Source organism: Stenotrophomonas sp. STEN240 (genome assembly GCF_056756175.1).
This window is the reverse complement of record NZ_JBRRBO010000008.1, coordinates 1-55,948: the sequence shown is the minus strand read 5'-3', so window position 1 is coordinate 55,948 and position 55,948 is coordinate 1. Positions and strand designations below refer to the sequence as shown.

The window sequence follows — 55,948 nt, the reverse complement described above, 5'->3', positions numbered from 1 at the left end:
TGGCACCGGTGAGCTTCGTGCCGCTGTTGCCCGGCATGCTTGACTGAGACAGGACTACTCACTGAATGAAGATTTTCGGGCCGTTATACGACCGTGCCATGGTCTGGGCCGCCAACGAGCGCGCGCCAACCTATTTGACCGTGCTCAGTTTCATCGAGGCCATCATCTTCCCGGTGATGCCGGAGGTGATGTTGATGCCGATGTGCGTGGCGCAGCCGCGCAAGGGCTGGCGCTTTGCAACGCTGAGCCTGGCCGGTTCCATGGCCGGCGCGATGGTGGGCTATGCGCTGGGTCATTACGCCTTCGAGGTCTTGAAGCCGGTATTCGAAGCCATGGGCATGTTGCCGGCGATTGAAGGCGGCATCGCTACCCTGCAGGCAAAGATGGCGGAGTCGCCGTGGGCGGTGTTCACCTTCCTGGTGTTGGGCGGTTTCATGCCCATTCCGATGAAGGTCTTCACATGGGCCTCGGGTATCGTCGGCGTGCCGCTCCCGCAATATGTGCTGAGCATGCTGGTCGGGCGTGGCAAGCGGGTTTATTTGTTGGCGGCGGTGATCCGCTTCGGCGGCGCAAAGGCGGCCGAACGGTTACGACGCTGGATTGAGCCGTTGGGCTGGATCGCCACCGCATTGGTGGTGGGCCTGGTGGCGTGGTTGGTCTGGAGGGCTAAATTCGCATGAATGCATTGATGTTGGGCAAGGGATTGGGCAGGGCACTGGCTGTGTTGGCGGTGGTCTCATTGGCCGCCTGCGGCACCGCCACGGTAGTCAAACCTTCGGGCGGCAGCTCCGGTTCGTCCACCTCGACCACGCCGCGAACCTCGGTGGCCAAACCTGGCCAGACTGCGGTTGTCCGTCGTGGCGATACCCTGTTTGGTATCGCCCGGATCAACAACATCACCCCGCGTGATCTTGCCGCGTGGAATGGCCTGTCCGAGCCCTACACGATCTATCCGGGGCAGGCGCTGCGGCTGTATCCGGGCGGTGCCACGGCCAGTCGGCCAGCGACAGGCGGCTCTACGACGACCCCGACCCGGCCGGCAACGCCACCGCCAGCGACGGCTACCCCGGTCAACAGCGGTATCGTCTGGCGCTGGCCGGCCGAGGGCGCGCTGGTGGGCCGTTTCGTGGCCGGTGAAGCCACCAAGCAGGGCGTGGATATCGCAGGCAGCAGCGGCCAGGCCGTGCGAGCCGCCGGCCCGGGTGTGGTGGTGTATTCCGGCGCGGGGCTGGTTGGCTACGGTGAGCTGATCATCATCAAGCACAACGACCAATGGCTGTCGGCCTACGGTCACAACCGCAAGCGCCTGGTCAACGAAGGGCAGAGCGTGAAGGCTGGCGACCAGATCGCCGAGATGGGCCGCACCGGCACTTCACGCGACATGCTGCATTTCGAGATCCGTTACAACGGCAAGCCGGTCGATCCGTTGATCTATCTGCCGAAAAAATAGCTGGTTGCGCCGGCCAACGCTCGGCAGGTAGTGCCGAGCCACGCTCGCCAAAGGCCTTCCCAGCCAACCCGCACCGGTAGTGCCGAGCCATGCTCGGCAGAGGCCTTCCCAGCCAACCCGCACCGGTAGCGCCGAGCCATGCTCGGCAGGGGCTTTCCCAGCAAACCCGCACCGGTAGTGCCGAGCCATGCTCGGCAAGGGCTTTCCCAGCCAACCTGCACCGGTAGTGCCGAGCCATGCTCCGCAAGGCTTTCCCAGCCAACCCGCACCAGTAGTGCCGAGCCATGCTCGGCAAGGGCTTTCCCAGCAAACCCGCATACTTGCAGGAAAGGCATAAGCCGCAAAGCCGGTGATCTGTCCGACGCCTTGCGAGCAAGGCCCCTGCCGAGCATGGCTCGGCACTACGGATCAGCATTTACTTTCTGGTTTGCCTGCGACCTGGCGGAGCATGGGCTTCGCGGCTTATGCCGCTCCCACAAAAGCCAGGCACGGTAATGCCACAGCGCAGCATGGCTGCGCTCTACTGGCCGCTTTCCAGAATGATGGCCATCACCACGCGGCGGTTTTCGCCGGCCAGCACGTTGTACGTGCGCGCAGCCGAGGCGTTGTTCATCACCTCGATGCCGATGCCGCGGGTCAGGCAGGCTGCCATGATCGCGGCGGGCGGGAAAATCTGCTTTTCACCCGTACCCAGGATCACCAGCGCCGGATTCTGATCCAGTGCTGGTGCCAGGTGTTCGGCGCTCAACTCGGCGACCGACGCAACGGGCCAGTCTTCGATCAAGTTGTTCGGCGAAAGGATGAAGCTGCGGCTCAGCGCGCGCTCGTTCACCTGCGCGTGGCGGCCATCGGCTGAACGCAGGGAATAGATGTAATCAGGAAGCTCGCGACTGAACTGCATGGGTACTCCTCGGCGATCAGCCGCGCGGCAGAACGATCTGGCGCTTTTCCTTGGCCGGGCGGTAGAGCACGGCGACGTGGCCGATGCGCTGCACCAGGGCCGAAGCGCTGGCCTGGACCATTTCGTCGATCAGGGCGTCGCGCGCTTCACGATCTTCTGCAGCCACCTTGACCTTGACCAGCTCGTGGCGCTCCAGCACCTCGTCCAGCTCGGCCAAAAAGGCCGGGGTGACCCCTTTGCCACCGATTTGCAGCAGTGCTTTCAGGTCATGCGCAATGCCGCGCAGGAATCGGTTCTGGGCCGAGGTCAGGACGATAGACATGCAGGACTACAGGTAATCAAGGGGGTTCAGGGTATCATGACCACCCCTGTGAGCCCCATTGCCAATGCCTTCCCGTAGCAAAAGTAGCCAGCGCTGGCTGAAAGAACACTTCTCCGATCCTTTTGTGAAAAAGGCCCAGAAGGAGGGCATGCGCTCGCGCGCGGCCTACAAACTGGAGGAGCTGCTGGAGCGTGACCGGCTGCTGAAGCCGCATATGGTGGTGGTCGATCTGGGCGCCGCCCCGGGTGGCTGGTCACAGCAGGTGCGCAGGCAGATGGGTGATACCGGCCGGGTATTGGCGCTGGATATCCTGGAAATGCCGCCACTGGCTGGCGTGGAGTTCCTTCACGGTGACTTCAGGGAACAAGACGTTCTATCGCAGTTTGAAGCCATGCTCGGCAATGTACCGGTAGACCTTGTGCTGTCGGATATGGCCCCCAATAAGAGTGGTATGGATGCGGTTGACCAGCCGCGGATGATGCACCTGGCGGAGTTGGCGATGGATTTTGCCGACAACCATCTCAAGCCGGGTGGGGCGTTCCTGATCAAGTTGTTCCAGGGCGTCGGCTTTGATGACTACGTGCGTGAAATGCGCCGTCGTTACGACAAAGTCGCCATTCGCAAGCCGGACGCTTCACGCAAGCGTTCATCCGAGGTTTATGCCCTCGGGCTGAGCAAGCGCACCCAGATAAAGTAAGCTCAGCCATACGACTTTTCAGTATTTAGTATCTAGAGGGACACCGGAGCCGATGAGGATGAACGACCTGACCAAGAACCTCCTGTTGTGGGTGGTTGTCGCCGTCGTGCTGATGGTGGTGTTCCAGAGCTTTGCCCCGCGCAGCGGCGCAGCGGCTACTGGCGATGCCCGCAATTACGCGCAGTTCCTGCAGGAAGTGGATGCAGGCCGGATCAAGTCGGTCGAGTACACCGACAAGACCACGCTGACCACCAACCATCTGCGTTTCAAACGTGCTGATGGTTCCGACGGCATGCTTTACACCCCAGCTGATCCGAAGTTGCTGGATCAGTTGCTATCTAAGAATGTTGAGGTGGTGCGCCAGGAACCGGCTGGCCCGAGTTTCTGGGGCATCGTGCTGCAGTTTCTGCCGGTATTGCTGCTGATCGGTTTCTGGATCTTCATGATGCGGCAGATGCAGGGCGGTGGCGGTGGTGCCAAGGGCGCGATGTCCTTCGGTAAATCCCGCGCCAAGCTACAGGGCGAAGACCAGATCAAGGTCACCTTTGCCGACGTCGCCGGTTGCGACGAGGCCAAGGAAGAAGTCGGCGAGCTGGTCGAGTTCCTGCGTGACCCTTCCAGGTTCACCAAGCTGGGCGGCAAGATTCCGCGCGGCGTGTTGATGGTCGGTCCGCCGGGTACCGGTAAAACCTTGCTGGCGCGCGCCATTGCCGGCGAGGCCAAGGTACCGTTCTTCGCGATCTCCGGTTCGGACTTCGTCGAGATGTTCGTCGGCGTCGGTGCCAGCCGCGTGCGCGACATGTTCGAGCAGGCCAAGAAGCATGCGCCGTGCATCATCTTCATCGATGAAATCGATGCCGTGGGCCGTCATCGCGGCTCGGGCACCGGCGGTGGCCACGATGAGCGCGAGCAGACCCTGAACCAGATGCTGGTCGAGATGGACGGCTTCGAGGGCGGTGAGGGCGTGATCGTGATCGCCGCCACCAACCGTCCCGACGTGCTGGACAAGGCGCTGCTGCGTCCGGGCCGTTTCGACCGCCAGGTGATGGTCGGCTTGCCGGACATCAAGGGCCGCGAGCAGATCCTGCGCGTGCACCTGCGCAAGGTGCCGGCCGCCGATGACGTGCGTCCGGAAGTGCTGGCACGCGGTACCCCGGGTTTCTCCGGTGCCGATCTGGCCAACCTGATCAATGAAGGCGCCCTGTTTGCGGCTCGTCGCAACAAGCAGGAAGTCGACATGAAGGACTTCGAGGACGCCAAGGACAAGATCTACATGGGTCCTGAGCGCCGCAGCATGGTCATGCGTGAGGAAGAGCGTCGCAATACCGCTTATCACGAGTCCGGCCACGCTGTTGTCGCCATGTCGCTGCCCAAGGCCGATCCGGTGCACAAGGTCACCATCATGCCGCGCGGTTGGGCCCTGGGTCTGACCTGGCAGCTGCCGGAGCATGACCACATCAGCAAGTACAAGGAGCGCATGCTGGAAGAGCTGGCGATCCTGTTCGGTGGCCGCATCGCCGAGGAGATCTTCGTCGGCGAGATGTCGACCGGTGCCTCCAACGACTTCGAGCGCGCGACCAAGCTGGCCCGTGCCATGGTCACCAAGTACGGCATGTCCGATGTGTTGGGCATCATGGTCTACGCCGATGAAGAAGGCGGCTATGGCATGCACAGCAAGACCATTTCCGAGGCCACCCAGCAGAAGGTGGACGCGGAGATCCGTCGCATCCTGGACGAGCAGTACAACGTTGCCTACAGGATCCTGGACGAGAAGCGCCATATCGTAGAAGCAATGACGGCCGCGCTGCTGGATTGGGAAACCATCGACGCCGAGCAGGTCAAGGCGATCATGGAAGGTCGCAAGCCTTCGCCGCCGGCCGGTTGGGTGGACAAGGGCGGTAACAATGACAGCGCCGACGATGGCAAGGGTGGCGACGCCCCGCAGCCGGTGGCGCCGATCACCGATCCTGCCGGCCAGCACTGAGGCAGTCGTCTTGAGTCGATGAAAAACGGGCCGGTTTTCCGGCCCGTTTTTTTATGCGCCAGCCAGCGTGCTGGGCGAGAATAGCGGCATGTTGGTTTTTCCAGGCCCAGTCCCATGAATGCTTCCCCGCCGCCGCCCAAGGCACCCTCGGCCAATGTGCCGGAAATGATCATCGCCACCGTTGCCGGCGTCGGCTTCGGGGTGAAGACCGATAATTTCCTGGCCGGCATCTTCATCGGCGTGGTGCTGGGGGTGATCCTGAGCCTGATCGGCAGCCGCATCCGCGCCCGCAACAAGCCGTGACACGCTGGCCGCCATTTGCCTCGCCGCTGCCCGTCGGGCGGCCCACGATCCCTGATACAACGCCGTTTGAGCCCCGCTTGTGGCGGCTTGGGCCAGGTGTAATTGCAGTCCGCAGGAGCGCCCATGTTTGATGTTGTCCCCACCCTGGAATGCGGCGGCCTGACGCTTCGGCTGGATCGGCCGCAGGTAATGGGCATCGTCAATGTCACCCCGGATTCGTTTTCCGATGGCGGCCAGCATGCCGATACCGCGACAGCCGTTGCGCATGCGTTGGCGCTGGTGGAGCAGGGGGCCGACCTGCTCGACATCGGCGGGGAATCCACCCGTCCCGGCGCAAGCCCGGTGTCGGTGCAGGAGGAAATCGATCGGGTTGTGCCGGTGATCGAAGCCCTGGCTGCGCGGGTGCCGGTGCCGTTGAGCGTGGACACCTTCAAGCCCGAGGTGATGCGCGCTGCGCTCGCTGCCGGTGCGCACATGATCAACGACGTGCAGGCCCTGCAGCAGCCCGGTGCACTGGAGGTGGTTGCGGCCTCCAACGCGGCGGTAGTGTTGATGCACGCGGTTGGCGGGCCTTACGACGCCGGTGTTGCAAACAGCTATGTCGATATCGCCGGGGATGTGCAGCGCTTCCTCGCCGAGCGCATCTTTGCCGCCGAAATGGCAGGCATCGGGCGCAAGCGGCTGCTGCTCGACCCGGGCTATGGCTTCAACAAGGACACCGCGCAGAATTTCGCCTTGCTGGCGGCGCAGGCGCGTTTGAACAGCCTGGGCGCGCCGCTGCTGGCGGGCTTTTCGCGCAAGCGCTGCATCGGCGATGTCACCGGCCGTGCGCTGGCTGCCGAACGCGTAGCCGGCTCGCTGGCGGCACATCTGCTGGCGGTGCAGAACGGCGCGATGATGGTGCGTGTGCATGACGTGGCTGCAACCGTGGATGCGCTCAAGGTGCTGGCGGCCGTGGCTGCGGTACCGGCGCCGCGCGCCGACAGACCTGCCATGCCGCGCTGGCCGGACGAGGAGTGATGGGCGCCGATCAGCGGCCATTGGCCATCGCCCTGATGGGGCCTACCGCTTCGGGCAAGACCGCGGCGGCCATTGCCTTGGCCAAGGCTTATGACGGTGAGATCGTCAGCGTCGATTCGGCACTGGTCTACCGTGGCCTGGAGATAGGTGCGGCCAAGCCGGATGCCGCCGAGCAGGATGGCATTCCCCACCATCTGCTGGACCTGCGTGACCCCTGGCAGACGTATTCGGCTGCCGAGTTTTCTGCCGATGCAACGGCGGCAGTGCGTGACATTGTCGCGCGCGGCAAATTGCCGATACTGGCCGGCGGTACCGGCCTGTATTTCCGTGCCTTGCTGCAGGGCCTGTCGCCAATGCCGGAGGCGGACCCGGCCACGCGCGCAGCGATTGCCGCCGAGGCCGAGATCTGCGGTTGGCCGGCCCTGCATGCCCAGTTGGCGCAGCTGGACCCGGTGGCTGCCGCGCGCATCCATGCCACCGACCCGCAGCGCATCCAGCGGGCGCTGGAGGTGTACCGCCTGACCGGCAAGCCGATCAGCTATTGGCAGGCATTGCCGGGCATCGCGCGGCTGCCGGCGCGGGTGCTGAAACTGGTGCTGGCCCCGGCCGAGCGCGCGGTGCTGCACCAGCGTATCGAGCGCCGCTTCGACCTGATGCTGGAGCGCGGCTTCCTGGACGAGGTGCGGGCCCTGCGGGCATTGCCGCAGATGGCGGCTGTAGCCGCTCCACTGGACCTGCCGGCGGTACGCGCGGTCGGTTACCGGCAGGCCTGGCAGTTCCTGGACGGCCAGGGCAGTGCCGCTGAATTCCGCGACAAGGGCGTGTTTGCCACCCGCCAGTTGGCCAAACGGCAGATCACCTGGCTGCGCGGCGAGCTGGATGCGCGCTGGTTTGACCCGGTTCGGGACATGTCTGGTGTGCGGAACGCGGTTTCCCGCTTTCTGGAAGGCTGAGCGAGCGCCTGCCGGTGTACCATCAGGGTTCCGGGCGGGCAGGGGACGCCGCCATCAGTCCGGTTCATAAAAACAATAACGAGGAGTAGACGATGTCCAAGGGGCAGTCTTTGCAGGATCCGTTTCTGAATGCGTTGCGCCGTGAGCGCGTGCCGGTTTCGGTCTACCTGGTGAATGGCATCAAGTTGCAGGGCACGATCGAATCGTTCGATCAGTTTGTGGTGCTGCTGCGTAACACCGTCAGCCAGATGGTCTACAAGCACGCTATTTCCACGGTGGTGCCGGCGCGCAATGTGCGCGTGGGGCCGGGTGGTGGTTACGTGCAATCGGGTGATGGAAGCCAAGCAGCTGATGACGAAATTGACAACGACAACGAATAAGCAGGTGGCGGCGCATGTTTGATCGCTCTAAAAAGGGCGAACATGCGCTGTTGATCCAGCCGCATGTTGGCCGGCTGGAAGAAGATGTGCTGGAAGAATTCACCGATCTGGCACGTTCGGCCGGGGCAACCATCGCCGCGACGATAAGCGCGCGCATGGACCGGCCCAATCCTTCCACCCTGATTGGCAGCGGCAAGCTGGAAGAGGTAAAAGCTGCGGCCGATGCCACCGGTGCCGATCTGGTGCTGGTCAATCATCAACTCAGCCCGGTGCAGGAGCGCAACCTTGAGCGCTACCTGGAGCGGCGCGTGATCGATCGCACCGGTCTGATCCTGGATATCTTCGCCCAGCGGGCGCACAGCCACGAGGGCAAGCTGCAGGTCGAGCTGGCCCAGCTGCGGCATATGGCCACCCGGCTGGTGCGCGGCTGGACCCATCTTGAGCGTCAGCGCGGTGGTTCCATCGGTTTGCGTGGCCCGGGTGAAACCCAGCTGGAAACCGACCGCCGCCTGCTGCAGAAGCGGGTCGAGCAGTTGCAGAAACGCCTGGAAAAGGTGGAGGTACAGCGCACCCAGATGCGCCGTGCGCGGGTCCGCAGCGAAATGCCGCGTATCGCGTTGGTCGGCTACACCAATGCCGGCAAGTCCACGTTGTTCAATGCCTTGACCGGTGCCGAGGCCTACGCCGCCGACCAGTTGTTCGCCACACTGGACCCGACCGTGCGGCGGATCAGCTTGCCGGGCGGCAATGCGATGCTGGCCGATACCGTCGGCTTCGTGCGCAACCTGCCGCATGATCTGGTGGCGGCATTCCGCTCGACGCTGTCCGAAGCGCGCGAAGCGGATTTCCTGCTGCATCTTGTCGATGCCGCCGATCCGCTGCGTGAAGAGCGCATCGCCCAGGTCGATGAGGTTCTGGAAGCCGTAGGTGCGGGCGACTTGCCGCAGCTGCTGGTGTTCAACAAGATCGATCGTATCGAAGGTGCCGAAGTGCGCCACGATGCACAAGACGGCGTACCGGATGAATCACGGCGAGAGCGGGTGTGGGTTTCCGCGCGCGACGGCCGTGGGCTGGAATTGCTGCAGTCCGTGCTCGGCAAACGCCTGGGCCTGCAGCATGTCACCGGCAGCGTGCGTTTGCCGCCCAGTGCGGGCCGCCTGCGCGCACGCCTGCACCAGTTGGAAGTCATCCGCAGTGAACAGGCTGACGAAGACGGCTGGCTGATCGAAGTGGACATTCCGATCGCCGAGGCCGAGAAGCTGGCTGCCAGCGAAGAAGGCGCGGTGATCAAACCGCTGTTGCCGGAAAAGCTGCCCGAGTGGTGAGATCGGCAACTTGCCGGTTGAGCTGATGAGGGGAAAGACAGCCGGCCATTGGCCGGCTGTCTTGTTCCAGCTCTGGCAGTACTCGCAAAAAATGCGGCCGCATCAACCGCTTGTTTGTGGGAGCGGCATAAGCCGCGAAGCTCGCAAAGTGTCAGGCGGCAAAACTGCTTGCGATCCCCACACCCTCAGCTTCGCGGCTTACGCCGCTCCCACAGTTCCCCCAGCTACGTGAACCTGGAACGACATTGCCAGCGCGCAGCTCTTTTTTGTAGGAGCGGCGTAAGCCGCGAAGACAGCACACCGCCAGCCCGCAAAACGACGTATGGCCAACTTCATCAGCTACACGGCGAACCCCGCCCGTACGCAATGCCGGCACACGCGCAGGACAGCCCAACAGCTGTGCCCTGACACGCAGGCCTGATCTGCGGTAAAACGGCAGGGTTACCCACCAACCCCTGCTACCGCGATGTCCAATCCAACCGATGCCGATCTCAATGCCCAGGCTGCCGCGCTTGGCGAGCGCCTGCAGCAAGCCTCGCTGCAACTGGTGACCGCGGAAAGCTGCAGTGGCGGCTGGATCGCCAAGAGCATGACCGACATAGCCGGTTCCTCGGCATTCTTCGATTGCGGCATGGTGGTCTATAGCTACGAGGCCAAGCAGCGCCTGCTCGGTGTGCGGGCGCAGACGCTGGAGCAGTACGGCGCAGTGAGCCGCGAAACCGTTCTGGAAATGGTGGCTGGCGCCTTGATCAATTCCGGTGCCGGCATTGCGGTGGCGGTTACCGGTATTGCCGGCCCCGGAGGCGGCAGCCCGGACAAACCGGTGGGCAGCGTCTGGATAGGCTGGAAGCGACGCGGCGGCTATGCCCGCGCGCAGTTGTTCCAGTTCGACGGCGACCGCGATGCCGTACGCAGGCAAACCGTGGGTGCGGCATTGCACGGCATTGCCGAGCAACTGTGACATGCTGGCCCTGCCACCAAGCGGGGTAAGCATTGATGTGGGAAACACTGGGCACCGTCCGTGATCTGGGCCGGCTGCAGGAAATTGCCGGCGTCCTGATCCGTTATGGCTTTGGCGACGTAGTGCGCCGCACCGGGCTTGCTTCGGTGCTCGAACGCGCCGGTCGCCTGGTGCGTTGGAACGACAGCCAACAGATGCTGCGGATGACCGCGCCGGTACGTGTGCGCAGCGCAATGCAGGAACTGGGGCCTACCTTCGTCAAGCTCGGCCAGGTGCTGGCCACCCGCGTGGATCTGTTGCCGCCGGAATGGATCGCCGAGTTGTCCGAACTGCAGAACGCAGTGCCGCCATTACCGTATGCCGCGATCCGCGAGCAACTGGAGGCCGATCTGGGTGCGCCGCCGTCGCAGGTATTCGCCTTCCTCGATGAAACCCCGATGGCCGCTGCCTCGCTGGCGCAGGCGCATCGCGCGCGGCTCCACGACGGGCGCGAAGTGGTACTGAAGATCCGTCGTCCCGGCATCCGTGATGTGGTCGAGGCGGATCTGCGCCTGTTGGCGCGGCTGTCGGAGATCGTCGAAGCACGCCTGCCGGACCTGCGCCGCTATCGCCCGGCCGAAGTGGTGCAGCAGTTCACCGTCTCGCTGCGCAGCGAAATGGACTTTGCCGCTGAATGCCGCAACGCCGAACGCATCGCGCGCAACTTCGAGGGCCGCAACGACATTCTTATTCCCAGCGTGCATTGGCAGTGGACCTGCGAAAGCCTCAACGTGCAGGACTTCGTGGACGGCATCCCGGGCCGCAAACTCGACGCCCTCGATGCCGCAGGTCTGGACCGCGCTGCATTGGCCCGCCGCGGTGCCGATATCGTGTTGAAAATGGTGCTTGAAGACGGCTATTTCCATGCCGATCCGCATCCGGGCAACATCTTCTACATGCACGATGGCCGCATAGGCGTGATCGACTTCGGCATGGTTGGCGCACTGTCCGAAGCGCGCCGCTTCCAGGTTGCACAGCTGTTGCACGGGCTGGTCGAGCAGGAGCCGCAGGCGGTGGCCGATGTGCTGCTGGACTGGGCCGGCGGTGTGGAGGTTGACGAGGCCCGGCTGCAGCAGGACATCAGCCAGTTCGTCGATCAGTACCGCGGCGTGCCACTGAAGGATCTGCGCATCGGCCTGATGCTGGGCGACATCACCCAGCTGCTGCGCAGTTACAGCCTGACCTTGCCGGCCGACCTGGCGCTGATGATCAAGGCCTTCCTTACCCTGGAGGGCATGGGCCGGCAGCTGGATCCAGATTTCGACATGGCCAGTGCCGCGCGTCCGTTCCTGGAGCGGGTGGTGATGCAGCGCTACGCTCCCAAGGCACTGCTCAAGCGTGGCCGCCGCAGCCTGCTGGGGATGCTGGATTTCGCCGGCGAACTGCCGCGCGACCTGCGTCGGCTGGTGCAGGCCGCGCGCCGCGGGCAGCTCAAGCTGAGGGTGGAAACCACCGCGTTGCAGGGCTTTGGCGACCAGGTCAACCGCGCCGCCAACCGCTTGGTGGTTGGGGTGATTACTGCAGCGCTGATCATTGGTTCCTCGATCGTGATGCACAGCGTTGGCGGGCTCTCCAGCCGCTGGTTCCTGGCCCTGGGCTTGCTTGGCTTTGTCGGTGCCGGCATCTGCGGGGTGTGGATCCTGTTCTCGATCTGGCGCAGCGGGCGGCATTCCTGATTTACGACGAAGGGGCTTGCAGTTCTTTTTGTTAGTAGTAATACTACTAACCATGAACCTGACCGACACCCAGCAGGCCATCCTTGACTTGATCGCCGAGCGCATCGAGGCCGAGGGCATGCCGCCATCACAGACCGAGATCGCCCGCGCCTTTGGTTTCAAGGGCGTACGTTCGGCCCAATATCATCTGGACGCCCTGGAAGCGGCAGGCGCCATCGAGCGCGTCCCCGGCCGCGCCCGTGGCATCCGGCTGGTACGCCAGGAAGGCGAGGGCGATGCAGCCCCGCAGAGTCCCGCACCGGCCGCCAACGATGACGTGCTGCGCCTGCCCATCCTCGGGCGGGTCGCTGCGGGCCTGCCGATCGGGGCGGACATCGGCTCGGACGACTATGTGGTGCTGGACAAGGTGTTTTTCTCGCCGGCACCGGATTACCTGCTCAAGGTGCAGGGTGATTCGATGATCGACGAGGGCATTTTCAACGGCGATCTGATCGGCGTGCACCGCACCCGTGACGCGCTCTCCGGGCAGATCGTGGTGGCGCGTATCGACGATGAAATCACCGTCAAGCTGCTGAAGATCGCCAAGGACCGCATCCGCCTGCTGCCCCGCAACCCCGACTACGCACCGATCGAAGTCCTGCCCGACCAGGATTTCTCCATCGAGGGGCTGTATTGCGGCCTGCTGCGGCCCAACCGCTGAATTCTGCTGATTTGGAGCCCGCGGATTCGAAATCCGCGCATTCCGCAGCCGTAACTGTCTGTTTCTCTTACGTGGGGCGGGTGTTTGGGCTGCTGTCGGTATCCTTGTCAGCCCAATAATTTTGTCGTCTCGGCAGCAGTCTCAGCCTGTGCGATACGACTCCCCTACAGTGGACCCCATGACGAAATCAACGAAAACAACCCCGAGGACGAACGCGATGGACGAGAACAAGAAGCGCGCGCTTACCGCTGCACTGAGTCAGATCGAAAAGCAGTTCGGCAAAGGCTCGGTGATGCGCATGGGCGACCGTGTTGTCGAACCCGTCGAGGTCATTCCTACGGGCTCGTTGATGCTCGATATCGCACTGGGCATCGGCGGCCTGCCGAAGGGCCGCGTGGTCGAAATCTACGGGCCGGAATCCTCGGGCAAGACCACTCTCACCCTGCAGGCGATTGCCGAATGCCAGAAGCTGGGCGGCACTGCCGCCTTCATCGACGCCGAGCACGCCCTGGACCCGATCTACGCCGCCAAGCTGGGCGTCAATGTTGACGACCTGCTGCTGTCGCAGCCCGATACGGGTGAACAGGCGCTGGAAATCGCCGACATGCTGGTGCGTTCCAGCTCGGTCGATATCGTGGTGGTCGACTCGGTCGCCGCGCTGACCCCGCGTGCTGAAATCGAAGGTGAAATGGGCGACCAGCTGCCGGGCCTGCAGGCACGTCTGATGAGCCAGGCGCTGCGCAAGCTGACCGGCAACATCAAGCGTTCCAATACGCTGGTCATCTTCATCAACCAGCTGCGCATGAAGATCGGCGTGATGATGCCGGGCCAGAGCCCGGAAGTGACCACCGGCGGCAATGCATTGAAGTTCTATGCCTCGGTGCGCCTGGATATCCGCCGTATCGGCGCGATCAAGAAGGGTGACGAGATCATCGGCAACCAGACCAAGATCAAGGTGGTCAAGAACAAGCTGGCACCGCCGTTCAAGCAGGTCATCACCGAAATCCTCTACGGCGAAGGCATTTCCCGTGAGGGCGAGCTGATCGACATGGGCGTGGAAGCCAAGTTGGTTGAAAAGGCTGGCGCTTGGTACAGCTACGGTGAGGAGCGCATTGGCCAGGGCAAGGACAATGCCCGCGGTTACCTGCGCGACAACCCGCAGGTTGCGGTCCGCCTGGAAGCCGAGCTGCGTGAGAAGTTCCAGCCCACCGAAGCGGCGCGCGAAGAAGGCGACGCAGAGGACGGCGAGGAGTGATTTTCCCGCGGGAGCGGGCGGCGCATCGTCAGTGACGTCGTCCGCTCCTGCGGCATTTTGTCCATGAAGGCCCCGCTCCAGGGATGGGACGGGGTTGGGCGTTGCCGGGATTGGGCGTAGTAGGTGTTATGACCGAGATGGATGACCAGCCTGCGGGCAAAACCAAGCGTGGCCGTCAGCAGACGCCGTTGCAGCGCGCGTTGGGGCTGCTGGTCAGGCGCGAGCATTCGCGCAAGGAGCTTGGCCGCAAGTTGAAATCGCGAGGTGTTGATCCCGATGCGGTCGATGCGGCGGTCGCGCGCTTGGCCGAAGAAGGCTGGCAGGACGACACGCGTTTCGCCCAATCCGTGGTGCGCAACCGTGCTGGCAGCGGCTACGGGCCGCTGCATATCCGCGCGGAGCTTGGCACCCATGGCTTGGGCAGCGAGCAGATCGAGGCCGCCATGGCCTCCTTTGAAGGCGATTGGGCTGAAAACGCACGCGAGTTGGTTTGCCGCCGTTTTGGTGCCAGTGGCCCGGAAGATCTGGCGCAGCGGCGCAAAGCCGCGGATCTATTGGCCCGGCGTGGTTTTGATGGCAACTGTATCCGCCAGGCCAGTCGTTATGATCCAGAGGACTGATGAGGACTGCGCGGGCTGGGCCTGATACCCTTTCAGGGTTTCGGTTGTCCCGAATTCCCGCGCCTGCACAGGCTGCTGGGACCCGTTTGCCAGCTTATCGCCAGTCCCCATGAATACACCTGCCAAATTTACTACCTCCCAGATCCGCGCTGATTTCCTCGAATTCTTCAAGGGCAAAGGCCACACCATCGTGCCGTCGGCACCTTTGGTTCCGGGCAATGACCCGACCCTGCTGTTCACCAACTCGGGCATGGTCCAGTTCAAGGACGTGTTCCTGGGCGCGGAAAAGCGCAGCTACGTGCGCGCTGCCGACGTCCAGCGCTGCCTGCGCGCCGGTGGCAAGCACAACGACCTGGACCAGGTCGGCTATACCGCCCGCCATCACACCTTCTTCGAGATGCTGGGCAACTGGTCCTTCGGTGATTACTTCAAGAAGGACGCCATTGCCTGGGCCTGGGAGCTGCTGACCCAGGTCTGGAAGCTGCCGGCCGAGCGCCTGCTGGTCACCGTCTACCAGACCGATGACGAGGCCTATGCGCTGTGGCGCGACATGGTTGGCATCCCGGAAGATCGCATCGTGCGCATCGGCGACAACAAGGGGGCGCCGTTCGCTTCGGATAATTTCTGGCAGATGGCCGATACCGGCCCCTGTGGTCCCTGCACCGAGATCTTCTTCGACCATGGCGACCACATCGCCGGTGGCCCGCCGGGCTCGCCGGACGAGGACGGTGACCGCTTCATCGAGATCTGGAACCTGGTGTTCATGCAGTTCGATCGCCAGCCCGATGGCTCGCTGCAGCCGCTGCCGGCGCCGTGCGTGGATACCGGCATGGGCTTGGAGCGCCTGGCGGCGATCCTGCAGCACGTGCATACCAACTATGAGATCGACCTGTTCCAGGCGCTGATCCGCAAGGCTTCCGAGCTGACCGGCATGGCTGACCTGGAAAACAAGTCGCTGCGGGTGATCGCCGATCACATCCGCGCCTGCTCATTCCTGATCGTCGACGGCGTGCTGCCGTCCAATGAAGGCCGCGGCTACGTCCTGCGCCGCATCATCCGCCGCGCTCTGCGTCATGGCTGGATGCTGGGCGTGCGTCAGCCGTTCTTCAACAAGCTGGTGTCGACCCTGATCGAGCAGATGGGCGAGGCCTACCCGGAATTGCCCGCACAGGCCGACACGGTGGTGCGTGCTTTGCTGGCAGAAGAAGAGCGTTTCGCTGAAACCCTCGATTCGGGCATGAAGATCTTCGACGACGTCGCGGCCAAGGTCAGCGATGGTGTCATCCCCGGTGTGGATGCTTTCCGTCTGTACGACACCTACGGCTTCCCGGTTGACCTGACCGCCGATATCGCGCGCGAGCGCGGCATGACGGTGGACATGGCCGGCTTTGATGCCTCGATGGAACACCAGCGCGAAACCGCGCGTGCCGCCGGCAAGTTCGGTGGTGGTGTGAGCTTGCCGGCCGAACTGGTCGCCACGCTGTCGCCGACCGCGTTCCTCGGCTACGACGCGCTGCAGGCTGATGGCCTGAAGGTCGTCGCGCTGATCAAGGATGGCCGCCCGGTGGACGCCGTACAGGCTGGCGATGAGGTCATCGTGTTCACCGCGCAGACCCCGTTCTATGCCGAATCCGGTGGCCAGGTCGGTGATACCGGCGTGTTGTCGGCTTCCGGTGTGAAGCTGGCGGTCAGCGACACGCAGAAGTTCGCTGGGCAGTTCCACGGCCATGTCGGCACGCTGGAGCAGGGCGCGCTGAAGCTCGGTGACGTGCTGGCTGGTGCGGTGGATGCATCGCGTCGCAGCGCCACCATCCTCAATCACTCGGCTACCCATCTGCTGCATGCCGCCCTGCGCGAAGTGCTGGGCACGCATGTGCAGCAGAAGGGCTCGCTGGTGGCGCCGGATCGCCTGCGCTTCGATTTCTCGCATTTCCAGCCGATCAGCGCCGAGGAACTGGCGGTCATCGAGCGCAAGGTCAACGAGCAGGTGCGCGCCAACAACGCCGCCGAAGTGCACAACATGGGCATGCAGGAAGCGCTGGATTTCGGCGCCATGGCATTGTTCGGCGAGAAGTACGGCGAAAACGTCCGCGTGCTGAAGATGGGCGAGTACTCCACCGAGCTGTGCGGCGGTACCCACGTGTCGCGCACCGGCGATATCGGCCTGTTCAAGATCACTTCCGAAGGCGGTGTGTCCTCGGGCGTGCGTCGTATCGAGGCCGTGACCGGGCAGGGTGCGCTGGATTACGTGGCCGACGAGGAAGCGCGCCTGCATGAGGCAGCGCAGCTGCTCGGCGGCAGTGCCGGTGATGTGGTCGACAAGATCCGCCAGCTGGCCGAACGGCAGAAGAAGCTGGAGCGCGAGCTGGAGGCCCTCAAGGCCAAGGTCGCCTCCGGCGCTACCGCTGACCTGGGTGGCTCGGCGGTGGATGTGGCCGGGGTCAAGGTGCTGGCAGTGCGTCTGGAAGGCTTTGATGCCAAGGCCCTGCGCGATGCGGTGGATCGCTTGAAGCAGCAGCTGGGTGACGCGGTGATCGTGCTGGCGGGCGTGCAGGATGGCAAGGCGGCGCTGGTTGCCGGTGTCAACGGCGCAGCTGCGGGCAAGGTCAAGGCGGGCGAGTTGCTGGCGCACGTGGCGGCCCAGATCGGCGGCAAGGGCGGCGGTCGCCCGGACATGGCCCAGGGCGGTGGTGAGGATGGTCCCAAGCTGGTGGCGGCCCTTGAGGGCGTCCTGGCATGGGTCAAGCCACATCTGGCCTGAATGTGACAAGCCAAGCACCTTGTAGGTGTTTGCGCCCTGACGTTAACATTGGGAGTCTTTTCCCTTTGTCGTGGGGCGCATAGCTAGAAGCGCGCCAATGCCGGCGGGAAACCCTGCCGGTTCCATGGAGATTTGCAAAATGTTGATCCTGACTCGCCGTGTAGGCGAAACCTTGATGATCGGCGACTCGGTCAGCGTGACCGTGCTCGGCGTCAAGGGCAACCAGGTACGTATCGGTATCACCGCTCCGAAGGATGTGGCGGTGCATCGTGAGGAGATTTTCCAGCGTATCCAGCGTGGCGATGAGCCCGCGACCCCCGGAAGTGAAGAAACTTCCGAATAAGGGTTTACCTTTCACCTCGTTTAACGTTATTCTTCGCGCCCCGCTTCGGAATACACGCGGCGGGGCAAAAGAAACGGAGTGATGCCCGAGTGGCTGAAGGGGCTCCCCTGCTAAGGGAGTATAGGGTTAAAAGCTCTATCGAGGGTTCGAATCCCTCTCACTCCGCCAGTTTCAAAAAAGCCCCTTTCAAGGGGCTTTTTTGTGTCTGTTGGTTTTGTAGTAGCGGCTGCTGTTGATGAGTTTCTGTTTCGATGTGCCGGCGCGCCTGTCTGCGTTTTTGTAGGAGCGGCGTGAGCCGCGAAGCTCGCGGGCGATCGGATTGCTGGGTCTTGGATTCAATAGGGCCAGTGTCGCGGCATATGCGGCCCGCTGCGGGATCGGTGTCGTCTGGGTGTAGCTGTGAGTGGCGATGCGCTGTGGCGACGCTTGTAGGCTCTGCCGAGCATGGCTCGGCACTACAGAGCTGTGTGCTGCGCTGGGGTGCCTGTGTGCCCGCGTGCTTTTGCGGGAGCGGTGTAAGCCGCGAAGCTGGCGGGCGATCAGATTGCAGGGCCTTGGTGAATTCAATAAGGCCGGTGTCGCTGTTTATGCGGGCCCTCTATGGGGTGGGGCGCTCGGGTGCTGGTGGCCGCCGGTGCGCTGTGGCGACGCTTGCAAGGCCTCTGCCGAGCATGGCTCGGCACTACAGAATTGCATGCTGCGCCGAGGCGCTGGCGCGCCCGCATGCTTTTGTGGGAGCGGTGTAAACCGCGAAGCTGGTGGACGCTCAGGTTGCAGGCATGCGTGTGGATCCAGTCCGTGCGGCTTCGCTCTGCTCGTGCTGTCGCTGCGGTGTTGGTGCTGCTTGGGTGGAGTGGTGCTTGCGGGCTGCTGCTTCGCGGGGTCGTGGCGCGCTGGCGATGCCTTCGGGCATTGCTGGGGAGGCCTCTGCCGAGCACGGCTCGGCGCTACACTCGACGTTGGTTATTGCGGGGCTCTGGTGCTTGCTTCAGTGCTGTTTTGTCCGGCGTGATAATCCATCCGCAAAACGCACATAAAAAAACAGCAGGCAATGCCTGCTGTTTTTGGTATTGGTGCGCTCGGAGAGATTCGAACTCCCGACCACCTGGTTCGTAGCCAGGTACTCTATCCAACTGAGCTACGAGCGCTCAACATTGCTGTTGTAGTTTGAAGCGGTGCAGATTATATCTGCGTTCTGACATGGTGCGCTCGGAGAGATTCGAACTCCCGACCACCTGGTTCGTAGCCAGGTACTCTATCCAACTGAGCTACGAGCGCGTCGTTGCCAGGAGCGAGATTATGCGGATTTGAGCCGTTTGCGTCAACGCTTTTGTGAAAATTTCTTAATCTTCGGGATGAATCAGTGCGTAGGCCACGTTCTGTGGCGATTTCATCCAATGAAAGTGGTCAGCGACCACGCCCAGCTCGGCCGATGACAGTAGTTTCAGGCTGTGCGCAGAGGCGGGAAGCTTTGCCAACAGTTGCTGCATTGAACTGACCGGTGCCAACCAATCGTGGTCCATCACCACTGCGCGCGTCGGTGCGCTGATGCGGCGCATGCCGGCTTCCAGATCGATGGGCAGGTTCTGCGCAGCGTAGTGATTGCTCAAGCCAACGCGTGCCCAGTCGCGTATCAGGCCGCGTGCTTCGGTACCGCCGAAGCCGACGCGGCGTCCGGGCAGGGTGCCGTTGCGTTGTGCCAGCCAAGGCAGGAAGCGATACGCCAAGGGCAGCAACCAGCCACGCGGTGGCGGGAAGCTCCGCCACCATGGCGTGCCGCTGGCGACCAGCCATAGCGCGTCCAGTTCGGTCTCGCGCAGGCCCGCATAACAGCAGCTGAGCTGGCCGCCGAGGCTGTGGCCACCCAGCCGGAACGGGAGCCCTGGCAGTGCGCTGTGTACGGCGGCTTCGGCTGCGGGCAGGTCGAGTTGCAGCAGCTCTTTGTAGCCCCAGTCGTGGCTGCGGTCAGGACGCAGGCTGCTGCTGCCGTTGCCGCGCCATTCGTGCAGGAATACCGCAATGCCGTGTTCTGCCAGCGCTTGGGCGAAGGCCTGGTAGTGGCGGGCCGCAACCCCCAATGCCGGCAGCCATAGCAGGCAGGCGCGCGGCTTGGTGGGGAGGTAGGCTAATAGTTCGAAGCTGTGGCCATCGGCGCTGCTGACGCGCAGCGCGCTTGCTTGTGGGGTTGTCTCGGCGCCGAGGTTCATGCCGGGCGCGCCGCGCCGAAGTGATCCAGTACCATCACATCGCTGCGGCCCGGGTGGTAGCCGCCCTGCAGGCCACGGGCGACGTAGTCGATCGCCGCTTCGCAGGCGTTGGCCAGCGACAGCCCGCAGCACAGCTGCGCGGCGATGGCGGAAGCCAGGGTGCAGCCGGTGCCGTGTGCATCCACCGGCAGCCGAACATGGCTGAATTCCTCGCGGCTGACGCCATCGAAATAGCGGTCGATGACCCGGCTGCCTTCCAGTAGATGGCCGCCTTTGAGCAGGACCGCGCCGGCGCCCATGTCGAGCAGCGCGGCGGCGGCATCTTCAGCGTCGTCGGCGTTGCTGATGCTGCGCCCGAGCAGCAGCTCTGCTTCCGGCGTATTCGGGGTCAGCAGGGTTGCCAGCGGCAGCAGCCGCTCGCGCATCGCGCGCAGCGCGCTGTCTTCGAGCAGCTTGGCGCCGCTGGTGGCGACCATCACCGGGTCGATCACGATCTGCGGCGGGCGCCGTTGTTCCAATGCGTCGGCGACCAGATGGATCACCTCGGCATTGGCCAGCATGCCGAGCTTGACGGCGTGGATATCGAAGTCATCGAAACACGCATCGATCTGCGCGCGCAGGAAATCCAGCGGCGGCACATGCACGGCGGTGACGCCACGGGTGTGCTGTGCGGTGAGTGCGGTGATTGCGGACAGGCCATGCACGCGGTGCGCGGCAAAGGCTTTGAGGTCGGCTTGAATGCCTGCGCCGCCGCCGGAATCGGAGCCGGCAATGGTCAGGGCGGAAACGGGGGTGGAAGGACTCATTGGCCGATTGTGCAGTGTTTGCCGAGGGCCTGCTTCATCCCTGCCGGCGCACGGCCCATTGCCGGTACAGCACATAACCCAGGCCGCTCAATCCGGTCAGCATGGCCGGTACCAGCAGGGCGTCGTACTGCCAGCGCGCGAACAGCCATGCGCCGAGTACACCGCCGGCCAGAAAGCCGCTGATGATCAGGCCGCTCAGGGTCAGCCGGTGCATCGGTACGGGCAGGCCGCGCAGCAGATGACCCAGGCCGATGCCAAGATCGGTGAACATGCCGCTCAGGTGGGTGGTGCGCACGACCGCGCCGCTGAAAGTGGTGGCCAGCGCGTTCTGCAGTCCGCAGGCCATCGCCGCGGCCAGTGCGCCCCAGACCTGTTGCTGTTTGAACAGGGGAATGGCCAGCAGCAACAGCGCCGATTCCAGTGCCAGCGCAACGCCATAGCGGCGGCCAAGCTGGAGGGTGCTGTCCTGGATGATCAAGCCGCTGAGCATCGCGCCCAGCGCAAAGGCGATCAGCAGGCCCCAGAGGTGACCGACCGAGCGCCAGTCGGCATGCGCCAAGGCAATGCCGAGCTGGCTGGTGCTGCCGGTGACATGGCTGACCGCTTGATGCTCAAACCCCAGAAAACCGACCGCGTTGACCATGCCAGCCACGCAGGACAGCGCAATCGCACCGATCCAGACCCAGGTGGGCAGGCGGACCTTCATCGCGCCGCCGGGTCAGGGCGACGACTTGGCGCCGTTGCGTTCGATGCTGCTGAAGGTGCCGGCTTGCGGGTCGTAGACGGCGCCCCAGAACTGCGCGCCGCCATCGCAGGCCCGGATTGCTTCGCGGCCCGGGTCGATTTCGCTGTGGTCGGGCAGGGTGAAGGCGTTGATGTAGATCAGCCGCTTGCCACCGGACTCGAAGCCCACGTACTGCCGGCCGGACAAAGCCGGCTCGGCAATGACGGGTTGCAGCTGCGCAAGGCGGCTTTCCAGTGCATCGATATCGGCACGGCTGGGCGCCCAGTAGCCTGTGACTTCACCGGCGTGCTTGGCGGGGCTGTCGCGCGAGCAGGTGTCCAGCACCTGCGCGGCGACCACGGGGCGGGTGACCACCCAGGACTGTCCCGTCTTTACCGCCGTCGGCACGCTGCCAGGGCGCGTGTTCGACGGCGTGCAGGCGGCTACGGCCAGTGTGGCTGCGGCCAACAGGGACAGGGTATGCAGCTGTTTCACAGAACCTCCGAAGCGTAATCGGCCAGGCGCGAACGTTCGCCCCGACGCAGTGTGATGTGTGCACTGTGCGGCCAATTCTTGAAACGGTCCACCGCATAGGTGAGGCCGGACGTGGTTTCGGTGAGGTAGGGGGTGTCGATCTGCTCGACATTGCCCAGACAGACGATCTTGGTGCCGGGGCCGGCGCGGGTGATCAGGGTCTTCATCTGCTTGGGGGTGAGGTTCTGTGCCTCGTCCAGAATCAGATAACGCGACAGGAAGGTGCGCCCGCGCATGAAGTTCATCGAGCGGATCTTGATGCGGCTGGCCAGCAGATCGTTGGTGGCCGCACGGCCCCAGGCGCCGCCGTCCTGGTTGTGGGTCAGCACTTCCAGGTTGTCGGTGAGCGCGCCCATCCACGGCGTCATCTTTTCCTCTTCGGTGCCGGGCAGGAAGCCGATGTCCTCGCCGACGCTGACCGTGGCGCGGGTCATGATGATCTCGCGGTAGCGCTGTGTATCCATCGTCTGCGCCAGGCCGGCGGCCAGTGCCAGTAGCGTTTTGCCGGTGCCGGCGGTGCCGAGCAGGGTAACGAAATCGATCTCCGGGTCCATCAGCGCGTTGAGTGCGAAGTTCTGCTCGCGGTTGCGTGCGGTGATGCCCCAGACCGAATGCGAGCCGTGGCGGAAGTCATTGACCACCGACAAGGTAACGCGGCCATCGCCCTCGACCTTGCTGACCTTCAGCTCGACTTCGTCGTCGCCGTGCAGGTAAGCGAACTGGTTGGGATGCCAATCCTCATCGTCTGCGGCCATGATTTCGTAGCTGGTGCGGCCCTTGTCGCTCCAACTGCGCAGGCCTTCGCTGTGCTTCTTCCAGAAATCTTCCGGCAGCACGGTGGCGCCGGTGTAGAGCAGGCTGAAATCGTCCAGCGCGCGGTCGTTCTCGTAATCCTCCGAGTCGATGCCGGCGATTGCGGCCTTGATCCGCAGGTTGATGTCCTTGGAGATGAACACCACCGGGGTTTCCGGGTGCTGTTCCTTCAATGCCAGGATCGCGCCGAGGATGGCATTGTCCGGGATCACCTTGCCAAAGCTCTTGCCGGCCTCGAAGTGGCTGGTCTGGAAGTACAGGTTGCCGGCGCTCTGCGCGCCACGCAGCTGCAGGCCCTTGGGTCGTGCCAGCGGCACGCCGTTCTGCACGCTGCCGATGCCGGACGCTTCGATCAGCTCGTTGAGGAAGCGGCTCACCTGGCGGGCGTTGCGGCTCGCTTCGGTGGTGCCCTTCTTGCCGTTGTCCAGCTCCTCGATCACCTGCATGGGCAGGTAGACATCATGTTCCTCGAATTTGAACAGCGCGGTCGGGTCGTGCATCAGCACGTTGGTATCCAGTACGTAGATGCGCTTGCCTCGGGTCATCGTCGATTCCTGGTGGCGGGACAGGGTCACGCCATCGCACCTGCAGGGCAGGGCGATGACATGGGTTGGAACGGGATGTGGGTCACTTGGTTTGAGCGGCCTTCAGTGCTTCCAGCACCGCATCGGCATGGCCGGCGACTTTGACCTTGCGCCATTCCTGCACGAGCTTGCTGTCAGGAGAGATCAAAAAGGTGCTGCGTTCGATGCCACGTACCTGCTTGCCGTACATGTTCTTCATCTTGATCACGTCGAAAGCGTTGCACAGCACCTCATCGGCGTCGCTGATCAGTGGGAACTTGAAACCCTGCTTGGCGCAGAAGTTGTCGTGCGACTTCAGCGAGTCGCGGGAGATGCCGAACACCTGTGCCCCGGCGCGCTTGAACTTCGGCAGCAGGGCATTGAAGTCCAGGCCTTCGGTGGTGCAGCCGGGGGTGCTGTCCTTCGGGTAGAAGTACAGCACCAGCCATTGGCCTGCCAGCTCGCCGAGGCGGGTGGTGGTGCCGCCGGACAGGGCCAGCGGCAGCTCGAGGGTGGTTCGGTCCAGGGTATCGCCGATGTTCATCAGATCCTTTCCGGAGCCTGGGGTAGTTCGATTGCAGTTACATGAAACGCCGCGCGCCTGTGACGGGCGCGCGAAACATTAGAACTTCATCGGGTCCATGATCGCGTCCAGGTTGAGGTGGTCGCAGAATTCGAGGAAATCGTCGCGCAGGGCGGCGATATGCATGTTTGAGGGAACACCAATGGTGATCTGCGCTGAGAACATCTCCGCGCCCGTCTGCATGGCCTGGTAACGCGTGCTCTGCAGGTTCTCGATGGTGATGCCCTGGCGGTCGAAGAAGTCGGCCAGCTGGAACAGGATGCCCGGCTTGTCGGCGGCAACGACCTCGACAATGTAGGGGAGCAGGTTGGACTGGGCCTGTTTGGCGGCGGTGCGGTACCACACCAGCTTCAGGTTTTCCTCGCGCTCAAGCCGGGTCAGCATGGCCTCGAGCTTGGCTACCGCGTCCCACGAGCCGGTGGCCAGGGTGGTGACCGAGACATCGCGGCCCACGGTGGCAAGACGGGCATCGACCAGGTTGCAGCCGCTGTCGGCGATTCGACGGGTGACGGACAGCAGAGGGGACTCCGGATGCGTCGTATAGGCGTTGATCAGGAGGTGGTTTTCGGTCGGCAGCGGCCGCGGCGTGGTGTCGGTCAAGGTGGTTCCGGGAGCTAGAGAGTCTGAACAACACCGTTGAAGGGCTGTTCGTTGGCGTCCAGCATACTTGCCCGTGCTTTCGACCGGCAAGTAACATGCCTTCGGTCACGAACCCGCCGACCGGCGGGCTTGTTTACCCCCACGAAGAGCGACTGACCCTTTGTCCATATCTGGTCTCATCACCGCGCTGGCGACGCCTTTCAAGGCCGACGGCGCACTCGATCCTGAGGGCTGGCAGCGCCTGCTGGCCCAGCAGCTCAAGGGCGGCGTCCAGGGTGTAGTCGTGGCAGGCTCCACCGGCGAAGCCTCCACCCTGTCCGACGATGAATACGACGGCCTGCTGCGCAGCGCCGTTGCCGCCTTTGCCGGCAAAGTGCCGGTGCTGGCCGGTACCGGCCTGTCCGGCACCGCCCGGACCATCGCCCTGACCAAACGGGCGGCCGCCAATGGCGCCACCCATGCGCTGGTGGTCACCCCGCCTTATGTACGCCCAACCCAGGAGGGCCTGCGCCAGCATTATCTGGCGGTGGCCGAGCAGGGCGGCTTGCCGGTGGTGCTGTACAACGTGCCCGGGCGCACCGGCTGCGACCTGCTGCCGGAGACCGTGGCCGCGCTGGCCACGCACCCGAACATCGTCGGCATCAAGGAGGCGGTGGGCGATACCACCCGGCTGAAAGCCCTGCTGGAACTGCGCAGCAGCAGCTTCACCATTCTCAGTGGTGACGACGGCTCCGCCGCCCGTTCCATGTTGTCCGGCGCCGATGGCCTGATTTCGGTCGGCTCCAATGTGCTGCCGGGGGCTTACCGGACGATGTGCGACCTGGCCCGCGCCGGTCAGCATGAAGCGGCCGAAGCCTGGGATGCCCGCCTGCAGCCGTACCACGATTTTTGCGGTGTCGAGTCCAACCCCATTCCGGTCAAGGCGCTGCTGCAGCGGCTTGGTATTGGCCATGGGCTGCGCTTGCCGCTGCTTCCGCTTTCTGCGCCGCACCACGCACATGCCGATCATCTGGCTGCTGACGTGGACGCGTTGGAAGAACTATCCAGCCGCTGATTCAGCGGCCTCTGAACTCTGGAGATTCACCCATGCGTCAAACCTCTACCGTTCGCGTGTTCTCGCTGGTGCTGCTGGGCGTTGTCACCGCCGTGGCAACTTCCGGCTGCTTCTTCAAGCGCGGTGCCCGCGGCGACTACGCCCTGGCCCCGGAAGCGCGCCCGCTGGAAGTGCCGCCGGATCTGAACCTGCCCAGCACCGCTGGCTCGGCGCCGATCCCGGCATTGGCCTCGGCCGCCAAGCCGGCCGCTGCTTCGGCAGCCACCGTCGCCTCGTCGCAGAGCGGCTTCACCGTCAGCGGCAGCCGTGACGAGGTGTTCGGCAAGGTCGGTGAGGCACTTGCCGGCGTTGACGGCCTGACCATCGCCAGCCGCGCGCAGCTGCTGGGTTCCTATGATGTTGCCTACGAAGGCAGCAACTTCCTGGTGCGCGTGGTTGCCGTTGATGCCGGTGCCTATGTGTCGGCGGTGGATCCGCGCGGCATGCCGGCCACCGATGCGGCCGCAACCAAGCTGATCGCGGCATTGAAGGCCAAGCTGGCCGGTTGATGGCAGCGGTTTTGAGATGAAAAAAAGGGCGCCGCGTAAGCTGGCGCCCTTTTTATTTGGCTGGCTTCATCGGCTGGCGGTAGCGACGCTCAGCGTTCCAGCAGCTTGAGTTTGTCTGGCTTGCCGTCCCACTCGGCGGCGTCGGCCGGCGGGTCTTTACGTACGGTCAACACCGGCCAGGCCTTGGCCAGCTCGGCATTGAGCGCGACAAAGCCTTCCTGGCCGGCCGGCACATCGTCCTCGGGGAAGATGGCGTTGACCGGGCATTCGGGCTCGCACAGGGTGCAATCAATGCATTCGTCAGGGTCGATCACAAGGAAGTTGGGGCCTTCGTGGAAGCAATCCACGGGGCAGACTTCGACGCAATCGGTGTGTTTGCACTTGATGCAGTTTTCGGTAACGACAAAAGGCATGGCAGGGTCCGGCTTTGATCCCCGTAATTCTAGATCAGGATGCAGGGGGTGGGCGTGGGCATTCTCATTGGCCGTGCTTGCTGGCGCAAAGAGGTGTGCCGGAGCCAGGGCCTTGGGGCACTGGCGGGGTGTACAAAGCAAAAAACCCCGCAGAGCGGGGCTTTTTGGTTTCGCAGACGGAGTTGGTGCTCCCTAGGGGACTCGAACCCCTGTTTTAGCCTTGAGAGGGCCACGTCCTAACCACTAGACGAAGGGAGCGTTTTGTTCGCGTCTGGCGAGCGCGCTAGTATATGCATCTGGTTGCCGCTCGGCAATCCCGTAAACCCAACTGGAAGCGCCAACATCAATTCCATAGTTACAACGCCGTTCACCGTCCGCGTGATCCCGCGCGACCAGCACACCATCTCGCGCCGGGACATCAGCCCCAATGCGCTGAGGGTGCTCTACCGTCTGCGCGAATCCGGCTTCGGCGCCTATCTCGTTGGTGGCGCTGTGCGCGACCTACTAGTAGGTGGACGCCCCAAGGATTTCGACGTTGCCACCGATGCAACGCCGGAGCAGGTCAAACAGCTGTTCCGCAATTGCCGCCTGATCGGCCGCCGCTTCCGCCTTGCGCATGTGGTGTTCGGCCGCGAGATCATCGAGGTGGCGACGTTCCGCGCCAACAGCGATGACGGCAGCGGCGACCGCGAGGTCGAGAACGGCATGCTGGTCCGTGACAATGTCTACGGCAGCATCGAAGACGATGCAGTCCGCCGCGACTTCACCTGCAACGCACTGTATTACGCGATCGAGGATTTCTCGGTGCGTGACTACACCGGCGGCTTTGAAGACGTGATGGCCCGCCGGATGAAGCTGATCGGCGACCCGGAGCAGCGCTATCGCGAAGATCCGGTGCGCATGCTGCGCGCGGTGCGGCTGGCGGCCAAGCTCAACTTCGAGATCGAGGCGACCACCGCCGAGCCGATCCCGCGCCTGGCCAACCTGCTCAGTGAAGCCGCACCGGCCCGCCTGTTCGAGGAAGTGCTGAAGCTGTTCCTGTCCGGCCACGGCGTGGCCAGCTTTGAAGGGTTGGAGCGCTACGGCCTGCTGGCGGTGCTGTTCCCGGAAAGCGCCGCGGCGCTGAAGAGCAACCGTACCGGTGCCCTGCGCCGCATTCTGATCGATGGCCTGCGCAATACCGACGAACGCGTCGCCAACGAGGAGCCGGTGTCACCGGCCTTCCTGTTCGCGCTGCTGCTGTGGCCGGCCTTCTGCCGTGCGCTGATCGGCCTGCAGAAGCAGGGCCTGGCGCCGGAAGAGGCACAGCGCCGTGCCGCCGACCGGGTCACCCTGCACCAGCTCAGCACCATTGCCCTGCCGCGCCGCTTCTCGCTGCCGATGCAGGAGATCTGGCTGCTGCAGTCACGTTTCAGCTCGCGTCAGCGCAAGCGCGTGATGCGTACCTTGAGCCACCCGCGCTTCCGCGCTGCGTTCGACTTCCTGGCGCTGCGCCAGGCTGCATCCAGCGAGCACCAGGAAGACATCGAGTTCTGGCGCGAGGCACAGGCGCAGGCTGGCCACGAGCTGGGTGTCGAACTGGACTCGGTGCATACCGACGGTGAGGTCGAAGAGAGCGCGCCGCGTCGCCGCCGCCGCCGTCGTCGTCCTGGCGGCAGCGCAACTGCGGGCGAGTAAGCAGGGATGGTCGTAGCCTGTATCGGCTTGGGCGCCAACCTCGGCGACGCGCCCGCCACCCTGCGTGCGGCGATCCAGACGCTGGCGGGCTTGCCTGGCACGAAGTTGCTGGCCAGCTCGCGCTTGTACCGCAGCCCTGCCTGGGGCAATGAGGCGCAGCCGGATTTCGTCAATGCGGCCGTGGCGCTGCAGACCGAACTGCCTGCGCCGCAGCTGCTGGAGCAGCTGCTGGCGATCGAGCAGCAGTTCGGGCGGGTACGCGAGCCGGGCCAGCACTGGGGCCCGCGGTTGCTGGATCTGGACTTGCTCTTATATGCCGAGCAGGTGATCGACCTGCCGCAGCTGCAGGTGCCGCATCCCTTCCTGCACCAGCGCGGCTTCGCTTTGCTGCCTTTGGCCGATGTGGCGCCGCAGGCCCTTATTCCGGGCCATGGAACAGTGCGGGACGTATTGGTTGGTATCAATACCAGCGGTATCGACCCGATAGGGGGATAATGGGCGGCTCATAAGCCACCGTTATGACCACATGAGCACACACGCAGATAGCAAGCCCTGGACCGTACCCGCCCTGGCCGAGGCCAAGCGCAACGGCCAGAAGCTGGTGATGTTGACCGCCTACGATGCCGGCTTCGCCCGCGCCTTCGACGCCAATGGCGTGGACCTGATCCTGGTCGGTGATTCGCTGGGCATGGTGGTGCAGGGGCACGATTCGACGCTGCCGGTCAGCGTCGATGACGTGGTCTATCACACCCGCGCGGTCGCCGGCGTGCTGGAACGCGCGCTGCTGGTATCGGACCTGCCGTTTGGTGCCGATGCCACCGCCGAGCGCGCGCTGGACGCCTCGCTCAAGCTGCTGCAGGCCGGCGCGGAGATGGTCAAGATTGAAGGTGCCGGCTTCAAGCTGGACATCATCCGCCACCTGGTGGAGCGCGAAATCCCGGTCTGTTCGCACCTGGGCCTGACCCCGCAGTCGGTGCTTCGCCTGGGCGGCTACCGCGTGCAGGGCCGTGGCGATGCCGGCAAGCAGTTGCTTGACGATGCCAAGGCCGTGGCCGAGGCCGGCGCCAGCCTGCTGGTGCTGGAGTGTGTGCCGACCCCGATTGCCGGGCGCGTCACCGCTGGCGTTGCCATTCCCACCATCGGTATTGGTGCCGGCCCCGATTGCGACGGGCAGGTGCTGGTGCTGCATGACTTCCTCGGTCTGGACAGCGGTCACCGACGTCCCAAGTTCGTCAAGGATTTCCTTGCCGAAGGCGGCTCGGTGGCCGGTGCGGTCCGTGCCTATGCCGACGCCGTGCGCGCTGGCATCTTCCCCGACGCAGAGCACGCTTACGCATCATGATCGAAACCGTTACCGAACTTTCCCGGCTGCGCGAGGTTGTCAGCGGCTGGAAGCGCGATGGCCTGCGGGTGGCGTTGGTGCCGACCATGGGCAACCTGCACGCCGGCCATTATTCGCTGGTGAAGTTGGCGCGTGAGCACGCCGACAAGGTGGTTTCCAGTGTTTTCGTCAATCCGACCCAGTTCGGCCCGAACGAGGACTTCACCCGCTACCCGCGCACGCCCGAGGCCGATACCAGTGGCCTGGAGCAGGCCGGTTGCGACGTACTCTGGCTGCCCACAGTCGAGTCGATGTACCCGTTCGGCGTGGAGCTGGCTGCCAATGTGCATGTGCCAGGCGTCAGTTCGCTGCTGGAAGGGGCACATCGCCCGGGGCACTTTGACGGTGTCTGCACGGTGGTCAGCCGCCTGTTCAACCAGGTGCAGCCGGATGTGGCGGCATTTGGGCGCAAGGATTACCAGCAGCTGGCGGTGATCCAGCAGATGGTTGCCGACCTGGCGTTCCCGATCCAGATCCTGGGCGGGGAAATCGTGCGCGAAACCGACGGCCTGGCGATGAGCTCGCGCAACCAGTACCTGACCGCCGATGTACGGCCGCAGGCCACGGTGATCCGCAAGGTGCTGCTGGCCGCGCGCGATGCCTACCTGGGCGGCGCCGAGCGGGTGGCGGTGGAGCAGGAGGCGGCTGCACGGCTGCAGGCTGCGGGCTACCTGGTGGATTACGCGGTGGTGCGCATGCCCGACCTGAGCGAGCCGGGCAGCAGCCATGAGGGTGCCCGCGTGGCACTGGTGGCGGCCAAGCTGGGCAACACCCGCCTGATCGACAATATCGAGTTCTGAACAGGGCAGCGGGCGGACTTTTCCTGTCCGTCAACGACTGTTCGCGTGACCTTCAATGGCGCCCCTGTGGCGCCATTGTTGTCTGTGCGGAACAGCTGCCGGATAGGTCATGTTGCAGTGCGGGCAGGGCCTCGCAGCGGTGCTAGACTGCGCTCTTTCTCACGCAGTTTCGGCATTGTCATGCAACTTTCCCTGCTCAAGACCAAGATTCACCGCGCCACCGTCACCCATTCGGAGCTGAACTACGAAGGCTCCATCGCGATCGACGACAACCTGTTGCAGGCGACCGGCATCCGCGAGTTTGAACAGGTGCACATCTGGGACGTGACCAACGGTGCCCGTTTCACCACCTACGCACTGCGGGCGGAAGCCGGCAGCGGCGTCATCTCGCTCAACGGCGGCGCTGCGCGCCACGTGCAGGTGGGCGACATCATCATCATCGCCGCCTTCGCCAGCATGAGCGAAGAAGAAGCCAACAGCTTCAAGCCCAAGCTTGTCTACGTTGACGGCGACAACCGCATTTCCCACACCAACGACAGCATCCCCACACAGGCCGCATGATCACCAACAACGGATTCGACGTTTTGCACGCCCACGCCCAGCGTTTGCAGGGCACAGGCATTCCCTCGCTGATGGCCGCAGAGCCTGACCGGGTGCAGCGCATGGCGCTGAAAGTCGGTCCGTTGTACGTGAACTTCGCGCGGCAGAAATACGACCGCGCGGCCCTGGATGCCTTGCTGGAACTGGCCGCCGCGCGCGATGTCGCCGGCGGTTTCCAGCACCTGTTCGCTGGCCAGAAAATCAATCTCACCGAAGATCGCTCGGTGCTGCACAGCGCGCTGCGCGGCGATGCCAGTGATGCGCCGGTTGCAGTAGCTGCACGTGCAGAAGCGGTGGCGGTGCAGGCGCAGATGGGCGGCTTGATCAAGGCGCTGGAAGCCAGCAATGTCACCGATATCGTCAGTGTCGGCATTGGTGGCTCGGATCTGGGTCCGCGCCTGGTCGCTGACGCCCTGCGCCCGGCAGCGGGTGCGCGTTTCCGCGTGCATTTCGTTTCCAATGTCGACGGCGCGGCCATGCAGCGCACCTTGGCGACGTTGGACCCGGCGACCACCGCCGGCATTCTGATCTCCAAGACCTTCGGTACCCAGGAAACCCTGCTCAACGGCCGCATCCTCTGCGATTGGCTGGGCGGCAGTGAGCGCCTGTACGCAGTCAGTGCCAACCCCGAGCGCGCCGCCAAGGCCTTCGACATCGCCGCCGAGCGCGTGCTGCCGATGTGGGATTGGGTGGGTGGCCGTTACTCGCTGTGGTCGGCGGTAGGCTTCCCGATTGCCTTGGCAATTGGCTTTGAGCGCTTCGGTCAATTGCTGGAAGGTGCCGCGCAGATGGACGCGCATGCGGCCAGCGCACCGTTGGCGGAAAATCTGCCGGTGCTGCACGCACTGACCGACATCTGGAACCGTAACGTGCTGGGTTATGCCACGCATGCGGTGATGACCTATGACCAGCGCATGGCCTTGTTGCCGGCGTACCTGCAGCAGCTGGTGATGGAGAGCCTGGGCAAGCGGGTCAAATGCGACGGCAGCCCGGTGGACGGTGACACGGTGTCGGTGTGGTGGGGCGGCGCGGGCACGGACGTGCAGCACAGCTTCTTCCAGGCGCTGCACCAGGGCACCAGCATCGTGCCGGCCGACTTCATCGGCTGCGTGCGCAATGATGATCCTTACGAAATCAATCACCAGGCCTTGCTGGCCAACCTGCTGGCGCAGACCGAGGCCTTGGCCAACGGCCAGCACAGCGAGGATCCGCACCGCCAGTATCCGGGTGGCCGCCCCAGCACGATGATCCTGCTGGACGCGCTGACCCCGCAGTCGCTTGGTGCCTTGATTGCGATGTACGAACACGCGGTCTACGTGCAGTCGCTGATCTGGGACATCAACGCCTTCGATCAGTTCGGCGTCGAGCTGGGCAAGCAGCTGGCCAGCCAGTTGCTGCCGGCGTTGCAGGGCGAGGCGGTGGAGATTGCCGACCCGATGACCCGGGAGTTGTTGGCGCGTTTGCGCTGATAGCTGATTGTCGTTTGGAAGAAAAGCCGCGCAGAAATGCGCGGCTTTTTCGTGCCCCCTCCCTTTGCCGAAGGCAAGGGGAGGGTTGGGGAGGGGTAAGCCCTTCGCATTGCCGGTGAAGGCCCCTTGCCGAGCATGGCTCGGCACTACAGAAAGCGGGGTTACCTGTTCGGGTCGCGTTCGGGGCTGGGGCGTTTGATCAGCTTGCGCTGCAGTGAGCGCCGGTGCATGCCGAGCAGGCGTGCCGCTGCCGATACATTGCCGCCGGTCTCATGCAATGCCTGCTGGATGTGCTCCCATTGCAGGCGGCTGATCGGAGTCATTGCATCCGGGGGTTCAACATCGTCGGACTCTTCGCCCGCGTCGTCGTCTTCGCCCAGGGCGCGCAGGATCATCTGCACGGTCGCCGGCTTCGGCAGGTAGTCATCGGCACCCAGCTTGATCGCTTCCACCGCCGTCGCAATGGAGGCATAGCCGGTGACCAGCAGGATGCGCATGTCCTGGCGCAGTTCGCGCAGCGGCTGGATCAGGCTCAGGCCGGATTCGCTGCCAAGCTTCAGGTCGATGAGTGCGAATGCCGGCGGCTTCTGCGTGGCCTGCTGCAAGGCGCTGATGGTATCGGTGGCGGTGATCGCTTCGATGCCACGGCGGGCCAGCGTGCGCTGCAGGGTGCGCAGGTAGAGCGGATCGTCGTCGACCAGCAGGCCGTGGGTGGCGGGAGCATTCATGGACTTACCTCGATGTTGTTCAACGGCAGGCGAAAGCCGACACGTGCTCCCTGGCCTTCGGCCGGACGCATCCATAATTCGCCATGCAGACGCTCAATGGTGGCATGCGACAGGGCCAGGCCGACACCCATGCCGTTGCTTTTGCCGCTGTTGAACAAGGTGCCTGGCAGCGCCGCATCATTGGCGTTGAAACCCGGCCCGTAATCACGCACTTCGCCGTACAGCTGGCCTTCGTGGATGCGCAGGTCCAGGTCGATCTGCGCGCGGCCGGCGTGCTCACCGGCATCGGCGGCGTTGTTCAGCAGCACCTGCAGCAGATGACCAATACCGGGGTCCAGCTTGAGTTGCAGCGGGGCATCCGGGTTGCGCCGCAATTGGATGGTCGGGCGCACCAGCCGCCATTGTTCGAGCACGCTGGCGATGGACACCGGTGCACGGCTGCCGGCGCCTTCGGCCGGTGCTGCCAGTGCGAGCACCTTTTCGCGGCACTGGACCAGCAGCTCGCGCAGCGTTTCCAGATCGTCACGCATTTCCGGGGTGGCGGCCCCTTGCTCGACGATGTCGTCAGTGAGCAGGGTCATGGTCGCCAGCGGGGTATTGAGCTCGTGGGCGACGGAGGCCGCATGCGTGGCCAGGGCGACAATGCCTTCGTTGCGGACGAAGCGCTCGCGCAGCATCGCCAGCTGGTTCTCGCGCTCTCGCAAGGCCGCAGCGAGGCGCGTCGAAAACACCAGCACCACCACGCTGGACAACAGGAAGTTGGCCGCCGCGCCCCACAGGTGCAGGCTCATCGTGTCGAAATAGCCACCCTTGAGCGGCAGCCCGAATACCGCGCTCAACGCGTAGCCGCCCACGCAGGCCGCCGCGACCGCATGGGTCCAGCGCAACGGCAAGGCCAGCGCGGCCAACGCGATCAGGATCAGGAACAGCGAGCCGAACGGATTGGCGATGCCGCCGCTCCAGCCCACCATCCAGGTCAGCACGGTGACATCGACCAGGATGTGGCCGAAGGCGGTAACCGGCGCCGGGTCGCTGTCGTGGACGCGCAGCTGCACGTAGAGGTTGAACAGGGCCAAGACCGCTACGCCGGCCCACAAGGGTTCCTGCGGCAGGTCCAGGCCCAGCAACCAGGTGGCGACCAGGATGGTGGCGGCCTGGCCGGCGGTGGCCAGCCAGCGCAGGCTGCATAGCGTGCGCAGAAAAGAGGTGTCTCGGGTTTCCATGGCGCAATCGTATGCTGTCGAGGTGGCTACAACGCAATCCAAGGTTCATGCCTTGGGGCGGTTGGCGCGCTAAAATGGGGCATGCATGACGCCGTGACCCGCCCAACACCGCCCACCGACGCTACCGCGTGGCCCCGCCGCATCACCCAGTCCGTCGCCATCGGCGGCGTCAAGGTGGGCGGAGGAAATCCCGTGGTCGTGCAGTCGATGACCAATACCGATACCGCCGATGTGGCTGCCAGCGTCAAGCAGGTGGCCGAACTGTGGCGCGCAGGTTCGGAGATGGTGCGGCTTACCGTCAACAACCCCGAATCGGCCGCAGCCATCCCGCGCATCGTCGAGAAGCTGGCGATGATGGGCATCGAGGTGCCGCTGATCGGCGACTTCCATTACAACGGCCATCAGTTGCTGACCGGCGAACCGGCCTGCGCCGAGGCGCTGGCCAAGTACCGCATCAATCCGGGCAATGTCGGCTTCGGCAAGAAGAAAGACACCCAGTTCGCGCAGTTGATCGAGTTCGCCATCAAGTACGACAAGCCGGTGCGTATTGGCGCCAACTGGGGCTCGTTGGATCAGGCGCTGGCGGCCAGATTGATGGATGAGAACAGCCAGCGCGCACAGCCGTGGGATGCGGGCCGGGTATTGCGCGAAGCCCTGATCCGCTCGGCGCTGGATTCGGCGCAGACGGCCGTTGAGCTGGGCCTGCCGCGTGATCGAATCGTGCTGTCGGCCAAGGTCAGCGGCGTGCAGGAACTGATCGCCGTATACCGCGACCTGGCGCAGCGCTCGGACTTCGCCCTGCACCTGGGCCTGACCGAAGCCGGTATCGGCAGCAAGGGAATCGTCGCCTCGTCGGCGGCCTTGGCAGTGCTGTTGCAGGAAGGCATCGGCGACACCATCCGCATTTCGCTGACGCCCGAGCCGGGCCAGTCGCGTACGCAGGAAGTCATCGTCGCCCAGGAGCTGCTGCAGACCACCGGCCAGCGCGCTTTTACACCGATGGTCACGGCATGCCCGGGCTGTGGCCGCACCACCTCCGAGTTCTTCCAGGAGCTGGCCAAGGTGGTGCAGAACCATGTGCGCGAAAAGATGCCGGTGTGGCGTATCAGCCACCCCGGTGCGGAAAACATGACCCTGGCGGTGATGGGCTGCATCGTCAACGGCCCGGGTGAATCGCGCCACGCCAATATCGGCATTTCATTGCCGGGTACCGGCGAGACGCCGGCCGCGCCGGTCTTTGTTGATGGTGAAAAGAAGGTGACCCTGCGTGGCGAAAACATCGCGCACGAGTTTGTCGCGCTCATCGATGACTACGTCGAGACCCGGTATGCACGAAGCTCCGGTTGATTCCCGGAGCGAAGCAGCCGGTCTGCGCCGTTGGCTCGCCCACAATGCGTGGCGGCTGGTGGTGCTGTTCATCGGCGTGCTGCTGCCACTGGCGGGTTTCGTGGCCTTGGCTGACGAAATCCACGAGGCCGAGGCGTTCCACTTCGATGCGGCATTGCTGTTGCGCATGCATGCAATGACGTCGCCTGGCCTGAACGCATTCTTCGTGCTGATGTCCAAGCTCGGTTACCAGTGGGGCGTCATCCCGCTGGATGTCCTGATCGTGGCGGTAGTGCTGCTGCGCCGGCGTTGGCGCAAGGCCGCATTCGCGGCGACGGCATTCATTGGCTCGGCCTTGTTGAACCTGGGCAGCAAGCAGATTTTCCAGCGCGAACGCCCCAGCCTGTGGGAGTCGATTGCGCCGGAAAGCACCTTCAGCTTTCCCAGCGGCCATGCCATGGGCTCGATGACGCTGGCGCTGACCCTGGTTTTTTTGACCTGGCGCACACGTTGGCGTTGGCCGGTGGTGGCCTTGGTCAGCGCTTTTGTCGTTTCGGTAGGGCTGTCGCGGGTTTACCTGGGGGTGCATTACCCCTCGGATATCCTGGGCGGCTGGTGTGCTGCAACGATCTGGGTAACAGGCGTTTACATGCTGATGTTCCGCCGCCGCTGGTCGCTGCCTGCGCCATAAAGCGCGTTGCAAGGGGGATTGTCCAAAAGGTAAGAGAAGTCCTAAGTCATTGGACGAATTGACCTGATGGATACAGTATGGGTTGGGACGGCATAGTGAACTCGCCAGCCGCAGGCGCATAAACCGCATCATCCTGATGCTTAAAACTACAGACACATTTCCTGCGAGTGGGTGTCCGATAGAGCCCAGTTGGGCCACTTCTGCTTGATAATACGCATGGCCTTGCCATGAGGGGACGGGGAGGGCCGTCGCCTCGCATGCTCGGATTTTGCCGCGCCCAAGGCTTCAACTGTCACCTCGCCGCGAGGAATCCTTCATGACCATCAGTGTTTTTCTTATCGATGACCACGCGCTAGTACGCACGGGCATTCGGATGATTCTTTCGGGGCAAACCGGGATTGAAGTCATCGGCGAAGCGGATAGCGGCGACATCGCGCTGCCGCAGATCCGGCGGCTGAAACCGGACGTCGTCCTCTGCGATCTGCACCTTCCCGGCCTGAGCGGGCTGGAAATCACCGAGCGCATCGTCAAGGGTGATCACGGTACCCGGGTCATCATTGTTTCCGTGCTGGAAGACGGGCCCATGCCCAAGCGCCTGCTCGAGGCTGGCGCCTCCGGCTATGTGGGCAAGGGCGGCGATTCGAAAGAGCTGATCCGTGCCATCCACGATGTGGCCATCGGCAAGCGTTATCTGGCCACCAGCATTGCGCAGAATCTTGCGCTGTCCAATCTTGAGGGCGGGGCCTCGCCGTTTGACCTGCTTTCGCCGCGTGAGCTGGAAGTAGCGCTGCTGCTGATCCAGGGGCATCGTCAGGAAGAGATCGCACGCCGCTTGAGCCTCAGTGCCAAGACGGTCAATACGCACAAGGCAAGGCTGTTCCAGAAACTGGGCGTGCAGGACAACATCGCGCTGGCCCGGCTGGCCAGTCAGTATGGTGTGGGCGACCCGACCCGCGCGATCTGAATCGTCCGCAGCGGGCTGCAACTGCGGCGCTGCGCAGGATGAGGATATCGGGTCAAGCAGCTGCTGCGGTTGAGCAGCGCATCAAAAGAGCGCAACGGCAACGTTGCGCTCTTTTTATTGGCTCAGCGCCAACGCAGGAGCACCACAATCCGCAAAGCAGACGGATACCAGGTGTAGGAGCGGCGTAAGCCGCGAAGCAGGCGAACTGTCAGATGCAGGCGAAGCATAAACCCAAGGCAGACGAATTGTCAGATGCAGGCGAGCCATCAACCCCAAGGCAGACGAATTGTCAGCTGTAGGAGCGGCGTAAGCCGCGAAGCAGTTAGATTGTCAGCTGTAGGCACGCCATCAACCCAAAGCAGATACATAGCAGACGCCAGCGACAGCAAGATTCAAGCACCATCAGCGTCGCAGCTTTCCCTGCTCCCACAGAAAAGCAGAAAGCGGCCCGAAGGCCGCTTTCTGTAGTCACACAGGGAAGTACTGATCAGACGTTGTGCGGCTGATCGTCCTGCTTCTTCTCTGCCTCTGCCTCTGCTTCTACCGCTACTACGCTCGCCTCGCTCTCAGCGGGTGCGGCCGGTGCAGCGACGGGTGCCGGTACAACAGCTTCGGCAGCAGCCTTCTCAGTGCTCTCTTCAGTCACAGCGGTCTGGGCGAACAGCTGCCCATTCTGCGGTGCTGCCGGAGCGGCGGCTTCGGTGCGCGGCGTGGCGATCGGAGCCGGCGTGCTGATCGCTTCGGTCACTGCTGTGACAGGCGCAATCAACTCGACCGGTGCAGCGACGATCGGTGCGGCAATCACCGGCGCGGCAACCACTGCTGGTGCAGTGGCGGCAGCTACCTGTTCGACAGCAACCACTTCAGCGGCGACAACAGCCGGGGCTGCCGGTGAGCTGACAACGGCTTCGGCGACCGGCGCTGCTGCCTGCTCAGCCTTGACCACAGCTGGCTCGGCGATCGGAGCGGGCACCTGCGCAGGCGCTTCGGCGACAACTGCCGGGGTGCTTGCGACAACCGCAGCGGCGACCTGTACCGGTGCAGCTGCAACCGGCTTGGTCTCTGCGACGGGGGCTGCAGGCTTTGCCTGCGCAGCCGGAGCGGAGGCGGCTGCCGGAGCGGCCACGGTTGCGGGTTCGTCGTCGAACTCGAACTCCGGCTGGCTGCTGGTGGCCTTGCTCGGCGCTTCGGCAACCTCACCATCGGCATCATCGATGCCGTCGATACCGTCCTCGTCACCCAGGTTTTCGCCACCTGCGGTGCCTTCACCATTGCCACGACGACGGCGACGACCGCCGCGACGACCGCGACGACGACGGCCACCGGCTTCGCCAGCACCTTCTTCGCCAGCGACAGTGGCTTCGTTCTCGTCGGCGACAGCCATTGCCGGCTGTTCTTCAGCGGCAATCACCGGCTTGGCGATTTCGGCGGCCAGGGTGTTTTCCTTGACCACTGCTTCCGTGCTGACAGCGGCTTCGTTGGCAACAAGGGCAGCTGCAGCAGCTACCGGCGCGGCGACGCGGGCAGCGTCCTGTGAGGGCTGCTGCTGGCGTGCGGGCTTCTCAGCCTGCACGTTTGGCTGCTGTGCCTGCTTGTCAGTGTCCTGCTGCTGCTTTGGCTGCTTCGGCGGCCGCGGCTGCTTGGGTTGCTGCTGCTGTTGCTGTTGCTCGTTGTTGCGCGGCGGCTTTGGCTGCTGCGGGGCCTGCTCGCCACGCGGTTCATTGCGCTGCTTGGGCTGCTGCTGAACCGGGTTCTGCTGCGTCTGCTGCTGCGGCTTGTCGCCGCCCTGACGGCGATCGTCGCGGCGCTGCTCGTCGCGACGGTTGCCGTTGGCATTGTTGCCATTGCCCTTGCCGCCACGTGCCTGCTGGCCGTTGCGACCGTCACGGCGCTGGTTGCGGTCGTTGCGGCCGTTGTCCTGGCGCTGCGGCTGGGCAGGCGTTGCGGCAGTTGCCGATTCGCCACCGAACACGCGCTTGAGCCAACCCATCACGCCGCCTGCGGCGGGGGCGACGGGGGCAGCAACCGGGGCCGCTGCCGGCTCGGTTTCGGCGATCTCACGTACCGGTGCCGGCTGGCTGTGCTTGACGTGGGTTACGGCCGGTGCCGGCGGAATGTTCAGCTGTGCCTTGGTCAGGGCATGCACCGGCAGCTTGCGCGGGGTGCCGCGCTGGTAGCTGGGCTTGCTCGACTCTTCACCCAGTTCGTTGTCGCGCAGGCGCGTGACTTCGTAATGCGGGGTGTGCAGCTGCTCATCGGCAACGATGACGATGGGGGCGTCGTGGCGCTGCTCGATTTCACGCAGCGCGCTGCGCTTTTCATTGAGCAGGTAGTTGGCGATCTCGACCGGGGCCTGTACCAGCACCTGTCCGGTGTTCTCCTTCATCGCATGCTCTTCGGCAACGCGGATGATGGACAGCGACAGCGACTCGATGCTGCGCATGCGGCCTTGGCCGTCACAACGCGGGCAGACGATCTGGCTGGATTCACCCAGGCTCGGACGCAGGCGCTGGCGGCTCATTTCCATCAGGCCAAAGCGCGAGATGCGGCCCAGCTGGACGCGCGCACGGTCGTACTTCAGCGCGTTCTGCAGGCGGTTTTCGACTTCGCGCTGATGCTTGCTGGAGGACATGTCGATGAAATCGATGACCACCAGGCCGCCCAGATCGCGCAGGCGCAGCTGGCGGGCCACTTCTTCGGCGGCCTCCAGGTTGGTCTGGAACGCGGTGTCTTCGATGTCGCTGCCCTTGGTGGAACGGGCCGAGTTGACGTCGACCGCGGTCAGCGCTTCGGTCTGGTCAACCACGATCGAGCCGCCGGACGGCAGGCGCACGTTGCGCTCGTAGATCGCCTCGATCTGCGATTCGATCTGGAAGCGGTTGAACAGCGGGATGTCGTCTTTGTAATGCTTGAGCTTGCGCAGGGTCTGCGGCATCACCTGCTGCATGAAGTCGCGTGCGGTCTCGTACAGCTCTTCGGTGTCGACCAGGATCTCGCCAACGTCGGCACGCAGGTAGTCACGCAGGGCACGCACGATCAGGCGCGATTCCTGGTAGATCAGGAACGGGGCCGGCTTGGTCAGTGCGGCTTCGGCGATCGAACGCCAGACCTGCAGCAGGTAGTCCAGATCCCATTGCAGCTCTTCGGCATCGCGGCCAACGCCGGCGGTGCGGATGATCACGCCCATGTCGTCGGGGATGTTGAGCTTGTCCAGGGCTTCTTTCAGTGCGGCCCGGTCTTCGCCCTCGATGCGACGCGAGACGCCGCCAGCAGAGGGGGAATTGGGCATCAGCACCATGTAGCGGCCGGCCAGGGAGATGAAGGTGGTCAGGGCGGCGCCCTTGTTGCCACGTTCTTCCTTATCGACCTGCACGACGATTTCCTGGCCTTCGCGCAGGAGTTCCTTGATGGTGGCCTTGTTGTGGTCCACGCCCGCCTGGAAGTAATCGCGGGAGATTTCCTTCAGCGGCAAAAAGCCATGGCGTTCACCGCCGTACTCGACAAAGGCGGCCTCGAGCGACGGCTCCAGGCGGGTGATGCGGCCCTTGTAGATGTTGGACTTCTTCTGTTCCTTCGACGGCTGTTCGATGTCGATGTCGTACAGGTTTTGCCCGTCGACGATGGCCACGCGCAGTTCTTCAGCCTGCGTGGCATTGATCAGCATTCGCTTCATTGTGCGTTCCTCGCGCGCTGCTACCGCGCGGAACGCCATGGGGTTTCGCCTCTGGACACGGTTCGCCGCCCATTCGCGCAGGCGCGGGCAGGGCGGCTTGGGTTTCCAGCGCTACGACACCACGGCAGGCCGCGGGAGCGCTTCTTTCTTGTTTTAGGTGTTTCAGGGCCGGCGGCCGCCCGCGGCCGGGGCCGATGGCGTCGCGCGGGACATGGGTTTCGTCCAGCTCAGATGCTTTTTGAGCATCCGGCGATGGCCGGGGACGCCGACGAGCCGCTAACATGGCCGCCCCGGGGGCGGTGGCCGCGCACTGTGCCGGATTCGTAGGGAGCGGGGCTTCTGGCCCTGACCAACTTCCAACGAAATCAATCCCTTATATCGCCCCCCGAGTGTAGCAGAATAAATAGGCCGATGACTGATTCCGACAAGCCCCAAGCAGCGCCTGCCGCCAAGAGCAGCGTACGCATGATCAAAGTGCCCGAAGACCGGGCAGGACAACGGCTGGACAACTTTTTGTTGGGCCAGCTCAAGGGCGCGCCACGCAGCCTGGTGTACAAGTTGGTCCGCAGTGGCCAGGTCCGTGTGAATGGCGGCCGTGCCAAGGCCGACCGCAAGCTGGACGGTGGTGAAGAGATCCGTATTCCGCCAGTCAATCTCAATGAGATCGGAGACAAGGCGCCGCCGCCTAGCAGTTTCCTGCAGCGTATGGAAGAGGCCATCGTCTTCGAGGACGCCAAGCTGTTGGTGATCAACAAGCCGACCGGCGTCGCCAGCCATGGCGGCAGCGGTATCAGCCACGGTGCGATTGAAACCATGCGCGCGCTGCGGCCGAACATGAACCTGGAGCTGGTACATCGGCTGGACCGGGACACCTCCGGTCTGCTGATCCTCGCCAAGAAGCGTTCGGCGCTGGTCGAGCTGCAGGCCTTGCTGCGTGAAGATCACGGCGGCATCCAGAAGCGTTACCTGACCCTGCTGGCCGGGCGCATGCCCGACGGCGTGATGAGTGTGGACGCACCGCTGCATGTTGGCCTGCGTCAGGGCGGCGAGCGCCATGTGCAGGTGAATGCGATAGGCAAGCCGTCGCTGAGTCATTTCAAAGTGCTGGAGCGCCGCGGCGGCCAGTCCTACTGCGAAGTCCGGATCGAAACCGGCCGCACCCATCAGATCCGCGTGCATGCCCAGCATATCGGTCATCCGGTGGCCGGTGACGACAAGTACGGCGATCCTGCAGTCAACAAGCGCTTTCGTGAGCAGATCGGGCTGAAACGCCTGTTCCTGCACGCGGCCTCGCTGGAGTTCGCGCTGGATGGTGGCAAGACACCTTATGTATTGAATGCACCGCTGCCACCGGATCTGGTGGATGCGATGAACAAGCTTTGAGGATTTGAAGCCGGGATTGGGGGATCGTCAGCCTGACGGTTCCCCATTGCCGGACCTCGGTGTCTTTGTGGGAGCGGCGTGAGCCGCGAAGCCGGCCTTGCCCGAAGATCCAAAGACCTAAGTCATCTGATGATGTGGCTGCTTCGCGGCTGACGCCGCTCCCACAAAAAAATCTGATTCCAGAGTCTCTACCACTTGAACAGCACCAGGCTCACCGCAATGCTGGCCATGCCGATCACCAGCCCGTAAACGGTCTCATGGCCTTGGGCGTAGCGCTTGGCCGCTGGCAATAGTTCGTCCAGGGCCAGGAACACCATGATGCCGGCGATCAGGCCGAACACCGCGCCGAAGGTGGCCGGGGACAGGGCGTCCGCCAGCAGGAAGTAGCCGATGGCGGCGCCGACCGGCTCGGCCAAGCCGGACAGCAGGCTGGCGCCGAAGGCATAGGATTTTCGCCCTGTGGCCAGATACACCGGCACCGCGATGGCGATGCCTTCGGGGATGTTGTGGATGGCGATGGCAAACGCCAGCGGCAGACCGACCGAGGGGCTTTCCAGGGTGGCAAAGAAGGTCGCCAGGCCCTCCGGGAAATTATGCGCGGTGATGGCAATGGCGCTGAGCAGGCCGACCCGGCGGATCTGGGTGTGGCTGTGGTCGTGGAAGGCCGGGTCCTGTTTGTCCAGGCTGTCGTGCGGGTTGGGCACCAGATGGTCGATCACCACCACCAGCAGCACGCCGCCCAGGAACCACAGGGTGCCGTAGGTATAGCCGAGGCGGTCGCCATAGGCCTGGGCGAAGGAGCTGATCGACTTGTTCAGGATCTCCGACAGCGAGACGTAGACCATCGCGCCGCCGGCAAAGGCCAGCCCGAACGCCAGCAGGCGCGGGTTCGGGCGTTTGGAGAACAACACCAGCAGGCTGCCGACGGCCGTGGCCAGGCCGGCAGCGAAGGTCAGGGTGAACGCCAGCCAGAGGTTGTCACTGGAAAAAGCGTGCATGCGCGGGGGCCGATGCCGGCTCAGCCGCCTCGGCGTGCGCGCTCTTCAATGGCAAAACATTCATTTGGTTTGGGGTCGGGCGGGTTGAAGCTGACCGGCACCTGGATGGTGGTGGGCACCGGCTGGCCGTTGCGGGTAGCCGGGTTGAACTTCCATTCGCGCACGCGACGTGCGGCGGAATCGTCCAGCTGGCTGTTGCCGCTGCTGGTCACCAGCGAGACATCGGTGGGCGTGCCCTGCGGGCCAACCACCACGCGCAGCACGCTCTTGCCGCCGACGCCGGTGCAGGCCAGTTCGGCCGGGTAGTCCGGCGGCGGGGTCTGCACGGCGGCCACTTCGGTGGGGGCGATGACCGGCGCGTCCGGCTGATCGGCGCCGTTGCAGGCGCTCAACACGGCGGTGGTGCCCAGTGCGGCCAACAGCAGAGGCAGTTTCATGTCATTGCTCCGTTAGTGCGGATGCCTTGGCGGCACAGATGAAGTCGTTTTCGCTCAGGCCGCCCACATCATGGGTGGAAAAGCGCACGACGGCACGGTCGTAGTGCACGCCCAGGTCAGGGTGGTGGTCTTCGCGATGGGCGATCCAGGCCAGCGCGTTCACGAACGCCATGGTGCCGTGGTAGTTGTCAAAGCGGAATGTACGCGTGAGCGCCTGCCCATTTTCGGCCAGCTCCCAGCCTGGAATCTGCGGCAGCAACTCGGCCAGCCGCGCTTGGCTGAGGCGGTATTCGCTGCCCCGGCGTGGGCTGCAACGCGCTTGTTGCAGGGGAATCAGATCAGGGGCCATGCAAACCTCCATCAAACAGGTGACTGAACCGTGCCGCCGTTGGAATCACTGTCCCATCGGTGGCGACCAAGACACGGCTAGAATACCCGCATGATCCAGATCTCAGATACCGCCCAACGTCATTTCCGCAAGTTGATCGAACGCGAGGCCGTGCCCGGTATGGGCGTGCGCCTGAGCGCGATGGACCCGGGAACCCCGAGCGCCGATGCGCGCCTTGAATTTGCCGACCCCTCCGAGCTGCTGGGCGACGAATGGGCCGTGGATTGCGATGGCTTCACCTTGTATGTGGCCGCTACCAGTGTGGCGTGGCTGGACGGTGCCGAGATCGACTATGTCACCCAGGCTGCCGGTACCCAGCAGCTGACCATCAAGGCACCCAAGATCAAGGGCGAAGCGCCCGGTGACGCAGCGTCCATCGTCGAGCGTGTGCGTTGGGTGATTGAAAACGAAATCAATCCGCAGCTGGCTTCGCACGGTGGCCGTGTCGCGGTGCAGGAAGTGTCGGCTGATGGCGTGGTATTGCTGCGTTTCGGCGGTGGCTGCCATGGCTGTGGCATGGCCGATGTGACCTTGAAGCAGGGGATCGAAAAAACCTTGATGGGCCGGGTGCCGGGCATTACCGCCGTGCGTGACGCCACCGACCACGAAACCGGTCAGGCGCCCTATATTCCGCGCGACGGCGCGGGCTGAGCCGCCACCACGCATGCCGGTGACATCGGTTACCGAGCTGATCAATCTGCTGGCCTCACGCCGGCAGACCAGCATCCTGCACGACCGCCGCACCGGCATGCCGTACAGCTGGAGCAACTGGCTGCGCACGCGCATGTCCAAAGGCTTGTCGGCATTTGTCGATGGCGATGTGGGCGAAGCAATTGCAGCGCGCCCGCCGCGTCCACGTAGCGCGCCTGCAGCCGCGCGGCCGCTGTGGTGGATCATCGTGTCGCTGTTCTGGAACGGTGGCGAGCCGCCGCCGCGCGATCAGCGTGGCCTGCGTTGGTTCGCCGGTTTCTTCAGCGCTGCCCTGCATGTGCTGTTCGCACTGCTGTTGCTGTGGGTCGCGCTGGTGCGCAGCAATGTGCCTGAGCAGAACGCCGAAGAAGGCGAGCGCGTGCAGGTCGAGTTCCTTGGCGACGGTACCGCGCAGGACGAAGGCGGTGGATCACCCGCTGCCGGCTCTGCGGCCGCCGCTGCAGTCGCGGCGCAGGCTGCCGCCGCAGCGCAGTCGGCAGCGGCGTCGTCCGCAGCAGCGGCGCAGGCCGCCCCGGCTGAACAGCCTGTTGAACAGCAGGCAGCGCCTGCCGCCTCCGCCGATGTTGCCGCCGCGCCAACGCCGGTGGAGTCACCGAGCCCACAACCCGCACCGCCGGTCGAGCAGCCCTTGCAGGTGACCGAGACCAACCGGCCGACCACCGATTTCGTGGTGCCGCCGGTAGCGGTGGTGGCGCCGACACTGCGTGGCAGAGAAACCCAGGTGCGTGAGCGTACGATTGAAACGGCGGTTGATCGTCCGCAGCCGACACAGGCGGCGCGTCCCGCTGCCGAGGTTGCCGTGCAACTGCGCCAACCCCAGGTGCAGGTGCGCGAGCGTCAGGTCGAAACTGCCGAGCAGCAGCCGGCCGCGCTTGCGCAGCCGCGTGTACGTGAGGCGCAGGTGCAACTGCGCACGCCGCAGCTGGCTGTTCGCGAACGCCAGATCGAAACCGCAGCACAGGAGTCGGTAGCGATGGCGGCGTTGCCCAGCCGTAGCACCGAGGTGCAGGTGAAGACACCGGCCATGGCGGTGCGTGAGCGTGCGGTGCCGGGCGTGGTGGACAAGCCGGCGGCATCGGCAAACGCGGCTGCGGCGGCCAGTGCACAGGCACCTGCGAACAAGGCGCAGGGCAGCGCATCTGCAACTGCCGCAGCCAGTCCATCGGCCAGTACAGGGCGGGCTGCAGCCGCTACTCCCAATCCGCGTCCTGGAACCAGCGCCGGCGCCGGCCCCAAACCGCAGGATCGCAGTGGCGGCTGGGCAGCGCCGACGCGTGGTGATGATTGGGGCGCATCACAGCGGCAGGTGGCCGGCAGTGCGGGTGGGCAGGCTGACAAGGGAACCGGCCTGTTCAACGCCGATGGCAGCGTACGGCTGGGCGGCAACGAAGGTCAGGCGCAGGACGCCGCCAAGCGCGGTGCGCCCGGCGGTGATGCCGATACCTGGAGCAAGGAGCGCATCGCCGAGTCCGGCACCTGGCTCAAGCGGCCGCCGTATGACTACACGCCGACCTCGTTCGACAAATACTGGGCGCCCAACGAATCGTTGCTGGCCGAATGGGTGCGCAAGGGCATCAAGAGCGTGGAGATTCCCATCCCCGGCTCAAGCAGCAAGATTTCCTGCGTGGTGTCGATGCTGCAATTCGGCGGCGGCTGCGGCCTGACCAACCCGAACATGCAGGAGCAGCCGGCAGAGGCGCGGCCGCCGCCGGATATCCCGTTCAAGAAAGAGCTGCAGGAAGACAACGGCAGCCGTTGATGGGTCTGCAGTGCGCGGTTGTTGCGTTGCCTTTTGTAGGAGCGGCGTAAGCCGCGAAGCACATGCCGGATCAGATGCCACATATGCTTGAGTTTCGGCAATATCAGCTTCGCGGCTAACGCCGCTCCTACAAATAGGGCTGACGCATCGCGTGGTAGCTGATCAATCAAAACAAAGCCGCCCAAGGGCGGCTTTGTTGGTTCAAGTGTGCTGCTGCAACAGTTGCGGTCAGTCGACGCCGTGCAGGTCGCGCAACTGGCTGGGACGCGAACCGAAGTAGGCGGCCAGGTCTGCGATGTCCTGGTCGCTGAGGCTCTGCGCCTGCGGGGTCATCAGCATGTGGTCGCGGGTGCTGGCGCGGTAGGCCTGCAGCGCGTGGGCAAGGTAGTCGCCGTATTGGCCGCCGAGCTTGGGATAGGTCGGGTCGATCGGGTTGTTGCCGTCGGCGCCGTGGCAGTCGATGCAGCTTTGCCCGGTCGCTTTGCCCTTGGCAGCGGCCAACTGCTCGCCGGCAGCAACACGACCCGCCGGCAGGCCGGCGGACGAGCTGGATCCGTGTTCACCGCTGGCGTGGCCCGGGTCGGCCGCAGACTTGTCGCTGGACTCCACCTCCGACTGTGTACAGGCAGCCAGACCCATGGCGGCGACCAGGGCGATGGACAAACGCAGTGCGTGCGTGGCTTTCGTCATGGTCGGCGCTTATTTGAGGGTGGACAGATAGGCGGAGAGATCAGCGATGTCCTGCGGGCTGAAACTCATCGATTGCGCCTGCATCGTTGGATGCTTGCGCTTGCCTTCGCGGTACTCGGTCAGCGCCTGGGTCAGGTACTGGGCCGACTGCCCGCCGATCTTCGGCACGCGGTAGCTGGGGTAGGCGTTCTTGTAGCCGGTGATGCCGTGGCAGCCCTGGCAGGTATATGCCAGGGTCCGACCGGTAGTGGCATTGCCGCTGCTGGGGGTTGCCGGTGCGGCAACGGGGGCAGGGGCGGGGGCGACGGCGGGTGTAGCAGACTGCGGATCAGCTTGGGCGGCCCCGAAGGTCAGGGCAAAAGCCAGAGCGAAACAAGCGGCGAGCGGCTGCGGGCGCATGGTTTCCTTATCCGGTGAGCGGGTCTGGGGTTCCGCCGTGGGATACGGAACGCGCCGAGTATAGCCCGCGTATTTACCCGTTCGGAACAGGCAACTGGATGCTGCAATGCGATAACCGAGGTCAAACAGGTGGTACCCATGACTTTCGGGGCATGGTGTGGGCGTGGGGTGGTGCAATACTTTGCTACAACACCTGCCTACGCATCCCCAGGGACAAGACGATGTCGCGACTTTTCACTCTGCACGCCCGCACCGGAAGCTGCGCTGCTGCACTTCTGATCACCACCTCGTTGTTGCTGGGAGGCTGCAAGGCCGGAGGCGAGGAGGCCAAGGCAAAGACCCCGGATGAGCAGAAGGCCAGCGACGCGGTGCCGGTGGAAGTGGCCAAGGCCGAGCGCCGAGGTATCGCCGCCAGTTACGCAGGCACTGCCGCATTGGAACCCCGTGCCGAGTCGCAGGTGGTCGCCAAGACCTCGGGTGTGGCGCTGGCCGTGCTGGTCGAGGAAGGCCAGATGGTACGCGCCGGGCAGCCGCTGGTGCGCCTGGACCCGGACCGCGCGCGGTTGAGCGTCGCGCAGAGCGAGGCGCAGATGCGCAAGCTGGAAAATAGCTACCACCGTGCCGAGAAGCTGGTGCAGCAGCAGCTGGTCAGCGCTGCCGATGTGGATCAGCTGCGCTACGACCTGGAAAACGCGCGGGCGATGTACCGGATGGCGACGCTGGAGTTGTCCTACACCACGGTGGTCGCCCCGATCTCCGGTGTGATCGCTTCGCGTGACATCAAGCCGGGCAACTTCGTGCAGATCAACTCGCCGATCATCCGCATCGTCGACAGCGGCCAGCTCGAGGCCACGCTCAATGTGCCCGAGCGCGAAATCGCCAAGCTCAAGCCGGGCCAGGCGGTGTCGCTGCAGGTCGATGCATTGCCGGGCAAACCCTTCACCGGCACCGTGGACCGTGTTGCCCCGGTGGTGGACAACGGCACCGGCACCTTCCGCGTGGTGACCACCTTTACCGGCGAAGACGCACTGCAGGCCGGCATGTTCGGCCGCCTGAGCATCAACTACGACCAGCGCGCCGATGCGCTGGTGGTGCCGCGTACCGCACTGTTGGAAGACGGCGGCAAGCCGGCGGTATACGTGGTCCGCGATGGCAAGGCGATGCGCACCGAGCTGGCACTGGGTTACGACGATGCCGGTTGGATCGAAGTGCGCAATGGCCTGCAGCAGGGCGATGAAGTGGTCATCGCCGGCAAGGCTGCACTGCGCGAAGGCAGTGCCGTGCAGGTGATTGGCAAGGACAAGGACAAGACGGTGGCAGCCAAGGCGCCGGCAGCTGCACAGGCGTCCAAACAATGAGTGACCACGGACCGTCGGCTTCCGGCGGTGGCTTCGACCTGATCGAATTCGCCACCCGCCGCCGCGTCACCATCGCGATGATGACGCTGACCCTGGTGTTGTTCGGCCTGATCTCGCTGTCGAGCTTGAAGGTCGAACTGCTGCCGGACCTGAGTTATCCCACCCTGACCGTGCGTACCGATTACGAAGGTGCGGCGCCGGCCGAGGTGGAAACCCTGATTTCGCAACCGGCCGAAGAAGCGCTGGGCATCGTCAAGGGCCTGCGCAAGCTGAAATCGATTTCCCGTACCGGCCAGAGCGACGTGGTGCTGGAGTTCGCCTGGGGCACGGACATGCAGCAGGCCGGGCTGGACGTGCGCGACAAGATGGAGACGCTGCAGTTGCCGCTGGAGGCCAAGCCGCCGGTGCTGCTGCGCTTCAATCCGTCGACCCAGCCGATCATGCGGCTGGCGCTGTCGTCCAAGCAGGAGGCCGGCAACGAGGCCGACGCGGTACGGCGCCTGATGGAGCTGCGCCGTTATGCGGACGAAGACCTCAAGCGCAAGCTTGAGCCGGTTACCGGCGTGGCTGCGGTCAAGGTCGGCGGTGGCCTGGAAGATGAAATCCAGGTCGATATCGACCAGCGCAAGCTGGCCGCGCTCGGTCTGTCGCTGGACACGGTGATCCAGCGTCTGCAGCAGGAGAACGTGAATCTGTCCGGCGGTCGTCTGGAAGAAGGTTCGCAGCGTTACCTGGTACGTACCGTCAACCAGTTCGCCACCGTTGAACAGATGCGCGAGATGCTGCTGACCACGGTCAGCGGCTCCAGTACTGCCAGCTCGGCCGGTGAAAACCGTCAGCTGATGTCGGCCATCCTTGGCAGCAGCGATCCGAACGTGATCGCGGCAATGCGCAGCGATGGCAGCAGCAGCGCGCCCAGCGTGCGCCTGAAAGACGTGGCCGAGGTCCGCCAGGGCTACAAGGAACGCGAGGCGGTGATCCGTGCTGGCGGCCATGAAGCGGTCGAGCTCGCCGTCTACAAGGAAGGCGATGCCAATACCGTTTCCACCGCCGATGCGCTGGAAGCCAAGCTCGAAACGATCCGCAAGGAAATGCCCAAGGACATCGAGATGACGATGGTGGAAGACCAGTCGGTCTTCATCCGCCACGCCATCAAGGACGTCAAGATCGATGCGGTGATCGGCGGCCTGCTGTCGGTGCTGATCATCTTCCTGTTCCTGCGCGATGGCTGGAGCACCTTCGTGATCTCGCTGTCGCTGCCGATCTCGATCATCGCCACGTTCTTCTTCATGGGCCAGCTCGGCTTGAGCTTGAACGTGATGTCGCTGGGCGGCCTGGCTTTGGCCACCGGCCTGGTGGTGGATGACTCGATCGTGGTGCTGGAGTCCATCGCCAAAGCGCGTGAGCGCGGCATGGGCATTCTGGAAGCGGCGATCAAGGGCACCCGCGAAGTGTTCATGGCGGTGGTTGCCTCCACGCTGACGACCATCGCGGTGTTCCTGCCGCTGGTGTTCGTCGAAGGCATCGCCGGCCAGCTGTTCCGTGACCAGGCACTGACGGTGTCGATCGCCATCGCCGTGTCGTTGGTGGTGTCGATGACCTTGATCCCGATGCTGAGCGCCTTGAAAGGACGCCCGCCGTTGGAGTTCCCGGCAGAAGACCCGCGCGAGCCGTGGCGTCCGCAGAGCCGTTGGAAGAAGCCGGCGGCCTACGCAGGCCGTGGCATTGGCGCGATGTTCCGCTACGGCTTCTATTTCCTGGCCTGGAGCGTGGTGCGGATCTTCCGTGGCATAGCTGCGGTGGTTGGCCCGGTGATGCGCAAGGCCAGCGACCTGGCGATGGCACCGTATGGCCGCGCGGAAGCCGGCTATCTGCGCGCGCTGCCGGCAGCATTGAAGCGCCCGTGGCCAATTCTGGGTTTCGCGACCCTGGCCTTTGGCCTGACCTTGGCGGCGCTGCCGTTGCTGGGTGTGGACCTGCTGCCGCAGCTGGCCCAGGACCGCTTTGAAATGACCGCCAAGTTGCCGCCGGGTACGCCGCTGGCGCAGACCGATGCGCTGGTGCGCGAAGTGCAGCGCAAGCACGCAGATGAAGAAGGCGTGCGCCTGCTGTACGGCGTGTCCGGTACCGGTACGCGGCTGGATGCCAGCCCGACCGAGAGCGGTGAGAACATCGGCAAGCTGTCGGTGGTGATGAGCGACACCAAGCGCGAGCCGGAACTGACCGAGAAGCTGCGCGAGACCATGAAGGCCTGGCCGTCGGCGCAGGTGGACTTCGCCCGCCCGGAACTGTTCGCGCTGTCGCCGCCGCTGGAAATTGAAATCGAGGGCAACAACCTCGACGACATCCGCGTGGCCGGCAATCGCCTGGCCGGCATGCTGCGCGAAAGTCCGCACTATGCCGACGTCAAGTCGACGGTGGAGCAGGGCTTCCCGGAAATCCAGGTGGTGTTCGACCAGGACCGCGCTGCGGCGCTGGGCCTGACCACGCGGCAGATCGCCGATGCGGTGGTCAACAAGGTCAAGGGTAATGTGGCCACCCGCTACAGCTTCCGTGATCGCAAGATTGACGTGCTGGTGCGGGTGCAGGAATCGGAGCGTTCTTCGGTGGACGATATCCGCCGCCTGATCGTCAACCCGACCGGTGCCAAGGCGATCGAGCTGGCTTCGGTGGCCGATGTCATCGCCACCACCGGCCCGAGCGAAATCCACCGCGCCGATCAGCGCCGTGTGGCGATTGTTTCGGCCAACCTGCGCGACATCGACCTGGGCAAGGCCATCACCGAAGTGCAGGACATGGTTGCCAAGAACCCGTTGGGCACCGACGTGGGCATGCATATCGGTGGCCAGGGCCAGGAGCTGGGTGAATCTATCCGCTCGCTGCTGTTCGCCTTTGCGCTGGCGGTGTTCCTGGTCTACCTGGTGATGGCATCGCAGTTCGAATCGCTGCTGCATCCCTTCGTCATCCTGTTCACCATCCCGCTGGCGTTGGTTGGCGCAGTGGCGGCCCTGCTGCTGGCACGATCGCCGGTATCGGTGGTGGTGTTCATCGGTTTGATTCTCTTGGTCGGCCTGGTGGTGAAGAACGCCATCATCCTGATCGACAAGGTCAACCAGCTGCGCGAGGAAGGTGTGCCCAAGCGTGAGGCGTTGGTGGAGGGCGCGCGTTCGCGTCTGCGTCCAATCATGATGACCACCTTGTGCGCGGTGTTCGGCTTCCTGCCGCTGGCCCTGGCCTTCGGCGAAGGTGCCGAGGTGCGCTCGCCGATGGCGATCACCGTGATCGGTGGCCTGCTGGTCTCGACCATGCTGACCCTGCTGGTGATCCCGGTGGTATACGACCTGCTGGACCGCAAGCCGGATGAGTACTACGCCGAGCGTGGCCGTCGTGCGCGCCAGGCGATGGCCCAGGCCGAGCAGGTGCTGAGCCATGAGCAGGACCCCATCGGCGGCATCAAGGACTGATCGGATGAATATCACCGAACTCTCCATCCGCCGCCCCGTCACCACCATCATGCTGTTCGTGTCGATGGTGGTGATCGGCCTGATTGCCGCGTTCAAACTACCGCTGGAGTCGGAACCGGAAGCCTCGATCCCGTTCTTCTTCATCGCCCTGCCATACCCGGGCTCCACTCCGGAAGAAGTGGAACGCAACCTGTTGCGACCGGTGGAAGAAGCCATCGCGACGATGCCCGGCATCAAGACGATGAACTCGCGCGCCAACGCCGAGGGCGGCCAGATCCAGGTCGAATTCAGCGATTGGAACCGTGACATCGCGATGGCCGCATCCGAAGCGCGTGAGCGCATCGATGCGGTGCGCGATGAATTGCCGGACGACTTCCGCCGCTATTACGTGCAGCGCTGGAGCACCAGCGACCAGGAAGCGATCAGCCTGCGCTTGAACAGTGCCGAGGACCTCACCGCGCGCGCTGACATGATCGAGCGCGCCATCAAGCAGCGGCTGGAACGGCTGCCGGGTGTGGCCCGGGTGGAAGTGGAGGGCGTAGCCAAGCAGGAAGTGCTGATTGCCCTGGACAAGGATCGCATCAGCGCGCACGGGGTTGCGCTGAATGATCTTGTGCAGAAGCTGCAGGCGGCCAACTTCGCCGTGTCAGCCGGGCAGATCACCGAGGATGGGCGGCGCCTGCGTGTGCAGCCCAAGGGCGAGCTGCTGGAGGTGCAGGAGCTGCGTGACCTGCCGGTCAACAACCGCGGCACCCGCCTGTCCGATATTGCCGAGGTCAGCCTGCAGCCGCAGCGCATGAGCTATGTGCGGCGCATGGAAGGCAAACCCAGCGTGGGCGTGGACATCTACAAGGAGCGCTCGGCGAACCTGGTGGACCTGTCGCGCGCTGTGACCAAGGAAGTCGCGTTGCTGGGCGAGGATCCGGCCCTGCGCGGTGTCGACATTGAAATTGCATGGGATTCCGGCAAGGCAGTCACCAGTTCGCTGCTGGCCCTGGCCGAGGCCGGCGCGATTGGTCTGTTGTTGTCGGTGATCGTGCTGTACGCCTTCCTGCGCCATTGGCCATCAACGCTGATGGTGTCGATGGCAATCCCGATCTGCTTCATCATGACCTTGGGCTTCATGTACTTCACCGGCATCAGCCTGAACATCATCTCGATGATGGGTTTGCTGCTGGCGGTAGGCATGCTGGTCGACAACGCCGTGGTGGTGGTGGAAAGCATCTACCAGGAGCGCGAGAAATACCCTGGCAAACCGGAGATGGCATCCATCATCGGTACCCGCCATGTGGCGATCGCTTTGTCGGCCGGTACCTTGTGCCACTGCGTGGTGTTCCTGCCGATGATGTTCGGCGAGAAGAACATCATCACCATCTACCTGACCCAGCTGGCGCTGACCATTTCGTTCTCGTTGCTGGCCTCGTGGCTGGTGGCAGTGAGCTTGATTCCGATGCTGTCGGCGCGGATGAAAACCCCGCCGGCATTGAAGTCGCCTTTCATCAGCCGCCTGCAGGCGCGCTATGCGCGGGTATTGCGCTGGACCTTGCAGAATCGTGGCTGGAGCGTGGCAGGCATCGTGTTGGTGTCGGTGCTCAGCGTGTGGCCGATGACCCATACCACCGGCGGTGGTGATGACAACGATCCGGATGAGATCAACATCTTCTACCAGTGGAAGGGTTCCTATTCCAAGGAAGAGATGGGCAAGGAAGTGCAGCGTGTCGAGGCCTTCGTCAACGCCAACCGCGAGCAGTTCAAGATCAAACGCGTCTACAGCCGCTTCGCCGAGCAGGGTTGGGCACAGACGCGCCTGTACCTGAGCGTAGACGACCGCGAGCAGAGCAAGAAGATTGAGGAGGAAGTGCGCAAGGGGCTGCCGCAGTCGGCGCGCGCCAAGATCGGTATTGGTTGGCCCGGTGGCATGGGCAGTGAAGGGGGAGGGCTGCGTTTCAGCCTGGTCGGTGATTCAAGCCAGACCCTGCGCGAGCTCGCAGACGACGTCGTGCCGATCCTGGCGCGCAACCCCAAGCTGCGCGATGTACGCGTGGACGTAGGCGATGCCAATGCCGAGCTTGCGGTGCGGGTCAACCGTGAGCGTGCTGCGTCCTATGGCTTCAGTGCCCAGCAGGTGGCGCAGTTCGTGGGCATGGCACTGCGTGGTTCGTCGCTGCGTGACTTCCACCGAGATGACGTCGAGATTCCGGTCAACGTGCGCTTCTCGGGCTCGGAGAACTACAGCATCGAGGATTTGTCCTCGTTCATGGTGCGCAGCTCCAATGGCAAGGAGATCCCGCTGCTGGCGATGGTCGATGTCAACGTCAATCCGGCGGCCAACTCCATCCAACGCCTGAACCGGCAGACCATGCTGCGCATCGAGGCCGGCCTGGCCAAGGACGTGCCGATGGACCAGGCACGCAAATCCGTCGAAGAGACCCTGGACCGCGTGCAGTTCCCGCCGGGCTATGGCTATACGTTCAACGGTGCCGGTTTCAACATCAACTTCGACGGCATGGATCAGATGGTGAGTGCGATCTTCATCGCATTGATCCTGATGGTGGTGATCATGGCCGCGGTGTTTGAGTCGTTGTTGTTCCCGGCGGCGATCATGTCCTGCGTGTTGTTCTCGATCTATGGCGTGTACTGGCTGTTCTGGCTGACCGGTACCGAGATGAACATCATGGCGGTGATCGGCATCCTGGTGCTGATGGGCGTGGTGGTGAACAACGGCATCGTGATGATCGAGCACATCAACAACCTGCGGCGGCGCGGGGTATCGCGCACGGAGGCGTTGATCGAAGGCAGCCGCGAGCGTCTGCGCCCGATCATGATGACGATGGGTACGGCGATCCTGGCGATGGTGCCGATTGCCTTGAACACGACCACGGCCGATGGCATGCCGCCGTACTACCCGATGGCACGCGCAATTGCTGGTGGTCTGGCGTTCTCGACGGTGGTCAGCCTGCTGTTCCTGCCGACCATCTACGCACTGCTGGATGATCTGCGCACCGGTACCGCGCGGTTGACGCGGCGTGCACGCGGCTTGCCGCCGGTGGAGCAGGGGGTTGCTGCGGAAGGCTGATTGTTAGGCTGATGCAGCTGCTGTAGCGGGCATTAACCGCAGAAGCAAAAGCTCCCCTCACCCCTACCCCTCTCCCGCATGCGGGAGAGGGGACAGCCGAAGCAAAGGCCGAAGCAAAGGCCGAAGCAAAGGCCGAAGCAAAGGCCGAAGCAAAGGCCGAAGCAAAGGCCGAAGCAAAGGCCGAAGCAAAGGCCGAAGCAAAGGCCGAAGCAAAGGCC

The 55,948-nt window shown here is 64.1% G+C and carries 52 protein-coding genes and 4 tRNA genes (1 of these 56 cut by a window edge); 35 read left to right on the top strand and 21 right to left on the bottom strand.

What is annotated here, in order from left to right:
* The 3 genes in view from ACVOKO_RS05505 to ACVOKO_RS05495 are tightly spaced (at most 18 nt apart) and all read left to right on the top strand, a layout consistent with a single transcriptional unit that may run on beyond the window.
* Positions 1-47, top strand: partial view of a protein-L-isoaspartate(D-aspartate) O-methyltransferase gene (locus ACVOKO_RS05505; RefSeq protein WP_346497951.1) — the final stretch only. The gene continues 631 nt to the left of window position 1, outside the view; 47 of the gene's 678 nt are visible here — the last part of the coding sequence; its start codon lies beyond the left edge, outside the window; its stop codon occupies positions 45-47.
* A gap of 18 nt (positions 48-65) precedes the next feature.
* Positions 66-680, top strand: a complete 615-nt coding sequence (locus tag ACVOKO_RS05500; RefSeq protein WP_346497950.1) for a YqaA family protein — start codon at positions 66-68, stop codon at positions 678-680.
* Complete coding sequence (locus tag ACVOKO_RS05495) at positions 677-1,450, top strand: peptidoglycan DD-metalloendopeptidase family protein (protein WP_346497949.1); 774 nt, start codon at positions 677-679, stop codon at positions 1,448-1,450. The genes ACVOKO_RS05500 and ACVOKO_RS05495 overlap by 4 nt, the downstream gene beginning before the upstream one ends.
* A 520-nt stretch (positions 1,451-1,970) precedes the next feature.
* Here ACVOKO_RS05495 and ACVOKO_RS05490 read toward each other — a convergent pair.
* Positions 1,971-2,351 carry an Mth938-like domain-containing protein gene (locus tag ACVOKO_RS05490; protein WP_346497948.1) on the bottom strand — a complete coding sequence of 127 codons (381 nt, stop codon included), beginning with the start codon at positions 2,349-2,351 and terminating at the stop codon, positions 1,971-1,973.
* Positions 2,352-2,367: 16 nt separating this feature from the next.
* On the bottom strand, positions 2,368-2,673 hold the full coding sequence (yhbY, locus tag ACVOKO_RS05485) for a ribosome assembly RNA-binding protein YhbY (protein ID WP_057628262.1): 306 nt from the start codon (positions 2,671-2,673) through the stop codon (positions 2,368-2,370).
* Positions 2,674-2,737: 64 nt separating this feature from the next.
* Between yhbY and rlmE the strand changes: the two genes are divergently transcribed.
* The 15 genes from rlmE to ACVOKO_RS05410 all read left to right on the top strand — a co-directional run bounded on the left by rlmE (position 2,738) and on the right by ACVOKO_RS05410 (position 17,858).
* Complete coding sequence (gene rlmE / locus ACVOKO_RS05480) at positions 2,738-3,370, top strand: 23S rRNA (uridine(2552)-2'-O)-methyltransferase RlmE (RefSeq protein WP_346497947.1); 633 nt, start codon at positions 2,738-2,740, stop codon at positions 3,368-3,370.
* 58 nt (positions 3,371-3,428) lie between these two features.
* Positions 3,429-5,354, top strand: a complete 1,926-nt coding sequence (gene ftsH, locus ACVOKO_RS05475; RefSeq protein ID WP_346497946.1) for an ATP-dependent zinc metalloprotease FtsH — start codon at positions 3,429-3,431, stop codon at positions 5,352-5,354.
* 114 nt (positions 5,355-5,468) lie between these two features.
* On the top strand, positions 5,469-5,657 hold the full coding sequence (locus ACVOKO_RS05470) for a hypothetical protein (protein WP_346497945.1): 189 nt from the start codon (positions 5,469-5,471) through the stop codon (positions 5,655-5,657).
* Between the two features lie 123 nt (positions 5,658-5,780).
* A complete protein-coding gene (gene folP / locus ACVOKO_RS05465; RefSeq protein ID WP_346497944.1) occupies positions 5,781-6,677 on the top strand; it encodes a dihydropteroate synthase in 897 nt (298 codons plus the stop codon).
* Complete coding sequence (gene miaA, locus ACVOKO_RS05460; protein ID WP_346497943.1) at positions 6,677-7,630, top strand: tRNA (adenosine(37)-N6)-dimethylallyltransferase MiaA; 954 nt, start codon at positions 6,677-6,679, stop codon at positions 7,628-7,630. The genes folP and miaA overlap by 1 nt, the downstream gene beginning before the upstream one ends.
* Before the next feature lie 92 nt (positions 7,631-7,722).
* Positions 7,723-8,010, top strand: a complete 288-nt coding sequence (gene hfq / locus ACVOKO_RS05455; RefSeq protein ID WP_057628256.1) for an RNA chaperone Hfq — start codon at positions 7,723-7,725, stop codon at positions 8,008-8,010.
* Between the two features lie 14 nt (positions 8,011-8,024).
* Positions 8,025-9,335 (top strand): ribosome rescue GTPase HflX, encoded by a 1,311-nt coding sequence (gene hflX, locus ACVOKO_RS05450; RefSeq protein ID WP_346497942.1) that lies wholly within the window; start codon positions 8,025-8,027, stop codon positions 9,333-9,335.
* Between the two features lie 466 nt (positions 9,336-9,801).
* The gene (locus ACVOKO_RS05445) at positions 9,802-10,296 is read left to right on the top strand and encodes a CinA family protein (RefSeq protein ID WP_346497941.1); all 495 of its coding nucleotides are present in this window, start codon (positions 9,802-9,804) and stop codon (positions 10,294-10,296) included.
* Between the two features lie 35 nt (positions 10,297-10,331).
* Entirely contained in the window at positions 10,332-12,011 is a 1,680-nt protein-coding gene (gene ubiB / locus ACVOKO_RS05440; RefSeq protein ID WP_346497940.1) for a 2-polyprenylphenol 6-hydroxylase, read from the top strand.
* Positions 12,012-12,063: 52 nt separating this feature from the next.
* Positions 12,064-12,711, top strand: a complete 648-nt coding sequence (gene lexA, locus ACVOKO_RS05435) for a transcriptional repressor LexA (protein WP_346497939.1) — start codon at positions 12,064-12,066, stop codon at positions 12,709-12,711.
* Positions 12,712-12,928: 217 nt separating this feature from the next.
* Positions 12,929-13,966, top strand: a complete 1,038-nt coding sequence (gene recA / locus ACVOKO_RS05430; protein ID WP_346497938.1) for a recombinase RecA — start codon at positions 12,929-12,931, stop codon at positions 13,964-13,966.
* Between the two features lie 137 nt (positions 13,967-14,103).
* Positions 14,104-14,586, top strand: coding sequence for a recombination regulator RecX (gene recX / locus ACVOKO_RS05425; RefSeq protein WP_346498006.1), 483 nt, complete (start codon positions 14,104-14,106; stop codon positions 14,584-14,586).
* A 109-nt stretch (positions 14,587-14,695) separates the two neighbouring features.
* A complete protein-coding gene (gene alaS, locus ACVOKO_RS05420; protein ID WP_346497937.1) occupies positions 14,696-17,347 on the top strand; it encodes an alanine--tRNA ligase in 2,652 nt (883 codons plus the stop codon).
* A 139-nt stretch (positions 17,348-17,486) separates the two neighbouring features.
* Positions 17,487-17,690, top strand: a complete 204-nt coding sequence (gene csrA, locus ACVOKO_RS05415) for a carbon storage regulator CsrA (RefSeq protein ID WP_057628248.1) — start codon at positions 17,487-17,489, stop codon at positions 17,688-17,690.
* A gap of 75 nt (positions 17,691-17,765) precedes the next feature.
* Positions 17,766-17,858: transfer RNA gene (locus ACVOKO_RS05410), tRNA-Ser, on the top strand.
* 903 nt (positions 17,859-18,761) lie between these two features.
* Here the strand turns inward: ACVOKO_RS05410 and ACVOKO_RS05405 are convergent.
* From ACVOKO_RS05405 to ACVOKO_RS05365, 9 genes are all read right to left on the bottom strand, one after another.
* Positions 18,762-18,838 (bottom strand) — tRNA-Arg (locus tag ACVOKO_RS05405).
* Positions 18,839-18,891: 53 nt separating this feature from the next.
* A tRNA-Arg gene (locus ACVOKO_RS05400) sits at positions 18,892-18,968 on the bottom strand.
* 65 nt (positions 18,969-19,033) lie between these two features.
* Positions 19,034-19,897, bottom strand: coding sequence for an alpha/beta hydrolase family protein (locus ACVOKO_RS05395; protein ID WP_346497936.1), 864 nt, complete (start codon positions 19,895-19,897; stop codon positions 19,034-19,036).
* Positions 19,894-20,703, bottom strand: a complete 810-nt coding sequence (thiD, locus tag ACVOKO_RS05390; RefSeq protein ID WP_346497935.1) for a bifunctional hydroxymethylpyrimidine kinase/phosphomethylpyrimidine kinase — start codon at positions 20,701-20,703, stop codon at positions 19,894-19,896. The genes ACVOKO_RS05395 and thiD overlap by 4 nt, the downstream gene beginning before the upstream one ends.
* Positions 20,704-20,737: 34 nt before the next feature.
* Positions 20,738-21,409, bottom strand: a complete 672-nt coding sequence (locus tag ACVOKO_RS05385) for a YoaK family protein (protein ID WP_346497934.1) — start codon at positions 21,407-21,409, stop codon at positions 20,738-20,740.
* A 12-nt stretch (positions 21,410-21,421) separates the two neighbouring features.
* A complete protein-coding gene (locus tag ACVOKO_RS05380; RefSeq protein WP_430980721.1) occupies positions 21,422-21,913 on the bottom strand; it encodes a hypothetical protein in 492 nt (163 codons plus the stop codon).
* A 5-nt stretch (positions 21,914-21,918) separates the two neighbouring features.
* A complete protein-coding gene (locus tag ACVOKO_RS05375; RefSeq protein ID WP_346497932.1) occupies positions 21,919-23,319 on the bottom strand; it encodes a PhoH family protein in 1,401 nt (466 codons plus the stop codon).
* An 82-nt stretch (positions 23,320-23,401) separates the two neighbouring features.
* Positions 23,402-23,881: a peroxiredoxin gene (locus ACVOKO_RS05370; protein ID WP_346497931.1), complete on the bottom strand. Its 480-nt coding sequence runs from the start codon at positions 23,879-23,881 to the stop codon at positions 23,402-23,404.
* A gap of 78 nt (positions 23,882-23,959) precedes the next feature.
* Positions 23,960-24,520: a glycine cleavage system transcriptional repressor gene (locus tag ACVOKO_RS05365; RefSeq protein WP_057628242.1), complete on the bottom strand. Its 561-nt coding sequence runs from the start codon at positions 24,518-24,520 to the stop codon at positions 23,960-23,962.
* Between the two features lie 160 nt (positions 24,521-24,680).
* Here ACVOKO_RS05365 and dapA point away from each other — a divergent pair, with 160 nt between their 5' ends.
* Both dapA and ACVOKO_RS05355 read left to right on the top strand, forming a co-directional pair.
* Complete coding sequence (gene dapA, locus ACVOKO_RS05360) at positions 24,681-25,574, top strand: 4-hydroxy-tetrahydrodipicolinate synthase (RefSeq protein ID WP_346497930.1); 894 nt, start codon at positions 24,681-24,683, stop codon at positions 25,572-25,574.
* Between the two features lie 32 nt (positions 25,575-25,606).
* Positions 25,607-26,122, top strand: a complete 516-nt coding sequence (locus ACVOKO_RS05355; protein ID WP_346497929.1) for a hypothetical protein — start codon at positions 25,607-25,609, stop codon at positions 26,120-26,122.
* Between the two features lie 89 nt (positions 26,123-26,211).
* Here the strand turns inward: ACVOKO_RS05355 and fdxA are convergent, their stop codons facing one another.
* Positions 26,212-26,535, bottom strand: coding sequence for a ferredoxin FdxA (fdxA, locus tag ACVOKO_RS05350; RefSeq protein WP_054656826.1), 324 nt, complete (start codon positions 26,533-26,535; stop codon positions 26,212-26,214).
* Positions 26,536-26,718: 183 nt separating this feature from the next.
* Positions 26,719-26,793, bottom strand: a tRNA-Glu gene (locus tag ACVOKO_RS05345).
* Positions 26,794-26,835: 42 nt separating this feature from the next.
* Between ACVOKO_RS05345 and pcnB the strand changes: the two genes are divergently transcribed.
* The 6 genes from pcnB (at position 26,836) to pgi (ending at position 32,462) form a co-directional block, all read left to right on the top strand.
* Positions 26,836-28,212 carry a polynucleotide adenylyltransferase PcnB gene (pcnB, locus tag ACVOKO_RS05340; protein WP_346498005.1) on the top strand — a complete coding sequence of 459 codons (1,377 nt, stop codon included), beginning with the start codon at positions 26,836-26,838 and terminating at the stop codon, positions 28,210-28,212.
* A gap of 6 nt (positions 28,213-28,218) precedes the next feature.
* On the top strand, positions 28,219-28,707 hold the full coding sequence (gene folK, locus ACVOKO_RS05335) for a 2-amino-4-hydroxy-6-hydroxymethyldihydropteridine diphosphokinase (protein WP_346497928.1): 489 nt from the start codon (positions 28,219-28,221) through the stop codon (positions 28,705-28,707).
* 31 nt (positions 28,708-28,738) lie between these two features.
* Positions 28,739-29,554, top strand: coding sequence for a 3-methyl-2-oxobutanoate hydroxymethyltransferase (panB, locus tag ACVOKO_RS05330; protein WP_057628237.1), 816 nt, complete (start codon positions 28,739-28,741; stop codon positions 29,552-29,554).
* Positions 29,551-30,393 carry a pantoate--beta-alanine ligase gene (gene panC, locus ACVOKO_RS05325; RefSeq protein ID WP_346497927.1) on the top strand — a complete coding sequence of 281 codons (843 nt, stop codon included), beginning with the start codon at positions 29,551-29,553 and terminating at the stop codon, positions 30,391-30,393. Before panB ends, panC begins: the two co-directional genes overlap by 4 nt.
* A gap of 180 nt (positions 30,394-30,573) precedes the next feature.
* Entirely contained in the window at positions 30,574-30,954 is a 381-nt protein-coding gene (panD, locus tag ACVOKO_RS05320) for an aspartate 1-decarboxylase (protein ID WP_346497926.1), read from the top strand.
* Positions 30,951-32,462, top strand: a complete 1,512-nt coding sequence (gene pgi / locus ACVOKO_RS05315) for a glucose-6-phosphate isomerase (RefSeq protein WP_346497925.1) — start codon at positions 30,951-30,953, stop codon at positions 32,460-32,462. The genes panD and pgi overlap by 4 nt, the downstream gene beginning before the upstream one ends.
* Positions 32,463-32,623: 161 nt before the next feature.
* Here pgi and ACVOKO_RS05310 read toward each other — a convergent pair whose 3' ends face one another.
* Positions 32,624-33,190 carry a response regulator transcription factor gene (locus ACVOKO_RS05310; RefSeq protein ID WP_346497924.1) on the bottom strand — a complete coding sequence of 189 codons (567 nt, stop codon included), beginning with the start codon at positions 33,188-33,190 and terminating at the stop codon, positions 32,624-32,626.
* Entirely contained in the window at positions 33,187-34,413 is a 1,227-nt protein-coding gene (locus tag ACVOKO_RS05305; RefSeq protein ID WP_346497923.1) for an ATP-binding protein, read from the bottom strand. The genes ACVOKO_RS05310 and ACVOKO_RS05305 overlap by 4 nt, the downstream gene beginning before the upstream one ends.
* A gap of 81 nt (positions 34,414-34,494) precedes the next feature.
* Between ACVOKO_RS05305 and ispG the strand changes: the two genes are divergently transcribed.
* The 3 genes from ispG (at position 34,495) to ACVOKO_RS05290 (ending at position 37,394) form a co-directional block, all read left to right on the top strand.
* Positions 34,495-35,760 (top strand): flavodoxin-dependent (E)-4-hydroxy-3-methylbut-2-enyl-diphosphate synthase, encoded by a 1,266-nt coding sequence (gene ispG, locus ACVOKO_RS05300; protein WP_346497922.1) that lies wholly within the window; start codon positions 34,495-34,497, stop codon positions 35,758-35,760.
* Positions 35,741-36,430: a phosphatase PAP2 family protein gene (locus ACVOKO_RS05295; protein WP_346497921.1), complete on the top strand. Its 690-nt coding sequence runs from the start codon at positions 35,741-35,743 to the stop codon at positions 36,428-36,430. The genes ispG and ACVOKO_RS05295 overlap by 20 nt, the downstream gene beginning before the upstream one ends.
* Before the next feature lie 316 nt (positions 36,431-36,746).
* Positions 36,747-37,394 (top strand): response regulator, encoded by a 648-nt coding sequence (locus tag ACVOKO_RS05290; RefSeq protein ID WP_346497920.1) that lies wholly within the window; start codon positions 36,747-36,749, stop codon positions 37,392-37,394.
* A gap of 487 nt (positions 37,395-37,881) precedes the next feature.
* Here the strand turns inward: ACVOKO_RS05290 and rne are convergent, their stop codons facing one another.
* On the bottom strand, positions 37,882-41,067 hold the full coding sequence (gene rne / locus ACVOKO_RS05285; protein WP_346497919.1) for a ribonuclease E: 3,186 nt from the start codon (positions 41,065-41,067) through the stop codon (positions 37,882-37,884).
* 411 nt (positions 41,068-41,478) lie between these two features.
* On the opposite strand from rne, the gene ACVOKO_RS05280 reads away from it, so the two are divergent.
* A complete protein-coding gene (locus ACVOKO_RS05280) occupies positions 41,479-42,450 on the top strand; it encodes an RluA family pseudouridine synthase (RefSeq protein WP_346497918.1) in 972 nt (323 codons plus the stop codon).
* Positions 42,451-42,638: 188 nt separating this feature from the next.
* On the opposite strand, the gene zupT is transcribed toward ACVOKO_RS05280, so the two are convergent.
* From zupT to ACVOKO_RS05265, 3 genes are read right to left on the bottom strand one after another with little or no spacing between them, the layout of a single operon-like run.
* On the bottom strand, positions 42,639-43,448 hold the full coding sequence (zupT, locus tag ACVOKO_RS05275; protein ID WP_346497917.1) for a zinc transporter ZupT: 810 nt from the start codon (positions 43,446-43,448) through the stop codon (positions 42,639-42,641).
* 20 nt (positions 43,449-43,468) lie between these two features.
* A complete protein-coding gene (locus ACVOKO_RS05270; protein ID WP_346497916.1) occupies positions 43,469-43,885 on the bottom strand; it encodes an energy transducer TonB in 417 nt (138 codons plus the stop codon).
* 1 nt (position 43,886) lies between these two features.
* Positions 43,887-44,234 carry a 4a-hydroxytetrahydrobiopterin dehydratase gene (locus ACVOKO_RS05265; RefSeq protein WP_057628282.1) on the bottom strand — a complete coding sequence of 116 codons (348 nt, stop codon included), beginning with the start codon at positions 44,232-44,234 and terminating at the stop codon, positions 43,887-43,889.
* Positions 44,235-44,324: 90 nt separating this feature from the next.
* Here ACVOKO_RS05265 and ACVOKO_RS05260 point away from each other — a divergent pair, with 90 nt between their 5' ends.
* Together ACVOKO_RS05260 and ACVOKO_RS05255 are read left to right on the top strand one after the other, a co-directional pair.
* Positions 44,325-44,924: an NfuA family Fe-S biogenesis protein gene (locus tag ACVOKO_RS05260; RefSeq protein ID WP_057628224.1), complete on the top strand. Its 600-nt coding sequence runs from the start codon at positions 44,325-44,327 to the stop codon at positions 44,922-44,924.
* Positions 44,925-44,937: 13 nt separating this feature from the next.
* On the top strand, positions 44,938-46,743 hold the full coding sequence (locus ACVOKO_RS05255) for a hypothetical protein (protein WP_346497915.1): 1,806 nt from the start codon (positions 44,938-44,940) through the stop codon (positions 46,741-46,743).
* 228 nt (positions 46,744-46,971) lie between these two features.
* On the opposite strand, the gene ACVOKO_RS05250 is transcribed toward ACVOKO_RS05255, so the two are convergent.
* Positions 46,972-47,433, bottom strand: coding sequence for a c-type cytochrome (locus ACVOKO_RS05250; RefSeq protein ID WP_346497914.1), 462 nt, complete (start codon positions 47,431-47,433; stop codon positions 46,972-46,974).
* Positions 47,434-47,442: 9 nt separating this feature from the next.
* Entirely contained in the window at positions 47,443-47,832 is a 390-nt protein-coding gene (locus tag ACVOKO_RS05245) for a c-type cytochrome (protein ID WP_346497913.1), read from the bottom strand.
* Positions 47,833-48,053: 221 nt separating this feature from the next.
* Here ACVOKO_RS05245 and ACVOKO_RS05240 point away from each other — a divergent pair, with 221 nt between their 5' ends.
* The 3 genes from ACVOKO_RS05240 to ACVOKO_RS05230 are packed head-to-tail and all read left to right on the top strand — an operon-like array spanning position 48,054 to position 55,730.
* Positions 48,054-49,190, top strand: a complete 1,137-nt coding sequence (locus ACVOKO_RS05240) for an efflux RND transporter periplasmic adaptor subunit (protein WP_346497912.1) — start codon at positions 48,054-48,056, stop codon at positions 49,188-49,190.
* Positions 49,187-52,654, top strand: coding sequence for an efflux RND transporter permease subunit (locus ACVOKO_RS05235; protein ID WP_346497911.1), 3,468 nt, complete (start codon positions 49,187-49,189; stop codon positions 52,652-52,654). The genes ACVOKO_RS05240 and ACVOKO_RS05235 overlap by 4 nt, the downstream gene beginning before the upstream one ends.
* Before the next feature lie 4 nt (positions 52,655-52,658).
* Positions 52,659-55,730 carry an efflux RND transporter permease subunit gene (locus tag ACVOKO_RS05230; RefSeq protein ID WP_346497910.1) on the top strand — a complete coding sequence of 1,024 codons (3,072 nt, stop codon included), beginning with the start codon at positions 52,659-52,661 and terminating at the stop codon, positions 55,728-55,730.
* Positions 55,731-55,948: the final 218 nt, after the last annotated feature.

Bases quoted from the DNA above. Each gene is read 5' to 3' on its own strand.
- ACVOKO_RS05395 (WP_346497936.1), bottom strand. From the start codon at position 19,897: ATGAACCTCGGCGCCGAGACAACCCCACAAGCAAGCGCGCTGCGCGTC.
- folK (WP_346497928.1), top strand. From the start codon at position 28,219: ATGGTCGTAGCCTGTATCGGCTTGGGCGCCAACCTCGGCGACGCGCCC.
- ACVOKO_RS05240 (WP_346497912.1), top strand. From the start codon at position 48,054: ATGTCGCGACTTTTCACTCTGCACGCCCGCACCGGAAGCTGCGCTGCT.
- pgi (WP_346497925.1), top strand. From the start codon at position 30,951: ATGATCACCAACAACGGATTCGACGTTTTGCACGCCCACGCCCAGCGT.
- ACVOKO_RS05305 (WP_346497923.1), bottom strand. From the start codon at position 34,413: ATGGAAACCCGAGACACCTCTTTTCTGCGCACGCTATGCAGCCTGCGC.
- alaS (WP_346497937.1), top strand. From the start codon at position 14,696: ATGAATACACCTGCCAAATTTACTACCTCCCAGATCCGCGCTGATTTC.
- rne (WP_346497919.1), bottom strand. From the start codon at position 41,067: ATGAAGCGAATGCTGATCAATGCCACGCAGGCTGAAGAACTGCGCGTG.
- ACVOKO_RS05500 (WP_346497950.1), top strand. From the start codon at position 66: ATGAAGATTTTCGGGCCGTTATACGACCGTGCCATGGTCTGGGCCGCC.
- ACVOKO_RS05255 (WP_346497915.1), top strand. From the start codon at position 44,938: ATGCCGGTGACATCGGTTACCGAGCTGATCAATCTGCTGGCCTCACGC.
- ACVOKO_RS05245 (WP_346497913.1), bottom strand. From the start codon at position 47,832: ATGCGCCCGCAGCCGCTCGCCGCTTGTTTCGCTCTGGCTTTTGCCCTG.
- panC (WP_346497927.1), top strand. From the start codon at position 29,551: ATGATCGAAACCGTTACCGAACTTTCCCGGCTGCGCGAGGTTGTCAGC.
- ACVOKO_RS05235 (WP_346497911.1), top strand. From the start codon at position 49,187: ATGAGTGACCACGGACCGTCGGCTTCCGGCGGTGGCTTCGACCTGATC.
- ispG (WP_346497922.1), top strand. From the start codon at position 34,495: ATGCATGACGCCGTGACCCGCCCAACACCGCCCACCGACGCTACCGCG.
- ACVOKO_RS05375 (WP_346497932.1), bottom strand. From the start codon at position 23,319: ATGACCCGAGGCAAGCGCATCTACGTACTGGATACCAACGTGCTGATG.
- panB (WP_057628237.1), top strand. From the start codon at position 28,739: ATGAGCACACACGCAGATAGCAAGCCCTGGACCGTACCCGCCCTGGCC.
- recA (WP_346497938.1), top strand. From the start codon at position 12,929: ATGGACGAGAACAAGAAGCGCGCGCTTACCGCTGCACTGAGTCAGATC.
- ACVOKO_RS05445 (WP_346497941.1), top strand. From the start codon at position 9,802: ATGTCCAATCCAACCGATGCCGATCTCAATGCCCAGGCTGCCGCGCTT.
- ACVOKO_RS05385 (WP_346497934.1), bottom strand. From the start codon at position 21,409: ATGAAGGTCCGCCTGCCCACCTGGGTCTGGATCGGTGCGATTGCGCTG.
- ACVOKO_RS05290 (WP_346497920.1), top strand. From the start codon at position 36,747: ATGACCATCAGTGTTTTTCTTATCGATGACCACGCGCTAGTACGCACG.
- ACVOKO_RS05355 (WP_346497929.1), top strand. From the start codon at position 25,607: ATGCGTCAAACCTCTACCGTTCGCGTGTTCTCGCTGGTGCTGCTGGGC.
- zupT (WP_346497917.1), bottom strand. From the start codon at position 43,448: ATGCACGCTTTTTCCAGTGACAACCTCTGGCTGGCGTTCACCCTGACC.
- ACVOKO_RS05495 (WP_346497949.1), top strand. From the start codon at position 677: ATGAATGCATTGATGTTGGGCAAGGGATTGGGCAGGGCACTGGCTGTG.
- thiD (WP_346497935.1), bottom strand. From the start codon at position 20,703: ATGAGTCCTTCCACCCCCGTTTCCGCCCTGACCATTGCCGGCTCCGAT.
- ftsH (WP_346497946.1), top strand. From the start codon at position 3,429: ATGAACGACCTGACCAAGAACCTCCTGTTGTGGGTGGTTGTCGCCGTC.
- ACVOKO_RS05270 (WP_346497916.1), bottom strand. From the start codon at position 43,885: ATGAAACTGCCTCTGCTGTTGGCCGCACTGGGCACCACCGCCGTGTTG.
- recX (WP_346498006.1), top strand. From the start codon at position 14,104: ATGGATGACCAGCCTGCGGGCAAAACCAAGCGTGGCCGTCAGCAGACG.
- ACVOKO_RS05280 (WP_346497918.1), top strand. From the start codon at position 41,479: ATGACTGATTCCGACAAGCCCCAAGCAGCGCCTGCCGCCAAGAGCAGC.
- ACVOKO_RS05310 (WP_346497924.1), bottom strand. From the start codon at position 33,190: ATGAATGCTCCCGCCACCCACGGCCTGCTGGTCGACGACGATCCGCTC.
- lexA (WP_346497939.1), top strand. From the start codon at position 12,064: ATGAACCTGACCGACACCCAGCAGGCCATCCTTGACTTGATCGCCGAG.
- yhbY (WP_057628262.1), bottom strand. From the start codon at position 2,673: ATGTCTATCGTCCTGACCTCGGCCCAGAACCGATTCCTGCGCGGCATT.
- rlmE (WP_346497947.1), top strand. From the start codon at position 2,738: ATGCCTTCCCGTAGCAAAAGTAGCCAGCGCTGGCTGAAAGAACACTTC.
- panD (WP_346497926.1), top strand. From the start codon at position 30,574: ATGCAACTTTCCCTGCTCAAGACCAAGATTCACCGCGCCACCGTCACC.
- ACVOKO_RS05470 (WP_346497945.1), top strand. From the start codon at position 5,469: ATGAATGCTTCCCCGCCGCCGCCCAAGGCACCCTCGGCCAATGTGCCG.
- ACVOKO_RS05260 (WP_057628224.1), top strand. From the start codon at position 44,325: ATGATCCAGATCTCAGATACCGCCCAACGTCATTTCCGCAAGTTGATC.
- folP (WP_346497944.1), top strand. From the start codon at position 5,781: ATGTTTGATGTTGTCCCCACCCTGGAATGCGGCGGCCTGACGCTTCGG.
- miaA (WP_346497943.1), top strand. From the start codon at position 6,677: ATGGGCGCCGATCAGCGGCCATTGGCCATCGCCCTGATGGGGCCTACC.
- hflX (WP_346497942.1), top strand. From the start codon at position 8,025: ATGTTTGATCGCTCTAAAAAGGGCGAACATGCGCTGTTGATCCAGCCG.
- ubiB (WP_346497940.1), top strand. From the start codon at position 10,332: ATGTGGGAAACACTGGGCACCGTCCGTGATCTGGGCCGGCTGCAGGAA.
- fdxA (WP_054656826.1), bottom strand. From the start codon at position 26,535: ATGCCTTTTGTCGTTACCGAAAACTGCATCAAGTGCAAACACACCGAT.
- ACVOKO_RS05230 (WP_346497910.1), top strand. From the start codon at position 52,659: ATGAATATCACCGAACTCTCCATCCGCCGCCCCGTCACCACCATCATG.
- hfq (WP_057628256.1), top strand. From the start codon at position 7,723: ATGTCCAAGGGGCAGTCTTTGCAGGATCCGTTTCTGAATGCGTTGCGC.
- ACVOKO_RS05250 (WP_346497914.1), bottom strand. From the start codon at position 47,433: ATGACGAAAGCCACGCACGCACTGCGTTTGTCCATCGCCCTGGTCGCC.
- csrA (WP_057628248.1), top strand. From the start codon at position 17,487: ATGTTGATCCTGACTCGCCGTGTAGGCGAAACCTTGATGATCGGCGAC.
- ACVOKO_RS05295 (WP_346497921.1), top strand. From the start codon at position 35,741: ATGCACGAAGCTCCGGTTGATTCCCGGAGCGAAGCAGCCGGTCTGCGC.
- ACVOKO_RS05490 (WP_346497948.1), bottom strand. From the start codon at position 2,351: ATGCAGTTCAGTCGCGAGCTTCCTGATTACATCTATTCCCTGCGTTCA.
- ACVOKO_RS05370 (WP_346497931.1), bottom strand. From the start codon at position 23,881: ATGAACATCGGCGATACCCTGGACCGAACCACCCTCGAGCTGCCGCTG.
- ACVOKO_RS05265 (WP_057628282.1), bottom strand. From the start codon at position 44,234: ATGGCCCCTGATCTGATTCCCCTGCAACAAGCGCGTTGCAGCCCACGC.